Raw genomic sequence first — 56483 nt, forward strand, 5'->3', positions numbered from 1 at the left:
TACGTGGACTACAAGGACACGAACATGCTGCGGAAGTTCATTTCCGACCGCGGCAAGATCCGTGCCCGCCGCGTGACCGGCAACTGCACGCAGCACCAGCGTGACGTCGCCACGGCCGTCAAGAACAGCCGTGAGATGGCGCTGCTGCCCTACACGTCCACCGCGCGATAAGGGAAGGGTGACCGACTCATGAAGATCATCCTCACCCACGAGGTCTCCGGCCTCGGTGCCGCGGGCGACGTCGTCGACGTCAAGGACGGTTACGCTCGCAACTACCTGATCCCGCGGAAGTTCGCTATCCGCTGGACCAAGGGTGGCGAGAAGGACGTCGAGCAGATCCGCCGTGCTCGCAAGATCCACGAGATCCAGACCATCGAGCAGGCCAACCAGGTCAAGGCGCAGCTTGAGGGCGTGAAGGTCCGTCTGGCCGTCCGCTCCGGAGACGCCGGCCGTCTCTTCGGTTCCGTCACCCCGGCCGACATCGCGTCCGCGATCAAGGCTTCCGGTGGCCCCGAGGTCGACAAGCGCCGCATCGAGCTGTCCGCTCCGATCAAGACCCTGGGCGCCCACGAGACGTCCGTGCGTCTGCACCCCGAGGTTGCCGCCAAGGTCAACGTCGAGGTCGTCGCGGCCTGATCGCCGCGTGATCGCCGTGCTCGCTTGAGCCGGTGAAAGGGGCCGCACCCTTCATTGGGTGCGGCCCCTTTCCCATGTCCGCGGCTCTCCAGGCCGGGCTCCCACGACGGGGCTACCGTCATCGGGACGGCAGCATGTTTCACGTGAAACGGTCAGCGGGTCGCGCCCGTCACGATCCAGCGGCCCGAGCGGGTCCGCAGCCACAGGGTCAGCATCCGGACCGCCATCATCAGCGTCATCGCGGCCCAAAGGGCGGTGAGTCCGCCGCCGAACGTGGGAACGAGCAGGGCCGCGGGAGCGAACACCACCAGGGTGACGACCATGGCCCAGGCCAGATAGGGGCCGTCTCCCGCGCCCATGAGCACTCCGTCGAGGACGAAGACGATGCCGCAGATGGGCTGCGACAGCGCGACGAGCAGCAGGGCCGGCAGAGCGGCGTCCTTCACCAGGGAATCGCTGGTGAACAGTGGCAGGAAGAGCGGTCGTGCGGCCACCACGAGGAGGCCCAGCACGGCTCCGGTCGCGATGCCCCAGTGGACCATGCGGCGGCAGGCTTCACGGGCTCCCTGGGCGTCGTCCGCTCCGAGGTAGCGGCCGATGATGGCCTGTCCCGCGATCGCTATCGCGTCGAGCGCGAAGGACAACAGGCTCCACAGGGAGAGGACGATCTGGTGTCCGGCGATGTCGGCGTCACCGAGACGGGCCGCGACCGCTGTGGCGATCATGAGGATCGCCCGCAGGGACAGCGTACGGACCAGCAGAGGGACGCCGGCCTGAGCCGAGGCCCGGATGCCGGCGGCATCCGGCCGGAGGGACGCGCCGTGCCGGCGGGCCCCGCGGACGACGACGGTCAGGTAGACGGCTGCCATGCCGCACTGTGCGATGACCGTGCCCCAGGCCGAACCGGCGATACCGAGCCCGGCACCGTAGACGAGTCCCGCGTTGAGCGCGGCGTTGGCGACGAATCCCGCGACGGCTACGTAGAGCGGGGTCCTGGTGTCCTGGAGGCCGCGCAGCACCCCGGTCGAGGCCAGGACGATGAGCATGGCCGGGATGCCCAGTGCGGAGATGCGCAGATAGGTGATGGCGTAGGGAGCCGCGGTCGAGGAGGCGCCGAAGAGGTCCACGATGCCGGGTGCGAGGGGCAGGACGACGGCGATGACGGCGAGGCCGAGCAGCAGCGCCAGCCAGATGCCGTCCATGCCCTGACGGATGGCTGCCGGGAGATCGCCGGCGCCGACGCGGCGGGCCACGCCGGCCGTGGTGGCGTAGGCGAGGAAGACGAAGACACTCACGGCGGTGGTGAGGAGCGCCGAGGCGACGGCGAGACCGGCGAGCTGGGCGGTCCCGAGATGGCCGACGATGGCACTGTCCGCCATGACGAAGAGAGGCTCGGCGACGAGGGCGCCGAAGGCCGGGACGGCCAGCGCGACGATTTCTCGGTCGTGCCGACGCAGGGCGGCCTTGGGGATCTCTGGAGCCTGTGTCATGAGCATCAATGTAATCGTCCACAGGTAAGAGATGCAAGCCGCTAGTGGTCCTTACTCTTGATCGCGGGCCGTGTCCTTTCGGGTGCCGTTCGAAGCGATCTTGGCCCGACTGGGGAAGTTTTTTCTCTGCACAGCCGGTGGATCATAAATGCGCAGGTCAGAGGCTTGGTCTTGAGGGGATCGAGGGCTTGTTCACAGGGCTTTCCACCGGGTCGTGCACAGGTTTCGGCGAGTTCTCCACAGCATCGGGGCCGTCGTCCACATGCCCTGTGGATAACCAGATTGGCTGACGGTGCCGACGGGCCTACGGTGGTCCGGCGCCCGCTCCCTCGCCGGGCCCCGAAGGCGTCCTTCTTCGGGCCGGGGAACCGTCACAAACCCGACGCGCGAGAACCGGAGTTGGGCGTCTTGTTTGTCAGTGTCGTGCCGTACAAAAGAGGACACGGCGAGGTCCGCCGTGCGCACGGGAGGAGGTGGCTCGGTGAGCATTTCCGAGCCCTTGGACGATCCATGGGCCGACAGCGGGCCCAGTGATCGTCTGCCGGCCTCCCGTCGGCGCGGTGACGTCGGCCGGGGTCGTGACGAGCAGCACGACCGGGGCCGGGAGAACGGCGCCTGGGACGGCGGGGGTTCGTCCTTCGAGCGGGTGCCGCCGCAGGATCTGGACGCCGAGCAGTCCGTGCTGGGCGGCATGCTGCTGTCCAAGGACGCCATCGCCGATGTCGTCGAGATCCTCAAGGGCCACGACTTCTACAAGCCCGCGCACGAGACGATCTACCAGGCCATTCTGGACGTCTACGCCAAGGGCGAGCCGGCCGACCCGATCACCATCGCCGCCGAACTCACCAAGCGTGGTGAGATCAACAAGGTCGGCGGCGCCGCGTACCTGCACAGCCTCGTCCAGACCGTTCCGACGGCGGCCAACGCCGAGTACTACGCGGAGATCGTCCACGAGCGGGCCGTCCTGCGCCGCCTGGTCGAGGCCGGTACGCGCATCACGCAGATGGGATACGCGGCCGACGGAGACGTGGACGAGATCGTCAACCGCGCCCAGGCCGAGATCTACGCCGTCACCGAGCAACGCACCAGCGAGGACTACCTCCCGCTCGGCGACATCATGGAAGGCGCCCTCGACGAGATCGAGGCGATCGGCTCGCGCAGCGGCGAGATGACAGGTGTGCCCACAGGCTTCACGGACTTCGACTCGCTGACCAACGGCCTCCACCCGGGCCAGATGATCGTCATCGCGGCCCGTCCCGCCATGGGTAAGTCGACCCTCGCCCTGGACTTCGCGCGGGCCGCCTCCATCAAGCACAACCTTCCGAGCGTCATCTTCTCCCTCGAAATGGGCCGCAACGAGATCGCGATGCGCCTGCTGTCCGCCGAGGCCCGGGTCGCCCTGCACCACATGCGGTCCGGCACGATGACCGACGAGGACTGGACGCGGCTCGCCCGCCGCATGCCGGACGTGTCGGCCGCGCCGCTGTACATCGACGACTCCCCGAACCTGTCGATGATGGAGATCCGCGCCAAGTGCCGGCGCCTGAAGCAGCGCAACGACCTGAAGCTGGTCGTCATCGACTACCTCCAGCTGATGCAGTCCGGTGGTTCCAAGCGCGCCGAGAGCCGTCAGCAGGAGGTCTCGGACATGTCCCGTAACCTCAAGCTGCTCGCGAAGGAGCTGGAGATCCCGGTCATCGCGCTCTCGCAGCTCAACCGTGGTCCCGAGCAGCGCACCGACAAGAAGCCGATGGTGTCCGACCTGCGTGAGTCCGGCTCCATCGAGCAGGACGCCGACATGGTCATCCTGCTGCACCGTGAGGACGCGTACGAGAAGGAGTCCCCGCGCGCGGGCGAGGCGGACCTGATCGTCGCCAAGCACCGAAACGGTCCGACGGCGACCATCACGGTCGCCTTCCAGGGCCACTACTCGCGGTTCGTGGACATGGCCCAGACCTGATCCACCGGGCACATCCGCGGTTGTAGGCGGGGGCGCCGGCGGGCCCGGCCGGGGGCGCGCGGCAAATGCATTCGACGCCCGCCGCCGCACCAGGTGGACTGGGCCCATGACGAGAACTCAGGAAGCGCTGCTCCCCGCCACCCGCCGGGCCTTGCTCCACCGCATCGCCGTCGCGCAGGCCGAAGGACGGGCGCCGTCACTGGTCGCCGCCGTGGTACGGGACGGGCAGGCCGTGTGGCACGGGGCGCGGACCTCGGTGGACGGGCACGGACCGGACGAGACCGTGCAGTACCGGATCGGATCCATCACCAAGACCTTCACCGCCGTACTGGTGATGCGGCTGCGGGACGGGGGCGTCCTCGATCTCGGTGACCCGCTGGAGAAGCACCTGCCGGGCACCGGCGCGGGGGAGTCGACGATCGCGGAACTGCTCGCGCACACCGCCGGGTTGGCGGCCGAATCGCCCGCGCCCTGGTGGGAGCGCACGCCTGGCTCCCTGCGGCCCGCGCTGAGCGATGTGCTCGGGGAACAGCCCCTCCTGCATCCCGTCGGCCGACGGCACCACTACTCCAACCCCGGCTACACGGTTCTCGGTGCCTTGGTGGAGGAACTGCGCGGCGCGCCCTGGGAGGAGGTGCTGCGCGCGGAGATCCTGGAGCCGCTGGGCCTGCACCGGACGAGCACGCAGCCGGAGCACCCGCACGCGGGCGGATGGGCGGTGCATCCATGGGCCGACGCGATGCTTCCCGAGCCGACGGAGGACCTGGGCCGGATGGCTCCGGCCGGCCAGCTCTGGTCGACCACCGGGGACCTGGCGCGGTTCGCCGCGTTTCTGGCCCGCGGAGACGAGCGGGTCCTGAGTGCGGAATCCGTTCGGGAGATGCGCACTCCGGCGGCGCCCGCCGAGGCCGCGGATGTGGTGGACGGGGACACGTACGGCCTGGGCATGCAGATCCAGTGCCGTGACGGCCGGCTGCTCGTCGGGCACTCCGGTTCCCTGCCGGGGTTCCTGGCGAACCTCACGATCAGCGTGGAGGACGACGTGGCCGCGGTGGTGCTCGCCAACTGCACCAGCGGTCCGCTGCTGGGTGCCGTAGGAGCGGACCTCGTCCGGATCGTCGCGGAGGCGGAGCCGCGCATCCCTGAACCCTGGCGACCGCTGAGGGAGGTCGACCCGGCCGTGCTGGGGCTCGTGGGGCAGTGGTACTGGGGCACCCACGCCTTCGGCCTGCGTGCGACCGCCGACGGCCTGCTCGCGCTGGCGCCACTGGCGGGTGGCGGACGGAAAGCCCGCTTCCGCGCGAACGGCGACGGCACCTGGACGGGGCTGGAGGGGTACTACGCCGGTGAGCTGCTGCGGCCCGAACGGCGCCCGGACGGGTCGGTGAGCCATCTGGATCTCGGCTCATTCGTGTTCACCCGGCAGCCGTACGACCCCGAGGCCCCGGTGCCCGGTGGCGTGGATCCGGAGGGATGGCGGGGCATCGGCTAGCCCGGATATGCGCAGGGGGTGTGTTTCACGTGGAACACACCCCCCGCCCTGTTCTTCGGGCCGCCGTCAAAGGCGCAGCTTGAAGCCCTCGTGTGAGGCGGTGAAGCCCAGCCTCTCGTAGAAGCGGTGAGCATCGGTCCGCGTCTTGTCGGACGTGAGCTGCACCATCTGGCAGTCGAGTCGCCGGGACGTGTCGATCGCCCACTCGATCAGCCGGCCGCCCAGCCCGCTGCCCCGCTCGTCGGCGTGGATGCGTACGGCCTCGATGAGTGCACGAGTGGCCCCTTTGTGCGAAAGCCCGGGGATGATCGTCAGCTGGAGAGTCCCGATCACACGGCCTTCGCGCACGGCGACCACCACGTGCTGGTTGGGGTCGGCGGCAAGACGTTCCAGTGCGTTCCGATACGGCGTGAGATCGCCGGGTGACTCGCGCTGGGCCCCGAGTGGGTCGTCGGCGAGCATCGCCACGATCGCCGGGAGGTCGTCGGCGGTCGCGGCACGTATCTCAAGATCGTCCATGGGCGCACCCTACGCGGGCACGTTCAGGGACTCCACCACTCGCACCAGCGGTGCCAGTTCGGGGCTTTGAGCGGCGCTGTCCAGGGCCTCGCGCAGGGCGGCGTCATTGGTGGGCCGTGCCTCCTCCAGCAGCCGCAGGCCCGCCGGGGTGACGTTGGTGTAGATGCCGCGCCGGTCGGTGGGGCACAGGTAGCGCTCCAGCAGTCCGCGGTCCTCCAGCCGGGTCACCAGACGGGTGGTGGCGCTCTGGCTGAGCACGACCGCGTCGGCGACCTGCTTCATCTGGAGATGCCCGCCCTCGCCTTCGTGCTGTCTGCTGAGGACGTCCAGCAGTGAGTACTCGCGGACGCTCAGGTCGTGCTTGGCCTGTAGAGCGCGCTCGATGTGCGCCTCGATCCGTCCGTGCAGCGCAGAAAGGGCGCACCAGCCCTGTGCGAGGGCGGTGAGCGCGGGGTCCGTCGCTGTCATTGGCGTTTTCCTCCGTCCCGGAGTGGCTCCTCACAAGAGTAGAGCACCGCCGCAATAGACGTCGCTTGCATTTATCCCGCGTCTGCAACTATTGTGGGCGAACGCAAAGCGCTCCTGCAATCGTCTGGGAAGGTGTCCCCCCTCATGCCTCTCGCGCTTCTGGCCCTCGCGATCGGGGCCTTCGGAATCGGTACGACCGAGTTCGTGATCATGGGCTTGCTGCCCGAGGTCGCGAGTGACTTCGGGGTCTCCATCCCCACGGCGGGCCTGCTCGTGACCGGGTACGCGCTCGGCGTGGTCATCGGCGCCCCGCTGATGACCGTGCTCGGCACCAAGGTCCCGCGCAAGCGGATGCTGATGCTGCTCATGGGCCTGTTCATCGCCGGCAACCTGCTCTCGGCCGTCGCCCCGGTCTTCGCGGTCATGCTGATCGGACGAGTGGTCGCCTCGCTCGCCCACGGTGCCTTCTTCGGCATCGGCTCGGTCGTCGCCGCCGAGCTGGTCGCGCCCCACAAGAAGGCCGGCGCCATCGCAATGATGTTCACCGGTCTGACCATCGCCAACGTCATCGGCGTCCCGCTGGGCACGTTCATCGGGCAGAGCGCCGGCTGGCGCGTCACCTTCGGCATCGTCGCAGCCCTCGGTGTCGTCGGCCTCGCCGGTATCGCCAAGCTCGTTCCCGAGCTGCCGCGGCCCGAGGGCGTACACCTGCGCCACGAGCTGGCCGCCTTCAAGAACGCCCAGGTCCTGCTGGCCATGGCGATGACCGTCCTCGGCTTCGGTGGTGTCTTCGCGGCCATCACCTACATCGCCCCGATGATGACCCACATCGCCGGCTTCGCCGACGGATCGGTCACCTGGCTGCTGGTCCTGTTCGGCCTCGGCATGGTGGCCGGCAACCTCATCGGCGGCAAGTTCGCCGACCGTGCCCTGATGCCGATGCTGTACGTCTCCCTGGGGGCCCTCGCCGTCGTACTGGCGCTCTTCACACTCACCGCCCACAACAAGATCGCGGCGGCGGTGACCATCGCCCTGATCGGCGCCCTCGGCTTCGCCACCGTGCCGCCGTTGCAGAAGCGCGTCCTCGACCAGGCGCACGGCGCTCCGACGCTCGCCTCGGCCGTCAACATCGGCGCCTTCAACCTGGGCAACGCCCTGTCCGCCTGGCTCGGCGGCCTCGTGATCGCGGCCGGCTTCGGTTACACGTCCCCCAACTGGGTCGGCGCCGCGCTCGCCGCCGCCGCGCTGGTCCTCGCCTTCCTCTCGGCGGCCCTGGAGCGCCGTGACGGCGCCCACGGGACCGTGACCGCTTCCGGCGCACCGGCGGAGCAGCGGACGCCCGTCCACCACTGAGCGCCCGCCCTCGGACGCCTCACACCCACAGACCTCCGTACCGGGGCCCTCCCGGTACGGCAAGCACCCACCACAGCACCACCTGAGGAGACATCTCCATGACCACCACCGCCGTCGCCCCGCTCACCATCGAGGACGCCGAGCTGCTGGTCGCCACCGCCCGCCGGGCGGCCGAGGACGCCGGAGTCGCCGTCAGTGTCACCGTCCTGGACGCCGGCGGCCACCTGCTCGCCTTCCGCCGGGACGACCGCGCCGTGCTGATCTCCGGCGAGACCAGCACCCGCAAGGCCTACACGGCTCTCCAGCTGAACGCGCCCACCGCCGACCTCGTCGACGCCGTCCAGCCCGGCGGCCTCTTCCACACCCTGCCCACGGCGCTCGACCGGCCCCTGCTGTTCATCGCGGGCGGTGTCCCGGTCCACCGCGACGGCCGGCTGGTCGGCGCGATCGGTGTCGGCGGCGGTGCTCCGGACCAGGACCACGGCTTCGCCACCGCGGCCGTGCAGGCGCTCGTCTGAGCCACAACAACAGCCCGGACCACATGACACCGGCCCCGCCGCTCCGAGCGGCGGGGCCGGTGCGCGTCGTACGAGGACTCAGCCCGCGGCGACCGTCAGCGGTGCGAACCGCCGGGTCCAGTCCCCCGGCAGTTCCGTGATGCCACAGGTCATCACCGAGTTGACGGCCACGGAGGCCAGACCACGCTCCTTCGCCCAGGTCAGCAGCTCTTCATGGCGCACGTCGATGTCGGTCCGCAGCGGACGGTCCGTGTGGGCCGCCAGCGAGGCCACCAGTGCCTTGGCGGTCTCCGTGTCCCGGGCGATCAGCGGACCGACGACATGGGTGTCCATGTTGGGCCACGCGGCGGTGTAACCGATGAGGCGGCCGTCCTCCTCGGCCACCCGGAGTTGATCGGCGAAGGCGGGCAGGCGGGTGATGAGAGAGGTGCGATCGGTGCCGAACACTTCCTCGTCGAGGCGCAGGATCGCCGGGAGATCCTCTGCGGTGGCGGCACGCGTGGCGACCCCTTCATCCCGGCCGCCGGGGGTGAAGCGGCCCGTCAGCATCTCCGCCCGGCCCGTCACCTTGAAGCCCAGTTCCTCGTACAAGGGACGGCCGTACGGCGTGGCGTGCAGAGTCAGGGGAGTCGTCCCCATGCTGGACACGACGTGCCGCATCAGGCGGCGTCCGACGCCCCGGCGGGCGTGACGTTCGGCCACCAGAACCATGCCGATGGCGCCGAGATCCGGCCGCCCCCACGCGCCGTACTCCGTGACCACGCACGCGGCGACGAGGCCGCCCTCGGGGTCGTCGATACCGAAGCCCTTCCCGGCTGTGAGCAGGAAGCCCCACTTGTGTTCCTCGCGTGGCCACCCCCGGTCTTCGGACAGGTCGGCGCAGGCGGTGAGATCGCGTAGCGTCAGGCGGCGAATGGGCAGAGCGGTGAGGGAAGGAGTTGGCACGCAGGTCAGGCTGTCCGACCGGCACCCCCGCCGTCCACCCGTTTCGAGACGGACGCACGTGCTTTTGGCCATCCCGTGGCCCTGCGCTCAGCCCGTGGACAGCTCTGCGTGTTTCACGTGAAACATCGGCGGCCTACTAGCCTCGGGCCATGGCGAGACTTCATCTCTTCGATCTCGATGGCACCTTGCTGCACGGAACGACCGCTCCAGTGGAGATTTCGCGCCAGTTGGGCCTGGAGGCAGAGACGGTGGCACTGGACCGTGCGATCGCGGAGGGCCGGATCGGTCCGCCGCAGTACGCGGCCCTGGTGTACGACCTCTGGGCGGACCTGACCGAGGAACATGTGCGGGCCGCGTTCGAGGCGGCTCCCTGGCTGACCTGAATCCGTGAGGTCTGGACGGAGATCAGAAGCGCGGGCGAGTACTGCGCGGTGGTGTCTCTCTCGCCCTCCTTCTTCGTGGAACGCCTCCTCGACTGGGGTGCCCACGCGGCGCACGGGTCGCGTTTCCCGGCCGTGCCGTTCACCGAGCCTGTCGATCCCTCCGGGGCGCTCAACGCAGCGGCCAAGGTGACCATCGCGAACCGGCTCTGCGCGGAGTTCGGGGTGGCGCGAGCCGACTGCGTGGCGTACGGCGACTCGTCGTCGGACAGGGAGTTGTTTGCTGCCGTACCGGTTTCCGTGGCCGTCAACGCCGATGCGCACCTGGCCGGACTGGCGACCCATTCGTACACGGGACGGGATCTGTGGGATGCCTATGAACTGGTCGGGCCTGCCCGGTAGTTGAGCGACGTCGCCGCTCGCCCGTCCTGTCCTCTCGGCGGAACGAGGAGGGACTTGTGTGCGTGCCGACGACCGGTAGGGTCGACTCCGGTTCACGTCCGGGATGGAGTGCGCCTTCTGGGAGGAGGGTGCGCACGACCGCAAGATGTTCGAGGCGAGGGCACACCATGGATGCTCCGACCACCCCGCCGGGGGAGAACGCCGTGTCGGGCGGGGGCGGCTGGTTCATGCCGCGCCAGGGAGCATCGGAGCCGCTCCCGAACGGTGATCAGGGCGCGTCCGAGGAGTCGCTGCGTGTGCCCGTGCGGCGGTCGGCCCCCGTTGCTGAGGAGGGCTCGCCGGACGCCCTTCTCATCCGCCGCACGATGACCGAGATCGGCCCCGACGCCGACAGGGCCACCTCCTACTTCTACGCTCTCCTCTTCGTCCGCCACCCCGAACTGCGGTCCCTGTTCCCGGCCGCGATGGACACCCAGCGGGACCGCCTGCTGAAGGCACTGCTCACGGCGGCCGAGCACCTGGACAACACCCCGGTCCTCGTCGACTACCTGCGGAACCTGGGCCGCGGACACCGCAAGTATGGGACGCGGGCCGAGCACTACCCGGCCGTGGGCGAATGCCTCATCGGCGCGTTGAGCAAGTACGCCGCCACCGTCTGGAACCCGGAGACGGAGGCCGCCTGGGTGCGGGCCTACACGACGATGTCCCAGGTCATGATCGACGCGGCGGCGGCCGACGAACTGCGTGCCCCGGCCTGGTGGCAGGCGCAGATCGTCACGCATGATCTGCGGACCCCGGACGTCGCGATCCTCACCGTCCGCCCCGACCAGCCCTATCCCTTCCTCGCCGGCCAGTACGCGAGCGTGGAGACACCCTGGTGGCCCCGGGTGTGGCGGCCCTACTCCTTCGCCTCCGCGCCCCGCTCGGACGGACTGCTGACGTTCCATGTGAAGGCCGTCCCGGCCGGCTGGGTCTCCAAGGCGCTGGTCCACCGTGCCCGGCCCGGAGACGTCATACGCCTCGGACCGCCGACCGGTTCGATGACCGTCGACCACACCACCGACAGCGGACTGCTCTGCCTGGGCGGCGGCACCGGCATAGCGCCCATCAAGGCCCTGGTGGAGGACATCGCCGGCCGCGGCGAACGCCGCCCGGTCGAGGTGTTCTACGGGGCGCGCACCGATCACGACCTGTACGACATCGACACCATGCTCAGGCTCCAGCAGCGTCACCCCTGGCTGTCGGTCCGGCCCGTCATCGACCAGCGGACGCATCTCCGGTTCCCCGAAGCCATCCGCGCCTATGGTCCGTGGGCCGAGTACGACGCCTATCTCTCGGGTCCGCCCGGAATGATCCGCAGCGGCATCGGCATCCTCCGGGACATCGGCATCCCGGTCGGCCGCATACGGCACGACGCGGTGGAGGAACGGCTCGTCGGCGCGGGCTGACCGCGCCTAGCCGAGGTCAGGGGCGTGCATGGCCCGTACCCCTTCGATGTTCCCGTCCAGGTAGTGGCGCAGGGACAGCGGGACGAGATGGACGGAAGCGATGCCGACGCGGGTGAACGGGATGCGGACGATCTCGTATTCACCGGCCGGCTCGTCCACTTCGGGGCCGTGACGCAGGGAGGGGTCCATGGACTCCAGCCGGCAGACGAAGAAGTGCTGCACCTTCACGCCGGTCGCGCCGCCGTCCTCACCGATGTGCTCCACCGTGTCCACGAAACACGGCACCACGTCGGTGATCTTGGCGCCGAGTTCCTCCTCCACCTCACGGTGCAGGGCGTCCACGACGGTGGAGTCCCCGGGTTCGACTCCTCCACCGGGGGTGACCCAGTAGGGATCGACACCGGGCTTGGTGCGCTTGATCAGGATCAGGTCGTCACCGTCCAGGAGAACGGCACGGGCGGTGCGCTTGACCACGGGTCGGACGGTCATGGGAGAAATGTGGCCCGGCTGGTTCCACGTGAAACATCGCAAAGTGCCACGACATGACCGCAGTGCGTGCATCCCGGGCGGACGGGGTCAGCCCCAGGCCGTGGCGGCACGCTGGAGCCACTCATGGGCCCGGCCGATATGGGGCAGGGCGAGCGTGCCGGTCCGCACCACCAGGAAGTACGTACGCAGGGGCGGGACCACCGGATCGTGCAGGGTGACGATCGTGCCGTCCTCCAGTGCCGGGGCACACAGGTAGCGGGGCAGTACCGCCAGTCCGGCCCCGGCGATGACGCAGGAGAGCACGGCACGCAGATCCGGGACGACGACCGTGCCCGTGGTGGCCGGGCGGGAGTCGAAGACGGAGGCCCAGTAGCGCGAGACGAACGGCAGCGACTCGTGGACCTCGACGAGCGGCAGGTGCTTCAGGGCCGGGGCGCCCTTCAGCCGCAGGGCGTCCGAGCCGATCCGCTCCGTCCAGCGCGGGGCGGCGACCAGCACATGCTCCTCGTCGCAGAGCGGAGTGGCGGTGAGCAGGGCCCCGCGCGGCCACGCCGTGCTGATGGCCAGATCATGAAGGCCGCAGGCCAGCCCCTCCAGCACCTCCTCGGTCGTCCCGAAGGAGGCCCGTAGCGCGAAGCTCCGGCCGTCGTCACCGGTCAGCTCGCTGAGCGCCGGCAGAGCACGTTCGGCGGTGAACTCCGGAGGCCCGGCCAGGTGCAGCGTCCGTGACAAGGACTCGTCGTCCAGGCCGCTCTCCACTATCTCCACCAGGGCGTCGAGATGCGGTGCGGCCCTGTGCGCGAGTTCGTCGCCGACGGTCGTCGGGGTCACTCCACGCGCCTGACGGAGGAACAGCGGTCTGCCGAGCTGGCGCTCCAACGTCCGGATCTGCGAGGTGACAGCGGGCTGGGAGAGGCCGAGCAGAGCGGCGGCGCGGGTGAAGGAACCGGCTCGGTGCACGGCGACGAAGGTCCGCAGCAAGGCCAGATCCATGGCACGCCCTCCCGTGTCGTTGCCCCCTCCGGCCCCCAGGCAGGCACCAACTATAAATAAGTCGATAGGTCTCTGTCGTTAGCGTGATTGGACACTGACGCAGAGTCAACTAGCCTGGTTCGCACGGTCTTTCCCAGGAAAGCCGCAGGCGGTCCGAGCCACGAGGGGGGAGGCTCGGACCGTCCTGACGACGGCGGCGGAAGACGCGGACGCTACTCGGCGGACTCGTCCAGGGCGCGCAGCACGTCGGCCACCAGATCCTCGGGGTCCTCCGCGCCGACGGACATGCGGATGAAACCCTCCGGGACGGCGTCCCCGCCCCAGCGACGGCGGCGTTCGGCGGTGGACCGCACCCCGCCGAAACTCGTCGCGTCCTCCACCAGCCGCAGGGCAGCCAGGAAACGCTCGGCACGCGTGCGCGTGGGCAGGGTGAAGGAGACGACGGAGCCGTAGCGGCGCATCTGCTGCGCGGCGATCTTGTGCGAGGGGTCGTCGGACAGGCCCGGGTAGCGCAGGCCCGAGACCTCGGGCCGCTGCCGCAGCGCCTCCGCGACGGCGAGGGCCGTGGCGTTCTGCCGGTCGACGCGCAGCTGGAGCGTGGCGATGGACCGGTGCGCGAGCCAGGCCTCCATGGGACCGGAGATCGCGCCGACGATCTTGCGCCAGCGGCGCACGGCGGCCATCGCCTCGGCGTCGCGGCCGGTGACGTATCCCAGCAGGACATCGCCATGGCCGGTGAGCTGCTTGGTGCCGCTGGCCACGGAGAAGTCGGCGCCCAGTTCCAGCGGGCGCTGGCCGAGCGGGGTGGCGAGGGTGTTGTCGACGGCCACCAGGGCGCCCCGCGCGTGGGCCGCCTCGGCCAGGCGCCGGATGTCGCAGACGTCGAGCCCGGGGTTGGACGGCGACTCGATCCACAGCAGCCGCGCCCCGTCGAGCACCTCCAGCTGGGCGTCCCCGCCGGTCGGCGCGGTGCGCACCTCGATGCCGTACGCCTCCAGCTGGGCGCCGACCATCGGCAGCACCTGATAGCCGTCGGACGGCAGCACGACCGCGTCCCCGGCGCGCAGCTGGGAGAACAGCACGGCGGAGATCGCCGCCATGCCGGAGGCGAAGACCAGCGTCTCGGTGTCCTCCCGCCCGGGTGCCTCCAGCTCGCTGACGGCCCGCTCCAGCAGTGTCCAGGTCGGGTTGTCGTCACGGCCGTACGCATACGGTCCCGAGACCTCGCCGGGCAGGTGGAAGTGGGCCGCGAACACCGGTCCGGGCAGGGTCGGCTCGTTCTTGGCCGGCTCCGGCAGTCCCGCACGTACCGCGCGCGTGCCGTCGCCGACGCGGCCCTCGTTCTTCGTGGCGTCGCTCATGCGGCCCGTCCTTCCAGCTCGTCCCGTACGGCGGCGAGCAGACCGGTGCTCGCCGCCTCCACCATCTCAAGGCACTCCTCGAAACCGTCCCGGCCCCCGTAGTACGGGTCCGGCACGTCGAGGTCGTCACCGGCGGCGGGGTCGTAGGAGCGCAGCAGGCGTATCTTGCGCGCGTCCTCCTCGGTCGGCGCGAGGCGGCGCAGGGCCTTGAGATGGCCGGTGTCGAGGGCTATCACGAGGTCGAGGCGGGCGAACCACGACGGCAGGAACTGGCGGGCGACGTGCTCGCTGTCGTAACCGTGCTCCTCCAGCACCGAGACGGTACGCGGGTCGGCGGGCTCCCCCTCGTGCCAGCCGCCGGTGCCGGCGCTGTCCACCGCCACCAGGTCCTCCAGTCCGGCCTCCGCCACGCGCGCGCGGAAGACGGATTCGGCCATCGGGGAGCGGCAGATGTTGCCGGTGCACACGAAACAGACGCGGTAGGTCATGCGCTCAGTCCTCGTCGGGCAGGACGACGTGCAGCGCCCAGGAGACGACGGAGACGATCAGACCGCCGAGGACGGCCGTCCAGAAGCCCTCCACATGGAAACTCAGGTCCAGCTTGCCGCACACCCAGGAGGTCAGCAGCAGCATCAGCGCGTTCACGACCAGGGTGATCAGGCCCAGGGTCAGGATGAACAGCGGGAAGGTGAGCACCTTCACGATCGGCTTGACCAACCAGTTCACCAGGCCGAAGATCAACGCGACAACGATCAGCGTGCCGGCCTTCTTGGCGGTGCTGTCACCCGTCAGGGTGATCTTGTCGAGCAGCCACACCGCGACCGCCAGGGCGCCTGCGTTGGCGATCGTCTTGACTACGAAATTCTTCATGTGTCTGATCGTGGCAGACCGGGCGGACCCTGGCCGGACGGACGGCGAGCGGTCCGGCGGCGGGCAGCGGAACAGCGAGCAGTGAGGCGAGGGCGGCAGCGGCGATGAAGGCATTCCGGCTGGACGATCTGGAGGCGGAACGCGCCGCCAACGAAGGCGCCTACCTGCAGTTCCTGCGCGAGCGGAACATGTCGGTCGGCCTGTACGCCCTCAACGCGGGCGAGCACGACCCGCAGAAGCCGCACGGCCAGGACGAGGTGTACTTCGTGGTCAGCGGCCGGGCGTCGATCACCGTGGGTCTGGAGACGACCGAGGTGGCGCGGGGCAGCGTCGTGTACGTGCCCGCCGGGGTCGCCCACAAGTTCCACCACATCAGCGAGGACCTCAGGGTGCTCGTCGTGTTCTCTCCGCCCGAGGCGTGACCCGGGAGCCCCGGGTTCCCTAGGGGACGGGTCAGGGGAGGACAAGGGATGCGAGGCCCCCGTGAGGGCCCCGCGCGGCCCTAGCATCGAGTGCGGAACATCGACAACGCACGAGACGCAAAGGACGAGGGCGATGCGAGAGATCTTCGCGGGGCTGCCGTGGTGGGTGAAGTGGGTCGCGGTGCCGGTCATCGCCCTGGTCGTGTTCGGCGGCCTGATAGCGACGGTGGTCGGGTTCGTGATCGGCCTGCTGTTCAAGGCGCTGATCTTCGTCGCGCTGGTCGGCGGACTGATCTACATCGTCCGCAAGTTCATGGGGAACTCCTCGTCGCGCAGCGACTGGTGAGGCACCCCGGTCACCCGTGACGGGGGCCGGTTCCCTCGGGGGAGGGAAGTTTCCCCCGGGAGCCGTCTGCGGGCGGTGGCGTGCGGTTAAAGTCCGGAACTCCCCACGGGGTCCGGCCCCGTGGGCGGCGCAGACCCCCCTCCGTGCTCTTCCTCGCACGGGCTGCCCCCTCGCGCTCCGGGAGTGACCCTTGGCCACGGTTGACACCGCACCGGCGGAACCACACGCACCCCCCACCCCACCGCGCTCCTGCGCGCCTCCCGTCCAGCGACCGGTGCCCCTGGCCGTCCCGGGCCAGCCACAGGCCGCGGACATCCCCGGACCCCCGCGTGCCGCGGACCGCTGCGGAGCACCGCCCTCCGCGGGCCGGCCGGGACCACAGGCCGCCCCCACATCCGCCGCCACGCTCATCGGGTCCGTCCAGCGCGCCATGCGCCTGCTGGAGACCGTCGCCGCGCACGCATACGGCGCCCCGGCCAAACAACTCGCCCGTGAGACCGGCCTCGCGCTGCCCACGGCGTACCACCTGCTGCGCACCCTGGTCCACGAGGGCTATCTGCGCCGTGAGAAGGGGCTGTTCTTCCTCGGTGACGCGGCGGAGCGACTGGGCCGCAGTGGAGCGCAGCAGAAACGTCGCAGCACGGTGGCGGACACGCTGGCGCACTGGCGCGATTCCATCGGAGTGCCGGTGTACTACGCGATGTACCGGAACGGTGAGATCGAGGTCATGTGCGTCTCCGCCTCCCGTCAGGCGCCCGCGGTGGAAGAGTGGGCGGACTTCCGTGAGACCGGCCATGCGCACGCCATCGGACAGTGCCTGCTCTCCCAGCTGGACGAGGACGCACGGCGCGACCACCTCGCCCGGTATCCGGTGCGGCCCATCACGCCGTACACGGTGCGGGACAACGACGCGCTGCTGCGGCGGCTGGCCCGGACGCGGCGCATGGAACCGGTGGTGGAGCGCCAGGAGTACGCGGTCGGCACCGTCTGCGCGGCGGTCCCGATCACGGTCGGCACCACCGCGGCCACCATGGCCATCTCCCTGCCCGTCCATCACGCCGACCGGCTGATGCCCGCGGCACAGCGGATGCAGGCGGAGATCGGTCGGCATCTGGGGTCGCTCACGCTCTCTATCAGTATCTGAAAACCTTACTCCTTGTGATCTCTTGTGTACTTTCAGCAAGATTTGACCACGGTCAGAGGGATCAATCCCGGCCAGTCGATGTCATATGACGGGATAGGCGATGCGCGAGTCCGTACAGGCAGAAGTCATGATGAGCTTTCTCGTGTCGGAGGAGCTCTCCTTCCGCATCCCGGTGGAGTTGCGCTACGAGACCTGTGATCCGTATGCCGTACGCCTCACCTTCCATCTGCCCGGTGACGCTCCGGTGACCTGGGCCTTCGGGCGGGAGCTGCTGATCGACGGGGTCGGCCGCCCGTGCGGGGAGGGGGACGTGCACATCGCCCCCGCCGATTCCGAGGTGCTGGGTGAGGTGCTGATCCGGCTTCAGGTCGGCGGTGACCAGGCCCTCTTCCGCTCGTCGGCGCCACCGCTGGTGGCCTTCCTCGACCGTACGGACAAGCTCGTGCCGCTCGGCCAGGAGGGTGCGCTCGCTGATTTCGACGCTCATCTCGACGAGGCCCTGGACCGTATCCTCGCCGAGGAACAGAGCGCCGGCTGAAGCGTTACGGCAAGGGGTGGCGGGGGATCCGCCGTGCTGCGCGGAACTGTGCAGGAACGCTTCTGCGGTGGTTGCCCGTTCCGCGCGCCCTCCGCGGTGCTCGGCCCCTCCCCGGTGCTCGCCCCTCCCCCGGGGCCGACCGCTTCCGGCTTCCGGCGTCACCCCTTACTGCGTCACCGCTTCCGGCGTCGACCCCGGCCTCCGCGTGCCGGTGCGGGCGGTGCCCCGGCGGGTGCCGTGGCACCGGGCCCGGTCCGGTCGGCCGACACGACGAGCGCGGCCAGCGCGGTGGTGACCGGGACCGAGGCGACCAGACCGATCGAGCCCACCAGCGTGCGCACGATCTCCTCGGCCACCAGCTCGCTGTTGGCCACGGTGCCGACGCTGCTCTGCGCGATCGAGAACAGCAGCAGCAACGGCAGTGCGGCACCGGCGTAGGCGAGCACGAGGGTGTTGACCACGGACGCGATGTGGTCGCGGCCGATGCGGATGCCCGCCCGGTACAGCCCGCGCCAGCCCATCGACGGGTTGGCCTCGTGCAGCTCCCAGACGGCCGAGGTCTGCGTCACCGTCACGTCGTCCAGGACGCCGAGCGAACCGATGATGACACCGGCCAGCAGCAGACCGCTCATGTCGATCGACGGATACAGGCCGTGGATCAGGCCGGTGCTGTCGTCCGTGTTGCCGGTCAGCGCGGCCCAGCCGATGAACAGCGAGCCGAGCACGCCGATCAGACAGAGCGAGATCAGCGTGCCGAGCACGGCCACCGACGTACGCGCCGACAGACCGTGGCACATGTACAGGGCGATCAGCATGATGGCGCTCGACCCCACCACGGCCACCAGCAGCGGGTTCGCCCCCTCCAGGATCGCCGGCAGGATGAACAGCGTCAGCACGAGGAAACTCACGGCCAGGGCGACCAGCGCCATGACCCCGCGCAGTCGGCCCACCACCACGACGGCCACCGCGAAGATCCCCGCGAGCAGTGCCATGGGGAACTTGCGGTTCACATCGGTCACCGAGTACTGCAAGTCCTTGGGGGCCGAGGGCTCGTAGGCGACCACGACCTTCTCGCCCTGGTGCAACTGCCGTGACTGGTCCGGCTGCACGATCTCGGTGAAGGTACGGCCCTCGTCCTTGCCGGTGTCCACCCGGATGGTGGCCTTCTCGCAGGTCTTGTCGGCCCCCGCCTCCGCCGACGTGCCCTCGGCGCTGGAGGTGTCGCCGGCCGGAGTGCCGCCCCCGGAGGCGTTCACCGACTTGCAGCTGACCTCGACGACCCGGGTGACCGTGGCCTGCTGGGTCTGCCGGTCGAAGCCGACGCCGGTGCGCTTGTGGGAGGGGGCGTGACCGGGCCAGAGCACCACGAGGCCGACCAGGACCGCCGCGGTGAAGGGGACCAGGATCGCCGCGATGACCTTGCGCAGGTGCTGGGAGACGGGGGCAGCCGGGCCGTGGCTGTGGCTGTGGCCGTGCGAGTGGCTGTTGCCGTGCGAGTGACCGTGGTCGCGTGGACCGTGGCCGTGTCCGGCCTCCTGTTCCGGGCCGTCTCGACGGGGTGGCTCGGGCGGCTGGTGGGGGTACTGCTCCATCCTGGTCACCGCCCGATCATCGCAAGAACGGCGGGGGCCCACTGTTCACCGCGCCACACATGGCGCTAGCGTGGAGGCACCTTTGCACACGCGGGAGCTCGGAGCACCGGGCTGAGAGGGCGCTGACCTCCGTACACGCGATGTTTCACGTGGAACAAGAGGTGTTCCACACGAAACGTCGCCAGACGGAAGCCGCTGCGTCGACCGCCGAACCTGTTACCGGGTAATGCCGGCGTAGGGAGTAGGTCTCATGGCCAACAAGGACGCACGCACGCCTGCCTCCATCCAGGACGAGAAGTCCCCGGAGGCCGGGAAGTCCATCGGCTGGCACAAGGCGTATGTCGAGGGCTCGCGCCCCGATCTGCGCGTGCCGGTCCGTCAGGTGCACCTCACCAACGGGCAGTCCGTCACGCTGTACGACACGTCAGGCCCGTACACCGATCCACTCGTCGACACGGACGTCCGCCGTGGCCTGCCGCCGCTGCGGGAGAACTGGATCATCGCCCGCGGCGACACCGAGGAGTACGCGGGCCGTCCGGTCCGTCCCGAGGACGACGGGATCAAGCACACCTCGCCGCGCGGCGGGCTGCGGAACCTGGACGCGGTCTTCCCCGGACGCCCGCGTCAGCCGCGGCGGGGCAGCAACGGCCGGGCGGTGACGCAGCTCGCGTACGCCCGCCGCGGCGAGATCACGCCGGAGATGGAGTTCGTGGCCCTTCGGGAGAACGTTTCCCCCGAGGTGGTCCGCGAGGAGATCGCGGCGGGCCGGGCCGTGCTGCCGGCCAACATCAACCACCCGGAGATCGAGCCGATGATCATCGGCAAACGGTTCCTGGTGAAGGTGAACGCCAACATCGGCAACTCCGCGGTGACGTCCTCCATCGAGGAGGAGGTCGAGAAGATGACCTGGGCGACCCGGTGGGGTGCCGACACGGTCATGGACCTGTCCACCGGCCGCAACATCCACACCACCCGCGAGTGGGTCCTGCGCAACTCCCCCGTCCCCATCGGCACGGTGCCGCTCTACCAGGCCCTGGAGAAGGTCGACGGCAAGGCCGAGGAGCTGACCTGGGAGATCTACAAGGACACCGTCATCGAGCAGGCCGAGCAGGGCGTGGACTACATGACGGTCCACGCGGGCGTCCGGCTGTCGTACGTCCCGCTCACCGCCCACCGCAAGACCGGCATCGTCTCGCGCGGCGGCTCGATCATGGCCGCGTGGTGCCTGGCGCACCACAAGGAATCGTTCCTGTACGAGAACTTCGAGGAACTGTGCGAGATCCTCGCCGCCTACGACGTCACGTACTCGCTGGGCGACGGTCTGCGGCCGGGTTCGATCGCCGACGCCAACGACGAGGCGCAGTTCGCGGAGTTGAGGACGCTCGGGGAACTCAACCGGATCGCCAAGCGTTTCAACGTACAGACCATGATCGAGGGCCCGGGACACGTCCCGATGCACAAGATCAAGGAGAACATCGACCTTCAGCAGGAGATCTGCGATGAAGCTCCGTTCTATACGCTCGGCCCGCTGACCACGGACGTCGCGCCCGCGTACGACCACATCACCTCCGGCATCGGTGCCGCGATGATCGCCTGGTGGGGCACGGCGATGCTCTGCTACGTCACGCCCAAGGAGCACCTCGGCCTGCCCAACCGGGACGACGTCAAGACCGGCGTCATCACCTACAAGATCGCCGCACACGCGGCGGACCTCGCCAAGGGGCATTCCGGCGCTCAGGAGTGGGACGACGCACTGTCCGACGCCCGCTTCGAGTTCCGGTGGGAGGACCAGTTCAACCTCGCGCTGGACCCGGACACGGCACGGGAGTTCCACGACGAGACCCTGCCGGCCGAGCCCGCCAAGACGGCGCACTTCTGCTCCATGTGCGGCCCGAAGTTCTGCAGTATGAAGATCTCGCAGGACATCCGGCGTGAGCACGGCGGCAGCCGGGCCGAGATCGAGGAGGGTATGGCCCAGAAGTCCAAGGAGTTCGCGGCCGCCGGCAACCGGGTGTACCTGCCGATCGCCGACTGAGCGCCGCACGCCGAACTCGCCGCGCCGGCCGCGCCCCTGACGGTCGGCCGGTGTGGCGGGGCAGGAGGGTCCACGGCCGGCCGGCCGGCCGGTGCGGTGGCACACCGGTGGGCCGGTCGGATCACTCGGGCTGGTGTTCCGGGCCGCCGAAGTCCGGGCTCGTGTAGTCGGGGCTGGTGAAGCTCGGACGGCCGGTCGCGGTGCCGTCGTCGGGGCTGCTGAAGCCGGGGCGGTCGTAGCCGAGGCGGGGTATACGGCCGGTCGGCGCGGGCGGGGTCGACGGGTGCCCGGTGGCCGTGCCGGGCTCGGCGAGTGCCTCCCGGAGGAAGGGCAGGATGCCGCGCTCCAGCAGGGCCTCCCGCCATGCCTCCCTGGCCCTGTCCAGCTCCTCGTGGGCCGCGTCCCGTGCCCGGTCGTCCGCCGGTGTCCTGTTGCGCAGAGCGGTGAGCAGCAGGCCGACCGCGGCGACGAGGACCGCCGCCGCGGTGATGGCACCGAACACCCAGCCGGCGGTGAGCATGGTCCGGGCGAAGGTCTGGTCGGGGTCGAGCGCCTTCAGGATGTAGCCGACGAGCAGGAAGATCACCGCGGCGGTCCCGGAGAGGACGGGAGCCAGGACGGCGATGACCGCGATGGCGCCCGCACCGGTGCTCTCGGCGGCTTCGCCGAGGGTGGTGGCGAGGTCCGTGGCGGTCGCCTCCGGGCTCGGCTCGCCGGATTCGCCGGAGTCACCGACGGCCGGTGGGCCGGACAGTGCAGGGTGACGCAACTCGTCGCGCAGCCTGACGTAGTGCTGGTACTCGGCCGCCGCGGCTGCCGTGATCAGGGCGGAGGCGTTGAGTGCCATGGTGCGTAGTTGTTCGGAGTTGAGCCGCTGTCCGACAGCGGCCAGTTCCGGTCGGTGCGGTGCGGAGCGCAGCGTCTCATCGAGGAGCCGCTCGAATTCCTGGCGGTCCTCGCTCAGCAGGTGCTGCGGAACGCTGTTCATGTGCATCCCCCGATGCTCCGTAGGGCTTGGGGCTCGCACGCCGGCGAGCCGTCGGGCAGAAACGGAGGGGAGCCTGCTACGGATAAGCCGATGGTAGAGCCGTCACGGCGCACGGTGACAGGGGATTGCCGGAAATTGCGGTCCGGCCTGCGTGTACACGGCTGGGGGACGCCTGCCCGACGAACGGTCAGCTGTTCAAGGGCAGTTGCTGGACCAGCAGCTTTCCGGCCATGGTCACTCCACCGTCCATGGCGATGGCGAGTCCGTCGGCGTAGACGTGCGGTCCGTCAACGATCGGGCCGGTGCTCTCCTCGCCGTCCTCGGAGCCGACCTGGCCGAGGAGGTAGGGAATGGGGCTGTGCCCGTGAACGACCCGGGTGCCGCCGTACGTATCGAGGAGGGAGCGTACGGCGTCGGCGCCGCCCTCGTCGCGGAAGGAGAAGCGTTTGGTGAACTTGCGGAACAGGTCCCAGACCTCGTCGGCGTCGTTGCGGGTCAGAGCCTCGCGGACCGTGTCGTTGACCGCCTCGATGGAGTCGCCGTAGTCGAGGTAGGCGGTGGTGTCGGAGTGGAGCAGCAGATAGCCGTCGACCTCCTCGACGGCGTCGAGGCGGGCCATCCACTGGAGGTGGTGGTCTTGGAGGCGGTCCATGTCGGTCTTCTGGCCGCCGTTGAGCAGCCAGGCCGCCTGGAAGGTGGCCGTGCCCGCACCGGAGTTGACGGGGGTGTCGCCGAACCGTTTGGCGCCGAGGAGCAGCAGTTCGTGGTTGCCCATGAGGGCCTTGCAGTATCCGCCGGCCGCCGCGGCCTCGGCGGACAGCCGCATGACCAGGTCGATGACGCCGATGCCGTCCGGGCCGCGGTCGGTGAAGTCGCCGAGGAACCACAGCCGGGCGGTGCCGGCGCACCACTGGCCCGAGGCGTCGATCAGGCCCTGCTCCTGTAGGGCCGCCATCAGCTCGTCCAGGTAGCCGTGGACGTCACCGACGACATAGAGCGGGCCGGGCCCGGTCGCGGGCTGGGGGGCCGGGGCGGGGACGGGGGCGGGCTCGACGGGGACCTGGAGGGTGTCGCCGCGGTTGATGACGGGCAGGTCGCGCTGGGTGGGGGTGTAGCCCTCGGGATACGCCTCGTCGGCGGGCGGTACGACGTCGCCGGGGTGGACGTGCTGGACGTACGGACCGGTCTCGTGGACGTACGCGGGTACCCGGAAGTCGCGCAGCGTCGCCGTCCGCTCCGCCTCGGGTCCCTGACCGGCCCCCTGAGTCATCAGACCCCTCCACCATCGCGCCGCATCTGCACCGCTTCGGACTGCCTGGTCGCAGCGGTCCGCGGTGTCGTGGGCCCATCATAGGAACGCGCGTCGCGCCGTGTGATGACCCAGGGGTGGTGAATCGGAACAAGACTCCAGTTCACCGTGGCTTTCGCCCCGTTTGGGCAGATGTTCGACCGGCTGTCGGCCGGACGAGCCCTCGGTCCACCGGGTCCGTCCCCGCCCGCGGTGCGCCGGCGGGTCCCTTGTGCCGCACCGGCCGGGCCCCGTGCGGGCCGGTGCGGCGGGCGGTGCTACTTCTCGTCCGGTGTCCGCGGCGGGCTGACCGTCGTGCGCGGGGACCGCCGCTGGGAGGAGGTGCGCACGATCAGCTCGGTCGGTATCACCTGCTCGACCGGCTGGTCCGACTCGACGCCCTCGATGGCGTCGATGAGGAGCTGGACGACAGCGGTCCCGATGCGGCGCGGCTTCAGGGACAGGGTGGTGATGGGCGGCTCGGTGCTGGCGTACACGGTGGACTCGCTACAGCACACCAGCAGCAGGTCGTCGGGGACGCGCAGGCCGTAGCGGCGGGCGGCGGCGAGCAGGTCGGTGCCGTTGGGGTCGAACAGCCCGTAGACCGCGTCGGGCCGGTCGGGGCGGGCGAGCAGCCGGTCGGCGGCGACGGCGCCCGCGCACGGGTCGTGCGCCGGGTAGGACTCGTAGACCGGGTCCTGGCCGACCCGTTCGCACCAGCGCAGGTACGCGGTGGTCGACAGGTGGGTGTACGTGTCCGTCGTGTTGCCGGTGAGCAGGCCGATGCGGCGGGCGCCGGCGGCGGCGAGGTGGTCGAGGATGCCGAGTACGGCGGCCTCGTGGTCGTTGTCGACCCAGGCGGTGACGGGGAGCGCGCCGGCCGGGCGGCCGTCCGAGACGACCGGCAGTCCCTGTCGCACCAGCTCGCTGACCACCGGGTCCTGGTCGGAGGGGTCGATGACGACCGTGCCGTCCAGGGCGACGTTGGACCAGACGTCGTGGCGGGAGGTCGCGGGCAGGATGACCAGGGCGTAGCCGCGGGCCAGCGCGGCCGATGTCGCCGCCCGTGCCATCTCGGCGAAGTAGGCGAACTCGGTGAAGGTGAAAGGTTCATCCCCGTACGTGGTCACGGTCAGGCCGATCAGGCCCGACTTGCCGGTACGGAGGGTGCGGGCGGCGGCCGAGGGCCGGTACCCCAGCCGGTCGGCGACCTCGCGGACATGGCGCCGGGTGGCATCCGGAAGCCGGCCCTTGCCGTTGAGGGCGTCGGACACGGTCGTGATGGAGACCCCGGCGGCGGCGGCGACGTCTCTGATGCCCGCCCGACCCGGCCGGCTGCCTCGGCGGGAGGTTTCCGCGCGGCTCACCTGGTGCTTCCCTGCTGCTGTCATGGCGAGCCGATAGTAGGGCTCATGCGGTGGGGTAGTGCGGACGCATATGCACGCGTTGACAGGCACGTTTCTGCATGGTCATTGGGTGCCAACTTCCTTGGGAACCAAGGCGGTTGACTGTTCCAATAGTAAGACGTGACTTGTCGACGCGGATGGACCTATCAAGTCCCCGATGTCTCGAAGAGGTCTCAACTCACCTTCACGGGGGACGCGCGCCACGGCGCAAGCTACCGGCGCATAGATATATGTACGGCGCGCCCCCCGAAACGTACGCCTTCGTACGAGGATGCCCCTGATGCCGGTCGAAGACGTGAGCTTCGCCTCTTTCCGCGGCGACGGGCCCGCAGTGCTGGGCGTTCCGGACCTGTTCGCAGCGGGGCCGAATCCTCTTAAGGTGAGGAGTATTGGATGCCGGCGGTGTCGACGGGTCGCCGGTGGTCGCGAGGAGGACTGCGGTGAGCGAGACGAGCCCCAAGCTGCGCGCCGAGCTGGAGCGTATTCCTACCTACAAGCCGGGCAAGCCGGCCGCGGCCGGTGGACCGGTCGCCTACAAGCTGTCCTCCAACGAGAACCCGTACCCGCCGCTGCCCGGCGTGCTGGAGAGCGTGAGTGCGGCGGCCTGCGACTTCAACCGTTACCCCGACATGGCCTGCACCGGGCTGATGAACGAGCTGTCCGATCGCTTTGGTGTGCCGCTCTCCGACCTGGCCACCGGCACCGGCTCGGTGGGTGTAGCCCAGCAACTGATCCAGGCCACCAGCGGCCCCGGCGACGAGGTGATCTACGCCTGGCGGTCGTTCGAGGCGTACCCGATCATCACGCAGATCAGCGGCGCCCGCTCGGTGCAGGTGCCGCTGACGGCGGGCGATGTGCACGACCTCGACGCGATGGCGGACGCGATCACCGACCGGACCCGGTTGGTCTTCGTCTGCAACCCCAACAACCCGACCGGCACGACGGTGCGGCGGGCCGAGCTGGAGCGGTTCCTCGACCGGGTGCCCGCCGATGTGCTGGTGGTGCTGGACGAGGCCTACCGGGAGTTCATCCGCGACCCCCAGGTGCCCGACGGTGTCGAGCTGTACCGGAAGCGGCCCAACGTCTGCGTCCTGCGGACCTTCTCCAAGGCGTACGGGCTGGCCGGGCTGCGCGTCGGTTTCGCGATCGCCCATGAGCCGGTGGCGGCGGCGCTGCGCAAGACGGCGGTGCCGTTCGGAGTGAGCCAGCTGGCTCAGGAGGCGGCGATCGCCTCGCTGCGGGCCGAGGACGAGCTGCTGGGCCGGGTGGGCTCGCTGGTGTGCGAGCGCACGCGCGTGGTCGACGCGCTGCGGGCCCAGGGCTGGACGGTGCCGGAGACGCAGGCCAACTTCGTGTGGCTGCGGCTGGGGGAGAGCACGGTCGCGTTCGCACAGGCCTGCGAGGAGCACGGAGTGGTGATCCGGCCGTTCCCGGGCGAGGGTGTGCGGGTGACGGTCGGGGAGGCCGAGGCGAACGACATCTTCCTGAAGGTGGCGGAGGCGTTCCGCAAGGAGCTGTAGTCCGGCGGTACCTCCACTCGTCGATCAGTTCCACCTGGACGGGGTCGCCGTCGCGTATGGCTGCCAGGAGAGCGGCGTCCCCGTCCACGCTGCCGAGGGCGGTGCACGGGCCGCGTCGCCGTCCGTTCAGAAGGCCACTGTGGCCCGGTTCCATGACCTGCCGGGCGTCCGTGTCACGTGAAACAGAGACGCCTGTGTCGAAATGATCCCCCTCGCCCCCTGTGTGGGCGGTCGAAGCGAGGGGGGACCCCCTGCGCAGGCTGAAAATCAGTGCGTCATAATGGCTTGTGAATGTGAACGCGTTCACAAGCGCGTCTCGTTTGTTCCGTTTGCGTGCGACGAAAGGGGCAAACCGCGCTGCACCACGCCGTAGTAAGGAGAGTGACGACGTGGACCTGGCTTTGGCGCCGGAAACACTGGCGCGCTGGCAGTTCGGCATCACCACCGTCTACCACTTCCTGTTCGTTCCGCTGACGATCTCCCTGGCCGCGCTCACGGCCGGGCTGCAGACGGCCTGGGTGCGCACGGAGAAGGAGAAGTACCTCAGGGCGACGAAGTTCTGGGGCAAGCTCTTCCTGATCAACATCGCGATGGGCGTGGTCACCGGCATCGTGCAGGAGTTCCAGTTCGGCATGAACTGGTCCGACTACTCGCGCTTCGTCGGTGACATCTTCGGCGCCCCGCTCGCCTTCGAGGCGCTGATCGCCTTCTTCTTCGAGTCCACCTTCATCGGCCTGTGGATCTTCGGCTGGGACAAGCTGCCCAAGAAGATCCATCTGGCCTGCATCTGGATGGTCTCGATCGGCACGGTCCTGTCCGCGTACTTCATCCTCGCGGCGAACTCCTGGATGCAGCACCCGGTCGGCTACAAGATCGACAAGGTCAGGGGGCGGGCCGAGCTGACCGACTTCTGGGCCGTGCTGACCCAGAACACCGCCCTCAGCCAGGCCTTCCACACCCTGTCCGCGGCGTTCCTGACCGGTGGCGCCTTCATGGTGGGCATCTCCGCCTACCACCTGGCCCGCAAGAAGCACATCCGCGAGATGAAGACCTCGCTGCGGCTCGGCCTGGTCACCGTGGTCATCGCCGGCCTGCTCACCGCCATCAGCGGCGACACCCTCGGCAAGGTGATGTTCAAGCAGCAGCCGATGAAGATGGCCGCCGCCGAGGCGCTGTGGGACGGCCAGAAGCCGGCGCCGTTCTCGATCTTCGCCTATGGCGATGTGGACAAGGGCCACAACTCCGTGGCCATCGAGATCCCGGGTCTGCTGTCCTTCCTCGCCGACGACAGCTTCACCTCGTACGTGCCCGGCATCAACGACGTGAACAAGGCCGAGCAGCAGAAGTTCGGGCCCGGTGACTACCGGCCCAACATCCCCGTCGCCTTCTGGGGCTTCCGCTGGATGATCGGCTTCGGCATGGCCTCCTTCGCCATCGGACTGGCCGGACTGTGGCTGACCCGCAAGAAGTTCATGCTGCCCCAAGCCCTGAGGGTCGGCGAGGACGAGGTGCCGCACCTGGTGCTGTTCAAGAACAAGGCGCTCAGCCCGAAGCTCACCCCCTGGTACTGGCGCATCGCGACCTGGACCCTTGCCTTCCCGCTGATCGCGAACTCGTGGGGCTGGATCTTCACGGAGATGGGCCGGCAGCCGTGGGTCGTCTACGGCGTCCTCCAGACCCGGGACGCGGTCTCCCCCGGTGTCTCCCAGGGCGAGGTCCTCACCTCGATGACCGTCTTCACCGCGCTGTACGCCATCCTCGCCGTGGTCGAGGTTAAGCTGCTCGCGAAGTACGTCAAGGCCGGCCCGCCCGAGCTCACCGAGGCCGACCTCAACCCGCCCACGAAGATCGGCGGCGACACCCGTGACGCCGACAAGCCGATGGCCTTCTCGTACTAGGCCGAGGGAACAGTCATGGAACTTCACGACGTCTGGTTCGTCCTGATCGCCGTCCTGTGGACCGGCTACTTCTTCCTGGAGGGCTTCGACTTCGGGGTCGGCATCCTCACCAAGCTGCTGGCCCGCAACCGGCCCGAGCGCCGGGTGCTGATCAACACCATTGGCCCGGTCTGGGACGGCAACGAGGTGTGGCTGCTCACCGCGGGCGGCGCGACCTTCGCCGCGTTCCCCGAGTGGTACGCCACCCTCTTCTCCGGCTTCTACCTGCCCCTGCTGCTCATCCTGGTCTGCCTGATCGTCCGGGGTGTCGCCTTCGAGTACCGGGCCAAGCGGCCGGAGGAGAACTGGCAGCGCAACTGGGAGACAGCGATCTTCTGGACCTCGCTGCTGCCGGCGTTCCTGTGGGGCGTGGCCTTCGGGAACATCGTGCGGGGGGTCAAGCTCGACCGGAACTTCGAGTACGTCGGCAACGTCTGGGACCTGCTCAACCCCTACGCCCTGCTCGGTGGCCTGGTGACGCTCACGCTGTTCACCTTCCACGGAGCGGTGTTCACCGCGCTCAAGACGGTGGGGGAGATCCGGGTGCGGGCCCGGAACCTGGCCCGGTGGGTCGGTCTGGTCGCGGCCGTCGTGGCGCTCGCCTTCCTGTTGTGGACGCAGGCCGACAGCGGTGACGGCAAGAGTCTGGTGGCTCTGATCGTGGCCGTCGTCGCCCTGGTGGCGGCTCTCGTGGCCAACCAGGCCGGTCGGGAGGGATGGTCGTTCGCACTGTCCGGCGTCACCATCGTGGCGGCCGTGGCGATGCTCTTCCTGTCGCTCTTCCCGAACGTCATGCCGTCCACTCTGAACGGGAACTGGAGCCTGACGGTCACCAACGCCTCGTCGAGTCCGTACACCCTGAAGATCATGACGTGGTGCGCGGCGATCGCCACGCCGCTCGTTCTGCTCTACCAGGGCTGGACCTACTGGGTCTTCCGTAAGCGGATCGGCACGCAGCACATCGCTCCTGACGCTGCGGCCGGCGCCGCGCACTGAGTCCGCCGGGGGTGCTGTTTCACGTGAAACAGCACCCCCGGTACCGAAGGGCATGTTTCACGTGAAACCAATCGATCCCCGCCTGCTGCGGTACGCCCGCGCCACCCGTCTCTTCCTCGTCGCGGTCATCGGTCTGGGGGCCGTCGGCGCCGGACTGGTCATCGCTCAGGCCATGCTCGTCGCCGAGATCGTCGTCGGAGCGTTCCAGCACGGGCAGTCGGTCGCCGAACTGCGTACTCCCCTGCTGCTGTTGGCCGCCGTGGCCGTCGGGCGATCGATCGTCGCGTGGCTCACCGAACTCTCGGCCCATCGCGCGAGCGCGGCCGTGAAGTCGGAGCTGCGCGGGCGGCTGCTCGACCGGGCGGCGGCGCTCGGTCCGGGGTGGCTGAGCGGTCAGCGGACCGGCTCGCTGGTCACCCTGGCCACGCGTGGGGTCGACGCCCTGGACGACTACTTCTCGCGCTACCTGCCGCAGTTGGGGCTCGCCGTGGTCGTGCCCGTGGCGGTGCTGGCGCGGATCGTCACCGAGGACTGGGTGTCGGCGGCGATCATCGTCTGCACCCTGCCGCTGATTCCGGTCTTCATGATGCTGATCGGCTGGGCGACCCAGTCCCGGATGGAGCGGCAGTGGCGGTTGCTGTCCCGGTTGTCCGGCCACTTCCTGGACGTGGTGGCGGGACTGCCCACCCTGAAGGTGTTCGGCCGGGCCAAGGCGCAGGCGGAGTCCATCCGGCGGATCACCGGCGAGTACCGGCAGGCCACCCTGCGGACGCTGCGGATCGCCTTCCTGTCCTCGTTCGCGCTGGAGTTGCTGGCCACGCTGTCGGTCGCGCTGGTCGCCGTGACGATCGGGATGCGGCTCGTCCACGGAGACATGGATCTCTCCATCGGTCTGGTGATCCTCGTGCTGGCGCCCGAGGCCTATCTGCCGTTGCGGCAGGTGGGTGCGCAGTACCACGCGGCGGCGGAGGGGCTTGCCGCGGCGGAGGAGATCTTCAGCGTGCTGGAGACGGCGGTGCCGGACTCGGGTACCGGTGCGGTGCCGACGGGTGGTGTGGCCTTCGAAGGGGTCAGCGTTCGGTATCCGGGGCGGTCCTCGGATGCGGTGACCGATGTGTCGTTCACCGTCGAGCCCGGTGAGACCGTTGCGCTGGTCGGGCCGAGCGGGGTGGGCAAGTCGACGCTGCTGAGCGTGTTGCTGGGGTTCGTACGGCCTACCGAGGGGCGGGTGCGGATCGGGGGCGCGGATCTCGCCGGGCTGGATCTGGCGGAGTGGCGGTCGAGGGTCGCGTGGGTGCCGCAGAGGCCGCATCTGTACGCCGGGACGATCGCGGAGAACGTGCGGCTGGCCCGGCCTGACGCCGACGACGGTGCCGTGCGGCGGGCGCTGCGGGACGCGGGGGCGTGGGAGTTCGTGACGGCGCTCCCGGAGGGGGTCGACACCGTGCTCGGGGAGGACGGGGCGGGACTGTCGGCGGGGCAGCGGCAGCGGTTGGCCTTGGCTCGGGCGTTTCTCGCGGATCGGCCTGTGCTGTTGCTGGATGAGCCGACGGCTGCGTTGGACGGGGGGACCGAGGGGGAGGTCGTGGCCGCGGTGCGAAGGCTTGCCGCGGGGCGGACCGTGCTGCTTGTCGTGCATCGGCCCGCGTTGTTGGGGGTCGCTGACCGGGTGGTACGGCTCGGAGAGGCCGCTGCTGTTCCGTCCCCGGAGTCCAGTGGGCCCACCGGGGCGCTCCGCCCCCTGGACCCCCGCCCTCACCCACCCGCCCCCCGACTCGGTCGTCTGGATGGTGCGCCGGGGCAGCGGGCCGGGGGCGGTGTGTTGCGGCGGGTCCGGGGGATCGGCGGGGGGCGGCGAGGGCGGTTGGTCGGGGCCCTGGGGCTGGGGAGTCTTGCCCTGGGGTGTGCCGTGGGGCTCATGGCCACCTCCGGCTGGCTCATCTCGCGGGCGTCCCAGCAGCCCCCGGTGCTGTACCTGATGGTGGCCGTGACCGCGACCCGGGCGTTCGGGATCGGGCGGGCCGTCTTCCGGTATGCCGAGCGGCTGGTGTCGCACGACGCCGTGCTGCGGATGCTGGCCGACACCCGGGTCGCGGTGTACCGGCGGCTGGAACGCCTGGCCCCCGCAGGGCTGCGCGGCGCCCGGCGCGGTGATCTGCTCACCCGGCTGGTCGCGGACGTGGACGCGTTCCAGGACTACTGGCTGCGCTGGCTGCTGCCCGCCGGAGTGGCGCTCACCGTGTCCGCCGCCTCCGTCGGCTTCACGGCCTGGCTGCTGCCCGAGGCCGGTGCCGTCCTCGCGGCCGGCCTGCTGGCCGCCGGTGCCGGTGTCCCCCTGCTGACCGCGACCGCCGCCCGGCGGACCGAGCGGCGGCTGGCGCCCGCCCGGGGAGTGCTCGCGACCCGTGTGACCGACCTGCTCACCGGAACGGCCGAGCTGACCGTCGCCGGTGCGCTGCCGGCCCGTACGGACGCGGCCCGGCGGGCCGACGGAACCCTCACCCGGATCGCCGCGCGCGCCGCCGCCGTCACCGGGCTCGGGGACGGGCTCACCGCGCTCGTCTCCGGGCTGACCGTCACGGCCACCGCGGCGTTCGGCGCCCAGGCGGTGGCGGCCGGCCGGCTGAGCGGTGTGGCGATGGCCGTGGTCGTCCTGACCCCCCTCGCCGCCTTCGAGGCCGTACTGGGGCTGCCGCTCGCCGCGCGGTACCGGCAGCGCGTGCGGCGCAGCGCGGAGCGGGTGTACGAGGTCCTGGACGCGCCCGAGCCCGTGCGCGAGCCCGTCTCGCCCCGGCAGGCGCCCGCCTCGCCGTTCCCGGTGGTCGTCAAGGGTGTGGTCGCGCGGTACGCGGGGCAGCGGCGGGAGGCGCTCGCCGGGCTGGACCTGACGCTGGAGGAGGGGCGCCGGATCGCGGTGGTGGGGGCGTCCGGTTCCGGCAAGACGACCCTCGCGCAGGTGCTGCTGCGGTTCCTCGACGCGGAGGCGGGCTCGTACACGCTCGCCGGTGTGGACGCGTGCGCGCTGGACGGTGACGACGTACGGCGGTTCGTCGGACTGTGCGCGCAGGACGCGCATCTCTTCGACAGCTCGGTACGCGAGAACCTGCTCCTCGCCAGGAAGGACGCCACCGAGGCCGACCTGCGCGGAGCGCTGGCCCGGGCACGGCTGCTGGACTGGGTGGACGCGTTGCCCGACGGCCTGGACACGCTCGTCGGCGAGCACGGGGCGCGGCTGTCCGGCGGGCAGCGGCAGCGGCTGGCGCTGGCCCGCGCGCTGCTGGCCGGTTTTCCCGTGTTGGTCCTGGACGAGCCCGCCGAGCACCTGGATCTGCCGACGGCGGATGCGCTGACCGCCGATTTGCTGGCCGCCACGCAGGGCCGTACGACGCTGCTGATCACGCACCGGCTGGCGGGACTCGACGCGGTGGACGAGGTGATCGTGCTCGACGCGGGCCGGGTGGTGCAGCGAGGGCCGTACGAGCGGCTGATCACCGAGGACGGGCCGCTGCGGGAGATGGCACGCCGGGAAGCCGAGGCGGAGTCGCTGGTGGGGGTGGGCTGAGGGCCCGCCGACGGGGCCGCCTCCGCGGTCCCGGGCGGGGCATCGACGGCCCGACTGCTCCGCCCGGCCCTCCAGCGCGGCCGACCGCCAGCGGCCCGACCGCTCCGCCTGACCCACCAGCGCGCCCGACCGCCAGAGGCCCGGCTGGCAAGACCGACCCACCAAGCGCGCCCGACCGCCAGCGGCCCGGCCGTCCCTACCGGGTTCACCAGCGCGGCGGTCCATCAGGCCGGGGCCCCTCACCGCCGCAGACGTTGGCGGGGTCTTGGCAGGCCCGGTTGTTTCGGCCGGGCCCGTTGGCGTGGCGGGACGGCAGGCCGAGCCCCCGCGCACCCGGTGGGCCCGGTCGTCGCGGGTCTCCGGGCCGACCGCTGCTCCAGGGAGCCTGTATGTGCGCCACGCGCAGCCGCCCGGCGCGTGCGAGCGGGACCACCGGTGCGGCAGGCAGGCCACCCTGACCCGCGCGGAGCGCTACCGCACCCGGTCGGCGACCAGGTGCTCGATCACCACCGCCACACCGTCGTCGTTGTTGGCGACCGTGCGGCCCGACGCGGCGGCGATGACGTCGGGGTGGGCGTTGCCCATCGCGTAGGACTGGCCGGCCCAGGTCAGCATCTCGACGTCGTTGGGCATGTCCCCGAAGGCCACGACCTCCTCGTGCGAGATGCCGCGCTCGGCGCAGCACAGGGCGAGGGTGCTGGCCTTGGAGACGCCGGGGCCGCTGAGTTCCAGTAGGGCGCTGGGGCTGGAACGGGTGACGTTGGCGTGCTCGCCGACGGCCAGCCGGGCGAGGGTGAGGAACGCGTCGGGGTCGAGGGACGGGTGGTAGGCGAGGATCTTGAGCACGGGCTGGTCGGCGCCGGGGCCGTCGGGTGCGAGCAGCTTCTCGGCGGGCAGGAGATGGTCGGGTATCTCCATGTGCAGCTTGGGATAGTCCGGCTCCTGGTGGAAGCCGTACGTCTGCTCGACCGCGAACACCGTGCCGGGCGCCGCCTCGCGGAGCAGTCGTACGGCCTTCAGGGCGTTGTCCCGGGCCAGCTCACGGACCTTCACGAACCGGTGGGCGCCGGGGCCGCCGTGCAGGTCGACCACGGCGGCGCCGTTGCCGCAGATCGCCAGGCCGTGGCCGTGGACGTGCTCGCTGACCACGTCCATCCAGCGGGCCGGCCGGCCGGTGACGAAGAAGACCTCGATCCCGGCCTCCTCGGCGGCGGCCAGCGCGGCGACGGTCCGTGGGGAGACCGACTTGTCGTCGCGCAGCAGAGTGCCGTCCAGGTCGGTGGCGATCAGCCGCGGTGGCAGGGCGGCGGCAGGGGTCCCGGGCTGTCTGGTCGCTGAGGTCACCCGGCCATTCTCACCCAGGGCTCCGCACGGCCGTGCGGGAGACCGCACAGATGAGACGCAGGCGACGCTCGGCGCGGCCGGTGCGGACGGTCGGTCCCGGGGTCAGTCCAGCTGGGCGAGGGCTTCCATGGCGATCCGCTCGAAGACCTTCTCGTCGGCGGCGAAGGCGGAGTCCGGGATGGGCCAGTGGATCACGATCTCGGTGAAGCCCAGCTCCCGGTGGCGGCCGGCGAAGTCCACGAAGGCGTCCAGGGACGCGAGCGGCCGGGCGCGGTCCGGGGTGAAGCCGGTGAGCAGGACCTTGTCCAGCTCGGCGACGTCCCGCCCGGCGGCCTCGCAGGCCTCGGTCAGCTTGCCGATCTGGCCGCGCAGGGCCGCGACGGACTGCTCCGGCGTACCGGTCTCGTACAGCTTCGGGTCGCCGGTGGTCACCCACGCCTGGCCGTACCGCGCGGCGAGCCTCAGGCCGCGCGGACCGGTGGCCGCCACCGCGAACGGCAGCCGGGGCCGCTGCACGCAGCCCGGGATGTTCCGGGCCTCGTGCGCCGAGTAGAAACGGCCCTCGGACGAGACCGCGTCCTCGGTGAGGAGCCGGTCGAGCAGGGGCACGAACTCGGCGAACCGGTCGGCGCGCTCGCGCGGGCTCCACGGCTCCTGGCCGAGGGCGGTGGCGTCGAAACCGGTGCCGCCCGCGCCGATGCCGAGGGTGACCCGGCCGCCGGAGATGTCGTCCAGCGAGATGAGTTCCTTGGCGAGGGTCACCGGGTGGCGGAAGTTCGGCGAGGTGACCAGCGTGCCGAGGCGCAGCCGGTCGGTGGCCGCCGCGGCTGCGGTCAGCGTCGGGATCGCGCCGAACCAGGGGCCGTCACGGAAGCTGCGCCAGGACAGGTGGTCGTAGGTGTACGCCGTGTGGAAGCCGAGCTGCTCGGCGCGTACCCAGGCCGAACGGCCGCCCTCGTGCCAGCGGCGGTACGGCAGGATCACGGTGCTCAGACGCAGACTCATGATCCGAGCGTAAGGGGCCCACTCGGCCACGGACGAAACGGTCACCGTGTGCGGTCCCACGGCCACGCAGCGCCGGGCACGTCCGGCGCTCACCGAGCGACCCCGCGCCTGCCGGTCACCGAGCGATCCCCGCGCCTGCCGCTCGCCGAGCGATCCCCGCGCCTGCCGCTCGCCGAGCGATCCCCGTGCCCGCCGCTCACCGAACGCCCCCCGTGTCGGCCACGGAGTGCTCAGTGTCGGCCGGGAAAGCGCAGGTAGCGTGCCGGTACCGTCGCCGTCAGCCAGACGCCGTTGGCGCTGATGTGGAACACATGGCCGTCGCGGTGCATCGCGCCGGAGTCCACGGACAGCACCACGGGCCTGCCCCGGCGGGCGCCGACGCGGGTGGCGGTCTCCCGGTCGGCGGAGAGGTGCACGGCGTGCCGGTTCATGGGACGCAGGCCCTCCGCGCGGATGGCGTCCAGGTGACGGGCGACCGTGCCGTGGTACAGGTACGGCGGTGGGGTCGCCGGGGGCAGGCCGAGGTCGACCTCGATGCTGTGGCCCTGGCTGGCGCGGATCCTGCCGTCCTCGACGGCGAACCGCCGCTTGTCGTTCGCGGCGACCACGTGGTCCAGCTCCGCGCGGCTGAACGGGAACCCGTGGGCGGAGGCCGCGGCGATCAGCGTGTCGATCTCCACCCAGCCGCCCGGGTCCGGTGTGAGCCCGATCCTCTCGGGCTGGTGCCGCAGGTGTCGGGAGAGGTACTTCGACACCTTCACGGTGCGGCGTTCGTCCATGAGTCCAGCGTGCGGGAGAGACGCGGATCACGCAGCTTGTTTTCGCTCCGAGGTTTGATCCACAACCAAGTGCGGTTATCCACAGGCGGATTGGCGAAGTTGTGGACAACTGCCGTGCCCTTTGCGGTATTTGGCGTCACAACCTCGGTTCCACCCGCGCGATCCTCCTCAGCAACCCCGGCGCGAAGCGGTGCAGCAGGCGGGCGCCGCGGGCCTCCGGGGTGACCGGCGCCACCGCCCTGTTGTCGGCCACCGCGTCCAGGATCGCGTCGGCCACCTTCTCCGGCGGGTAGTTGCGCAGGCCGTACAGGCGGGCCGTCCGCTGTTGGCGGCGGCGTTGCTCCTCCTCGTCGACACCGGCGAAGCGGGCCGTGGAGGTGATGCTGGTGTTGACGAAGCCAGGGCAGACCGCCGTGACGCCGATGCCCTGGGCGGCCAGCTCGGCGCGCAGGCACTCGGAGAGCATCAGGACCGCCGCCTTGGAGGTGCTGTAGGCGGGCAGCACGCGCGAGGGCTGGTAGGCGGCGGCCGACGCGACGTTGACGATGTGGCCGCCCTGATCGCGCTCGGCCATCCGCGCGCCGAAGAGCCGGCAGCCGTGGATCACGCCCCACAGGTTCACGTCCAGCACCTTGCGCCAGTCGTCGGTCGTCGTGGCGAAGAAGGAGCCCGACAGACCGATGCCCGCGTTGTTGACCAGCACGTCCAGCACGCCGTGCTGGTCGTGGACCTTCTCCGCGAGCTTCTCCATGGCCTGCTCGTCGGAGACGTCGGCCGGCTCCGCCCAGGCGTCGGGCGCGCCGGCCAGCCGGGACAGCTCGGCGGTGCGGGCGGCGGCCTCGGCGTCGCGGTCGACGGCGATCACGCGCGCCCCGGCCTCGGCGAAGGCGAACGCCGTGGCCCGGCCGATCCCGCTGCCCGCGCCGGTGACCAGCACCAGCTGCCCGGCGAACCGGTCGGCGTGGCGCCCGGTGGGCCGCGGGGCGGGACGGCCCTCCTCGACGGACGTCGCGAACTGCTCGATCCAGGCGGCCACCTGGTCGGGACGTGTGCGCGGGACCCAGTGCCCGGCCGGGAGCGTGCGGCGGGTCAGCCGGGGCGCCCACCGGTCCAGGTCGTCGTACAGCCGCTCGGAGAGGAACGCGTCCTCCTGGGGCGTGATGAGCTGCACGGGCGCGTGGGCGTACGCGTCCGGGCGCGGCCTGCGCAGTCGCGCGCGGACGTTGTCCCGGTACAGCCAGGCGCCGTGCGCGGCGTCGGCGGGCAGCGAGGCGGTCGGGTAGTCGCCGCCCGGGACCCGCTCGGCCCGTTCCAGGATCTTCGGCCAGTAGGTGCCGAGCGGCCCGCGCCAGGCGAGTTCCGGCAGGGCCGGCGTGTGCAGCAGGTACACGTACCAGGACTTGGCGCCCTGGCCGAGGAGCTGGCCCACCCGGCGGGGCGTGGGGCGCTTCACGCGCGCGTTGATCCAGTGCCCGAAGTGGTCGAGGGACGGCCCCGAGATCGAGGTGAAGGAGGCGATACGGCCCTGGGCGCGGCCCACGGTGACGAACTCCCAGGACTGCACCGAGCCCCAGTCGTGCCCGACGAGGTGCACCGGCCGGTCCGGGCTGACCGCGTCCACGACGGCCAGGAAGTCGTCGGTGAGCTTGGCGAGGGTGAAGCCCCCGCGCAGCGGCCGGGGCGCGGTGGAGCGGCCGTGGCCCCGGACGTCGTAGAGGACGACGTGGAAGCGGCCGGCGAGCCGGGCGGCGACCTCCGACCAGACCTCCTTGCTGTCCGGGTAGCCGTGCACCAGCACCACCGTCGGCCGGCCGGGGTCGCCCAGTTCGGCCACGCACAGTTCGACCCCGCCCGTGCGCACCCAGCGCTCGCGTGCACCCTTCAAGGTCACTCCTCCTCCGCCCAGCGCCGCGTGTGCGGCGGATCGTCGTCCGGCCCGAACGCGCTCTCTCCGGGTTCCCGGGAGTCGGTGACCCCCAGGATCCCCTCGGACTCCGCGCCCGTCACCTGGAGGCCGAGGCGGCGTTCGGCCGCCCAGGGGCCCGGCCGCGGCGGGTGGTCCGAGAAGCGGTACGGCGACCACGGCGGCGACCAGCCCCCGCGGTGGCCGTGCAGCGCGTCGGCGGCGAGGCCCTCCGGGGACCGGGTGCCGAACCCGGACGGGTGGGGTGACCAGCGGCGCCGTCGCACCCGGTGCGCCTTGTGGGGGATCACCCCGAAGGGGTGGTCGGCGTAGCCCCGGCGGACCATGAGCCGGTCCGCGTCCTGGTGAATCTGCCGCAGCGGGCGCCGTTCGCGCACCTCGCGCGGGATCAGCCCGCGGTGTGCCTCCAGGTCGGCCTTCCACCGGTCCCGCACCGGGTTCACCCCGCGCCCGCGCGGCCGCTCGCGCCGCATCCCGGCCGCGTCGCACCCGGTCACGCCCGGCTCCAGGCGGCCCGCGACCGCCTCCGCGTACGCGTGGGCGAGGCGCCGCACGGTCCGAAGACCCCGCGGCTCCGCCGGGCGCTCCCCGGTCGACGTCGTCGCCATGCCACCCCGTCCCACCATCGCGGTACGTGCCCGTCACCCGACACCGGAGAATCTCGCACTTGTTAGACCCGGCGTCAACAGGGATGCCCGTACCTCTCAGGGAGGGGATCCCTTACGGACCCCCTACACCTGGAGGCGGACGCGAAGACTGCTCTCCGGTCTGACGACCGACGTGGTCCGCGTCACTAATGTCGACGGCGTGACTGTGATCGCGACCGAAAGCCTGAGCAAGCGGTTCCCCCGGGTGACCGCGCTCGACCGGCTGTCCGTGGACATCGGACCCGGTGTGACCGGACTCGTCGGGGCCAACGGCGCCGGCAAGTCCACCCTGATCAAGATCCTGCTGGGGCTGTCCCCCGCCACGGAGGGCCGCGCCGAGGTGCTCGGCCTCGACGTCGCCTCCGAGGGCGCCGCCATCCGCGAGCGCGTCGGGTACATGCCGGAGCACGACTGCCTGCCGCCGGACGTCTCGGCCACCGAGTTCGTCGTCCACATGGCCCGCATGTCCGGCCTGCCGCCCGCCGCCGCCCGCGAGCGCACCGCCGACACCCTGCGCCATGTCGGGCTGTACGAGGAGCGGTACCGCCCCATCGGCGGCTACTCGACCGGCATGAAGCAGCGGGTGAAGCTCGCCCAGGCGCTGGTGCACGACCCGCGGCTGGTCTTCCTGGACGAGCCGACCAACGGCCTCGACCCGGTCGGCCGCGACGAGATGCTCGGCCTGATCCGCCGCGTCCACACCGACTTCGGCATCTCGGTCCTCGTCACCTCCCACCTGCTCGGCGAACTGGAACGCACCTGCGACCACGTCGTCGTCATCGACGGCGGCAAGCTGCTGCGCTCCAGCTCCACCACCGACTTCACCCAGACCACGACCACGCTCGCCGTGGAGGTCACCGACACCGACGAGCACCCCGACGGCACGCGCGCGCTGCGCGAGGCGCTGCACGCGCGCGGGGTGACCGTCGAGGCCGGCAGCGGCCTGCCGGGCGCTGGCCACATCCTGCTCCTGACGGCGCAGGGCGAGGAGACGTACGACCTGGTCCGTGACGTCGTCGCCGACCTGGGCCTCGGGCTGGTGCGGATGGAACAGCGCCGGCACCACATCTCGGAGGTCTTCACCGAGGACGAGCAGCGGAAGGAGGCGGCCGTCCATGGCAGTTGAGCAGCCCCTGCCGGCATCCGCCGCGACCCCGGGTGACCAGACCCGCATCCACAACATCGGCTACCGCAACTACGACGGCCCCCGCCTCGGCCGCTCCTACGCCACCCGCTCCCTGTACTCGCAGTCCCTGCGCGGCGCCTACGGCCTCGGACGCTCCGTCAAGTCCAAGGTGCTGCCGATGCTGCTGTTCGTGGTGATGTGCGTGCCCGCGGCCATCATGGTCGCCGTCGCGGTCGCCACCAAGGCCAGGGACCTGCCCGTCGACTACACGCGCTACGCGATCATCATGCAGGCCGTCATCAGCCTGTACGTCGCCTCGCAGGCGCCCCAGTCCGTCTCGCGCGACCTGCGCTTCAAGACCGTTCCGCTGTACTTCTCGCGGCCGATCGAGACCGCCGACTACGTCCGGGCGAAGTACGCGGCGCTGGCCTCCGCGCTGTTCGTCCTCACCGCGGCCCCGCTGATCGTCCTCTACGTGGGCGCACTGCTGGCCAAGCTGGATTTCGCCGACCAGACCAAGGGATTCGCGCAGGGACTCGTCTCCGTGGCACTGCTCTCACTGCTCTTCGCCGGCATCGGCCTGGTCATCGCCTCGGTCACCCCGCGGCGCGGCTTCGGCATCGCGGCCGTCATCGCCGTACTGACCATCTCCTACGGCGCCGTCTCCACGCTCCAGGCCATCGCCGACGCGCAGAACAGCACCGGCGCCATCCCCTGGATCGGGCTCTTCTCGCCCGTCACCCTCATCGACGGGGTCCAGTCCGCCTTCCTCGGCGCGAGTTCGGCGTTCCCCGGCGCGGCCGGCCCCGGCAGCGGCGAGGGCGCGGTGTACGTCCTGGTCGTCCTGGGCCTGATCGCCGCCAGCTACGGCCTGCTGATGCGCCGCTACAAGAAGGTGGGACTGTGACCACGCCCACCCGTCCGGCCACCACCACCCTTCTAAGGAACGGGCCGCGCCCATGAGCACCCTCGTCATCGACCACGTCTCGCGCTGGTTCGGCAACGTGGTCGCCGTCAACGACATCACCATGACCATCGGCCCCGGCGTCACCGGCCTGCTCGGCCCCAACGGCGCCGGCAAGTCCACCCTCATCAACATGATGGGCGGCTTCCTCGCCCCCTCCACCGGCACCGTCACCCTCGACGGGCAGCAGGTCTGGCGCAACGAGGCGATCTACCGGCACATCGGCATCGTCCCCGAGCGCGAGGCGATGTACGACTTCCTCACCGGCCGCGAATTCGTCGTGGCCAACGCCGAACTGCACGGCCTCGGCGACAAGGCCGCCCAGCGCGCCCTCGCCACGGTCGAGATGGAGTACGCACAGGACCGCAAGATCGCCACGTACTCCAAGGGCATGCGCCAGCGCGTGAAGATGGCGTCCGCCCTGGTCCACGACCCCTCGCTGCTCCTGCTGGACGAGCCCTTCAACGGCATGGACCCGCGCCAGCGCATGCAGCTCATGGACCTGCTGCGGCGCATGGGCGACGAGGGCCGCACCGTGCTGTTCTCGTCCCACATCCTCGAAGAGGTCGAGCAGCTCGCCTGGCACATCGAGGTCGTGGTCGCCGGACGGCACGCGGCCAGCGGCGACTTCCGCAGGATCCGCCGTCTGATGACCGACCGCCCGCACCGCTACCTGGTCCGCTCCAGCGACGACCGCGCCCTCGCGGCCGCGCTGATCGCCGACCCGTCGACGGCCGGCATCGAGGTCGACCACGCCGAGGGCGCCCTGCGCATCCAGGCCGTCGACTTCGGCCGCTTCACCGCCCTGCTGCCGAAGGTCGCCAGGGACCACGGCATCCGGCTCCTCACGGTCTCGCCGTCCGACGAGTCCCTGGAGTCCGTCTTCTCGTACCTGGTCGCGGCGTAGGAGGCCGAAGATGTACGACCCCACTGTCGCCCGGCTGACCTACCGCGCCCTGCTCGGCCGCCGCCGGGCCCTCATCCTCGGCGCGCTCCCGCTGCTGCTCATCGTGATCTCCGTGGCCGTCCGCGCCCTGACCGGAGCCGACGACCAGACGGCCTCGGACGTGCTCGGCGGCTTCGCGCTCGCCACGATGGTGCCGATCATCGGTGTCATCGCCGGCACCGGCGCGATCGGCCCGGAGATCGACGACGGCTCCGTCGTCTACCTGCTGTCCAAGCCGCTCAAGCGGCCCACGATCATCTTCACCAAGCTGATCGTCGCCATCGCCGTGACCATGGTCTTCTCGGCGGTGCCGACCCTGATCGCCGGTCTGATCCTGAACGGCAACGGGCAACAGATCGCCGTCGCCTACACGGTCGCCGCGCTCGTCTCCTCCATCGCCTACTCGGCGCTGTTCCTGCTGCTGGGCACGGTCTCCCGGCACGCGGTGGTCTTCGGGCTCGTCTACGCCCTGGTCTGGGAGGCGCTGTTCGGCTCCCTGGTGCCGGGCGCGCGCACGCTGAGCGTCCAGCAGTGGTCGCTCGCCGTCGCCCACAAGCTGGCCGGCGGGGACCTGGTGACCTCCGAGGTGGGCCTGCCGACGGCCACCGTGCTGCTGGTGGCGGTCACCGTGCTGGCCACCTGGTACGCCGGCCAGAAGCTGCGGTCGCTGACGCTCGCGGGCGAGGAGTGACGGGCACCGGCCTTGACGGGGGCTTCACCCGGGCCCGGGCACACTGGGCTGACCGGATGAACGGCTGGGAGGCCGGAGATGGCTGAGGAGACGCCGCGGCACGAAGGGCGGGAGCGGACCGGCGAGGACGCGTGGGACGACGTCGTCCTGGACGAGGCGTTCGTCCGGGCGGCCGGGACCGCCGAGCCGTCGGCCCGGGCCCGGATGCTCGCCGCGCGCTGGCGGGCCGAGGCGCCCGAGCCGCAGCCGTGGCGCTCCGACGACCCGCCGGCCGGCTGGTTCTTCAGCAAGGCGCGGCGCCGCAGGTGGCGCCGCCGGTAGCGGCCGTCCGTCCGTCTTATTCGATGGCGCCCGCCTCCGGCGCCGGGCACAGTGGGTGTGCCCCATACGCCCGGGATCGTCCCGGCGTCACCGGCCGGGGCGTCTCCGTGGGGCCACGGGGAGGGGGCGGCCGCTTCGAGCACGCGATGTCGCTCTCGCGTGGGCCGCCCCCGGTGACCTCGACGTCTCCGCCGGGCTGGAGGGGCCGCCGCCGGCAGGATCGTGGCCGCCGGGGACGCCGGGACGTACCCGGACCGGGCCCGCTCCCTGCCCTGACGTGGCGGCCCGCTAGCCGAGCAGCCGCTCCAGCACGACCGCGATCCCGTCCTCCTCGTTGGAGGACGTGATCTCGTCGGCCACCGCGCGCAGTTCCGCATGGGCGTTGGCCATGGCCACGCCGCGGTCCGCCCAGGCGAACATCGGGATGTCGTTGGGCATGTCACCGAAGGCGATCGTGTCGGCGGCCTTCAGGCCCAGGCGGCGGGCCGCCAGGGAGAGGCCCGTGGCCTTGGACAGGCCGAGCGGGAGCAGCTCCACGATGCCCTCGCCCGCCATGGCCACCGTGACGAAGCCGCCGGCCGCCTGCCGGGCCGCCTCCGCCAGCTCGTCGTCGCCCAGCGTCGGATGCTGTATGTAGATCTTGTTCAGGGGCGCGCTCCACAGGTCGGAGGCGTCCGTGAAGGGGGTGCCGGGCAGCTTGCCGACGACCGCGTACCCCGGCCCGACCAGCACCTCGCCGTCCAGGCCGTCCCGGCTCGCCGCCAGGTACAGCGGACCCACCTCGGCCTCGATCTTGGCGAGGGCCACGCCCGCGAGCTGCCGGTCCAGGGTGACCGAGGTCAGCAGGCGGTGGGAGCCGGCGTCGTACACCTGGGCGCCCTGACCGCAGACGGCGAGGCCGTCGTAGCCGAGGTCGTCCAGGATGTGCCGGGTCCAGGGGACCGCACGGCCGGTGACGACGATGTGCGCGGCGCCCGCCGCGGTGGCCGCGGCGAGCGCGTCACGGGTGCGCTGCGAGATCGACTCGTCGGAGCGCAGGAGCGTGCCGTCGAGATCGGTGGCGATCAGCCGGTACGGGAAGCCGGTCACTTGGCGACCGGCTCCAGGACCTGACGGCCGCCCAGGTAGGGGCGCAGCACCTCGGGGACCCGGACGGAGCCGTCGGCCTGCTGGTGGTTCTCCAGGATCGCCACGATCGTGCGCGGTACGGCGCACAGCGTGCCGTTGAGGGTGGCGAGCGGCTTGACCTGCTTGCCGTCGCGGACCCGGATGGACAGCCGGCGGGCCTGGAACTCGGTGCAGTCCGAGGTCGAGGTCAGCTCGCGGTACTTGCCCTGGGTCGGGATCCACGCCTCGCAGTCGAACTTGCGCGCGGCCGAGGAGCCGAGGTCACCGGAGGCCACGTCGATGACGCGGAACGGCAGCTCCAGCGAGGTCAGCCACTGCTTCTCCCACTCCAGCAGGCGCTGGTGCTCGGCCTGCGAGTCCTCGGGAGCGACGTACGAGAACATCTCGACCTTGTCGAACTGGTGCACGCGGAAGATGCCCCGGGTGTCCTTGCCGTGCGAGCCGGCCTCGCGGCGGAAGCACGGGGAGAAGCCCGCGTACCGCAGCGGCAGCCGGTCCGCGTCGATGATCTCGTCCATGTGGTAGGCCGCGAGCGGGACCTCGGAGGTGCCGACCAGGTACAGGTCGTCCTTGTCGAGGTGGTAGACGTCCTGGGCGGCCTGGCCGAGGAAGCCGGTGCCGGCCATGGACTGCGGGCGGACCAGCGCCGGGGTGAGCATCGGCGTGAAGCCGGCGGCGGTGGCCTGGGCGATCGCCGCGTTCACCAGGGCCAGCTCCAGCAGGGCGCCGACACCGGTGAGGAAGTAGAAGCGGGAGCCGGAGACCTTGGCGCCGCGCTCGACGTCGATCGCGCCGAGCAGCTGGCCCAGCTCCAGGTGGTCCTTGGGCTCGAAGCCCTCGGCACCGAAGTCGCGGATCGTGCCGTGCGTCTCCAGCGTGGCGAAGTCCTCCTCGCCGCCGACGGGCACGTCGGGGTGGACGAGGTTGCCGAGCTTGAGCAGCAGTTCCTGGGTCTCGGCGTCGGCGGCGTCGCGCTCGGCCTCGGCGGCCTTCACGTCCGCCTTCAGCTGCTCGGCGCGCCCCAGCAGCTCGGCCTTCTCCTCGGCGCCGGCCTTGGGGATCAGCTTGCCGAGCTGCTTCTGCTCGGCGCGCAGCTCGTCGAAGCGGACGCCGGAGGACCTGCGCCGCTCGTCGGCAGACAGGAGGGCGTCGACGAGCGCGACGTCCTCTCCACGGGCGCGCTGGGACGCGCGCACACGGTCGGGGTCCTCACGGAGCAGGCGAAGGTCAATCACGAGGGCAAGGCTACCGGTGCGGGGTCGCCGCTCACGACTCACTCATCAAGGAGTTCTGATTCACGGCGTACGTTCCGTTATGCGGTAATTGCCGAGTGTGTTGCGTTGTGCCGTCCGTACGTCAGACCCGGCGTCAAGGGGAAAGTGTCTCACTCCCTGGGACGGGCCACATCCCGGGCGCCTGGTTGACTCGACTTCCTTGTGGAGAACGGGATTTGGCGGGTCGGTTGTCCACAGCGATCCACACCCTCCCAGGAGTTATCCACAGGCTGTGTGGAAGATCTGTGGACTTCGGAATTGATCACTCGGGAAAGCGCGAACGGACTGAAGAATTCCTGGGTCAAACCCTGTCGACACCCACCTTCGGGTGGAAAACGGTCGCCCCCAAAGATGAACCAAAGGAAACGCGTGGACGAAGGGTGAGCCAGGCGCCGGTGACCCCGGCCGGGGCTCCCAGGGCGATTTGTCGACCCGATGGCACCGCCCTGTCGACTTGTCCCCAGGTCGAGAAGGGAACCTGTGGATAACTTCTGTGGATAACCTTCGCCCGCAGGTACGACCGGTCGGCGTCCGCCTGTACGACGGCTAGAACCGGCCGTCCTGGCAGCGCGCCACCCAGTCCGCCGCCGCCATGAACTCCTCGTCCGACGTCCCCGGCAGCGTCGGCCGGGCCCCGCCCGGCGCGATGTCCGCGCGCGGATAGGAGCCGAGGAAGCGCACCTGGAGGCAGATCCGCCGCAGCCCCATCAACGCCTCCGCCACCCGCCGGTCGGCGATGTGTCCCTCGGCGTCGATGCAGAAGCAGTAGTTGCCGATGCCGGCGCCGGTCGGCCGGGACTGGAGCAGCATGAGGTTGATGCCGCGCGAGGCGAACTCGCCGAGCAGGTCGCGCAGGGCACCGGGGTGGTCGTCCCGCTGCCACAGCACCACGGAGGTCTTGTCGGCGCCGCTGGGCGCGGCGGGCCGGGCCGGGCGGCCGACCAGCACGAACCGGGTCTGCGCGTTCTCCGCGTCGTGGAGCCCGGTCTCCAGCGCTTCCAGGCCGTACCGGGCGGCCGTGAACTCGCCGGCGAAGGCGGCGTCGTAGCGGCCCTCCTGGACCAGGCGGGCGGCGTCCGCGTTGGAGGCCGCCGACTCCCAGGTGGCCTCCGGGAGGTTGGCGCGCAGCCAGTTGCGCACTTGAGGCTGGGCCGCCGGGTGCGCGGAGACCGTCTTGATGTCCGTGAGCCGGGTGCCGGGGCGGACCAGCAGCGCGAAGGTGATCGACAGCAGCACCTCGCGGTAGATCATCAGGGGCTCGCCCGCGACCAACTCGTCCAGGGTGGTGGTGATGCCGCCCTCGACGGAGTTCTCGATCGGCACGAACGCGGCCTCGGCCTCGCCGGCCCGGACCGCGTCCAGCGCGGACTGCACCGAGACGTACGGGATCAGCTCCCGGGTGGCCGCCTCCGGAAGCGTGCGCAGGGCGACCTCCGTGAAGGTGCCCTCCGGGCCGAGGTAGGCATAGCTCGCTGGCATGTCCTCACCCTAATGGCCGCGGGCCCGGTCGGCCGAGGCGTTCGACGACAACCACTCGACCAGGTGGTTTGAGCCCGGTTCACCCCGCACACTCCAGATGCCCGGGTTCAACCCTCCAGCAGCCGCTGCCCCACGTACTCCCCCTTCGCCGCCCCGCCCGGCACCGCGAACAGACCGCTCGCCTCGTGCCGGATGTACTTCGACAGCGCGTCACCCCGGTCGAGCTTGCGCTGCACCGGGACGAAGCCGCGCAGGGGGTCCGCCTGCCAGCAGATGAAGAGGAGACCGGCGTCGGGCGTGCCGTCCGCGTCGATGCCGTCGTGGTAGGAGAACGGGCGCCGCAGCATGGCCGCGCCGCCGTTCTTCTCGGGCCGGGTGATCCGGGCGTGCGCGGTGAGCGGGACGACGTAGTCGCCGTGCGCGTCGGTCTTCTCCAGGTCCATCGGAGTGGTCTCGTCGCCGCCGGACAGTGGCGCCCCATTGGCCTTGCGGCGCCCGATGACCTGCTCCTGGGCGGTGAGCGACAGCTTCTCCCAGTCGTCCAGGAGCATGCGGATACGGCGTACGACCGCGTAGGAACCGTTGGCCATCCACGCGGGCTCGCCCGAGGCCGGTACGAAGATCCGCTGGTCGAAGTCGGTGTCGGTGGGCTGGGGATTGCGGGTGCCGTCGAGCTGGCCCATGAGGTTGCGGGCCGTCATGGGGTGGGCGGTGGCGCCGGGGCTGCGGTTGAAGCCGTTCATCTGCCAGCGCACCCGCGCGGCCGAGCCCGCGTCCTTCTGGATCGCGCGCAGGGCGTGGAAGGCGACCAGGGCGTCGTTCGCGCCGATCTGCACCCACAGATCGCCGTCGCTGCGGGACCTGTCGAGGTGGTCGGAGGAGAAGTCCGGCAGCGGGTCGAGTGCGCCGGGCCGCTGCTTCTCCAGGCCCGTCCTGCCGAAGAAGCTGTAGCCGAAGCCGAAGGTGACGGTCAGCGAGGACGGGCCCGCGTCCCGGGCCACATCGGTGTCGCCGTGCGGGGCCGCCTCGCCCGCCATCAGCCGCTCGGCGGTCGTGGACCAGCGGCGCAGCAGGGCCGCCGCCTCCTTGCGGCCGGCGCCCGCCGCCAGGTCGAAGGCGACGAGATGGCCCCGTGCCTGGAGGCCCTCGATGATGCCGGGCTGATGTTTCCCGTGAAACATCGCCCGCCCCGCGCCCACCGAGGTGAGCGGGGTGGCCCCGGCGGGTGCGGAGGCGTAGCCCACGGCCCCGCCGGCCGTGCCGAGCACGAGCCCGGTGGCGCCGGCGGTGCCGAGCAGGGCACGCCGCGAGATGCCGCTCGCCCCGGACACGGGCTCCGCCGGCGGCGCGTCGGGCGTGCGGGCCTGAGGGATGGACTGGTCGGGCATGGTGTGGTTCAGCCGATCTGCGCGTTCTTGGAGACGGTCACCTGGTCGATGTCGGAGGTGCGGACCGTGACGGCGATCTTCCAGTCGCCGGCCATGGGGATCTGCACTCCGCTCGCCGACCAGTGGCCGGTGGTGATGTGGTCGGGGTTCACGGGAAGCGGACCGATCTTCTTCGCCTCCAGGGTGAAGGAGACCTTCACCTCCGGGACGTCGAAGGCCCGGCCGTTGGGGCGCTGGACGTAGACGTGCATCTCGTTGCCGCCCACGCGCGCGGGGTCGAGGTCGATGCTGACGACGCCCTTGCCGTCGGTGCCGCCGGTGTCGAACGGCATGTCCAGGGTGAGCGCGCCGGACGTCGCCCTGGTGCCGGAGTCCGCCGGCGCGGAGGTGGCCGCCTTGGCCTCCTGCTCGGTGCGGCCCGGCTCGGTCTGCGTCAGCGCGGTGGTGACGGCGAGCAGCACGATGGCGACGCCGGCCTCGGCGAGCACCGAGCGGCGCAGGCCGAAGCGGTTCGCGTCGCCGTCCCGCAGCCGCTTCTCCCGGGCGGCGTCGACGGCCGCGCGCTGCCGGGCGAGCTGGGCGGCGCGCTGGGTGTCACGGGAGCCGGTGCCGGTGCGCTTGCCGTCACCGGTCGCCTTCGAGGCGGCGACCTGCTCCGTGCGGGCCTGGGTCTTCTGAGCCTTCCCGGTGCGGACGGCCGGGTCCGTGAGCCGTCCCGTCCACCGCCGGGACACGGCCGCGATGCCGATCAGCACCGCCACCAGCCCGATCTTGACCAGCAGCAGCTGCCCGTACCGGGTCTCGGTGAACGCCGACCAGGAGCCGAGCTGCCGCCAGGACTGGTAGACGCCGGTGACGACGAGCGCGAGGACGCTGCCGAAGGCCACGCGGGAGAAGCGCTGTACGGCGGCGGCCTCGACGGGGGTCTCGGCGGGCGCCCGGTACAGCGCGGTCAGCAGAGCGGTGAGGCCACCGAGCCAGGCGGCGACGGCCAGCAGGTGGACGACGTCGACCGGCATGGCGATACCGGGCTGGAGCCCGGTCGAGGCGTGCTCGGCCATGGCCCAGCTGGTGGCGAGACCGGCCGCCACGACCACTCCGCCGACGGCGAGCCCGAAGGTCAGGTCGCGCTTCTCCTCGCCCTCCTCCCGCCGGGTATAGGCGCCGAAGAGGACGGCGACGAAGAGCGCGGCGGCGGCGAGCAGCAGCAGCCGGGAGACCAGCGCGGCACCGGTCTTCGTCTGGAGCACCTGGCCGAGCAGGTCGAGGTCGAAGACGTCGGCGAACTTCCCGGAACCGGTGTACGCGCCGCGCAGGAGCAGCAGCCACAGGGTGGCCGCCGTCAGCGCGACCCAGCCGCCGACGACCAGCCGCTGGAGGGGCCGTACGCCCGCGCCGCGCCGCCAGCAGGCGAGCACGAAGGCCGCGCCGCCGGCGAGCACGACGAACCCGGCGTACGACACGTACCGCCCGAACGCGTAGAGCCCGCCCACGACTCCGCCGCCCGCGGTCGGACCGGTGCCGGAGACGACGGTCCGCGAGGGCGCCCCGACGGAGAAGGTGTAGGCGCCGGCGACGGGGTGGCTGTCCGCGGAGACGACCTGGTAGGTGACGGTGTACGTGCCGTCGGCCAGGCCGCTCTTGAGCCGCACGGCGTACGTCGTCCCGCTCACGTTGGCCGGGCTGCCGGTCTGCACCGGCTTGCCCTTCGGGTCGAGGACGCGCAGGGAGTCGTCGTTCAGCGCCACCTTCTCGGAGAAGGTGAGCGACACCTGGGTGGGTGCCTTGTCGGCCACCACCCCCTGCGCCGGGTCGCTGCCGGTCAGCGCCGCGTGGGCGGAGGCCGGTCCGGCGCCCGCCAGCAGCGCGCCGGTGACGGCGATGAACAGCAGCACCAGGATCCGCACGCGGGGGGCGGTGGTCCGGGTCACGGTGATCCCTCCCTCAGTGGCCGGTCGACGGGTTGTACGTGGCGGACGTGACGGGCATCTCGACGGTGAGCGGCCCGGACTCGCTGAAGGTGAGCTTCACGGTGACCGTCTGGCCCTGCTTCGGGGCGCGCTTCAGCTTCTCGAACATCAGATGGTTGCCACCGCTTCGGAACACGAGCCGTCCGTGGGCCGGTATCGCGAAGGAGGACTTCTCCGTCATGGCACCGCCGACCGTGCTGTGCATGGTCACCTCGCCGGCGACGTCACTGGTGACCGAGGTCAGCTCGTCCTCGGCCCCGCCCTTGTTGGTGATCGTCAGGAACCCGGCGGCCATGTCGGCGGAGACGGGCTGGGGCATGTAGGAGGAGCCGACGGACAGCTCGGCCTTGTCCGACCCCGTGCCGGACCCGGAGCAGCCGGTGAGGGCCAGGGCCCCGGCGAGCGCGCCCGCGGTCAGGACCGCGGCACGGCGCCTCACGGGTTGGCTCCCTTGACGAGCTTGGGCAGGTCCCTGGTGTAGTCGTCGACCGTGGCGTCCTCGCCGTAGAGGACGTATCCGGCGTCGGTCTTCGGCGAGAAGGCGACGACCTGGGTGCCGTGGACGGAGACCAGCTTGCCGTTCTTGTCCTTCGTCGTCGGCTCCACGGAGATGCCGACGGACCGGGCGCCGGCCTGGATCTTGGCGAAGTCGCCGGTCAGGCCGATGAACTGCGGGTCGATGCCCTTGAGCCACTTGCCCAGCTCGGCCGGGGTGTCGCGGCCGGGGTCGGTGGTGACGAACACCACCCGCAGGTCGTCCTGCTCGGCCTTGGGCAGCGCCTTCTTGGCGACGGCGATGTTGCTCATCGTCGTCGGGCAGATGTCGGGGCAGTGCGTGTAGCCGAAGTAGAGCAGGGTCGGGTGTCCCTCGGTCTCCTTGCGGAGGTCGTACTTCTTGCCGTGGGTGTCGGTGAGGACCAGGCCCGGCTTGTCGAACGGCTGGTCCAGCACGGTGGCGACCTTGCCCGCGTCCGACCCTCCCGAGACGACGGTGACCGGCGACTTGCCGTCGTCGCCGCTGCCGCAGGCGGAGAGGGTCAGGGTGGCGGCGGCGAGCAGCACGGCCGCGGTGAACGTCTTCTTGCGCATAGAAAAATGTCCCAGATGTGTGAACTGCGGCGCGCACCGGGGTCGTACGACGGTCCGGGTGGCGGGGTCGTGCGGCACCCGGTGCGCGCTGCGGAACGAAGGTCAGGCGGCGGTCCGGCGGCGGCCCGCGAGGACGCCGTAGGCCACGCCCGCGACGCCGATCACGATGCCGGCCACGCCGAGCACGCGCGCGGTGGTGTCACTGCCGTCGCCGGAGTCCTCGGCGGCGGTCGTCTTCCCGGTCTTCTCGGCGGTGTTCTCGGCGCTCGCCGTGCCGTGGTGGTCGTCAGCGGCGGCGGACAGCTCCAGGACCGGGGCCGGGTTCTCCGGCTCGTCCTGGCCCTTCTGCGGCACCTCGATCCAGCGGACGACCTCCTTGTTGGAGTACGTCTGGATGGCCTTGAACACGAGCTGGTCGGTGTCCTCGGGCAGGGCGCCCAGGGAGAGCGGGAACTTCTGGAAGTAGCCGGGCTCGATGCCCTTGCCGTCGGCGGTCCAGGTGACCTTGGTGACGGCCTCGTCGATCTTCTCGCCGTGCACGGTCAGCGGCTTGGCCAGCTTGGACCTGGTGATGTCGATCTTCCAGCCCGGCAGCGCCTCCGGCATCACCGAGGCGATCGGGTGGTCGGCCGGGAAGTTCACCTCGACCTTGGTCGTCGAGGCGTTGTCCCGCTCGTTCGGGACCTTGAAGTCCACGACCGCGTAATCGCCCTTGGCCGCGGTGCCCTCCGGCTGCACGGAGACGTGCGCGAAGGCGGGGGCGGACAGGGTGAGGACGGCCGTACCCGCGACAGCGGCGGCGGCGGCGATACGAGAAGCCTTCATGGAAGGAAGCACTCCACTCTGCGTGAGAACCGGTGATGAAGAGGGATACGCGCGCGTGCCGGGTGTTGTGGCAGTACGGCACGGAAACCGCCCGTACGGCTCGGGGGACGCGCACGCGCGCGTGCCGCGCGTCGGCGGCGCACCGGGTCCGTGTCTCGGGGGAGCGGTGTCCGCGTCAGGCGGCGAGGAGGAGGGCGGCGGCGGGCGGGCCGCGCCGGATCACCGTGTGCTGGAGTGCGGCGGTGTGCGGGGCCGGTGCCTCGTCCCGGTCGGGGCGGGGGCCGCGCGGGCCGGGCCCGGTGGCGGGCAGCAGCCCGGCGCACAGGGCGCGCGTCAGCGCGAGAGCCGCGCGCAGGGATCGTACGAGCGCCCCCTCCGCGACTCCATGCGCCGATAGCTCGATCAGCCGCAGCACCGCGAGATCCCCGCGGCGCAGCAGCCAGCCGGCGGCGACGGCCGCGAGCACATGGCCGAGCAGCATCGGCAGCGAGGGCAGCAGACCGGCCGAGGCGCCGGTGGCGTCGTGGACGTGCGCGACGGTGCCCATGGCGCCCGTCGGCCGGCCGGCGCGGTCGATGAGACGCGCGTCGAGCAGCAGGCGGAAGGCGTGTCCCGGAGTGAGGGACGCGGCGGTCGAGCCGCACACGAGCCGCGTGGCCTGCTCGACCAGCGCGCTGTCGCTCAGCACGGCGCCCGTGGTCCCGCCGGTGCCCGTCGACCCCGCCGAGCCCATCGACATCCCGGCGGAGGCCATCGTCGCCCCGTGCTGGCCCAGCCCGAACAGCGCGTGCAGCACGGTCTGGCCGAGGGCGAGGAGCACGGCGATGCCCGGCAGCGAGCGGGCCCGCCCGGCGAGCGGTACCACGGGCAGCAGGGCGCCGAGGAAGCCCGCGCCGAGCGTCCACAGCGGCACGCGCGCGCAGGAGGCCAGCGAGTGCCCGCCCGCGGCCAGCGCGACGCAGACCGCGGCGAACACCGCGGCCCGCAGGATCCGGAGTCCGGCTCCGGAGTGCGCCGTGCGTGGGTGGGGGGCAGTCATGGCGGGGCCATCATCGCACTGCCCTTACCGCGCGTATACGGCAGGGCGCCTGAGGCACCCCACATACACCGATTCCTCCCCCGGCGCATCGGCCGGACGGGCGCAGACAGGTCGACGCAGTGCTTACGGCCACCTACGGGCGGCAATACGTAACGGTATGTCGAGCCGCGGCCAGGAGGCTGGAGCATGAGCATCTGGTGGTCACTCCATCTGCGGCGCGAGGCCGCCAGCGTGCCGCTCGCCCGGCGGCTGCTGATCGGCACGATGGAGACGGCGGGCGTCGACCCGGAGATCTCCTACGACCTGTCCGTCGCCCTGAGCGAGGCCTGCGCGAACGCCGTCGAGCACGGCGGGGACGCCGCCCGCGGCGCCTCGGAGGCGTACCGGGTGACCGCCTATCTCGACGGCGAGAAGTGCCGCATCGAAGTGACCGATTCCGGTCCCGGCTTCGTCCGCCCGCAGGACCCGCGGCCGGCCCGCCCCGACGCCGAGCACGGCCGCGGCCTCTGTCTGATCCGCGAACTGGCCGACCACGTGCACATCGGCCCGAAGCCCGGCCGGGGCGGCACGGTGGTCAGTTTCGACAAGATCCTCAAATGGCGGAAGGACCCGTCCCTCCTCACGGCCTAGCGGCGCCCCTGCCGGCGCCGCCGAGCGGTCCGAGGACCTTCGCCAGGGTCTCCAGCGCCTCCGCGTACAGCCGCTCCCTGGGAGTGCCGTAGCCGACGACCAGTCCCTGGGGCCGGCCGGGGCCCGGGGTGTGCCAGTGGTCGCCGAGCGCGCCCAGCGCCAGGCCCTCCGCCTCCGCTCGGGCCAGGACCGCGGCCTCGTCCGGCACCTCGATCAGCGCGTGCAGCCCGGCCGCGACCCCCCGCACGCTGCGGCGCGCCCCCAGCCGGTCCAGCAGCTGGTCCCGGCGCCGCCGGTAGCGCAGCCGGCACGCGCGCACATGGCGGTCGTACGCGTGGCTGACGATCAGCTCGGCGAGCGCGAGCTGGCCGATGGTCTCGGTGTGGTGGTCGCTGTGCAGCTTGGCGTCGGCGACCGCGTCGACCAGGTGCGGCGGCAGCACCATCCAGCCGAGCCGCAGCGCCGGGCCCAGGGTCTTGGAGGCGGTCCCCAGGTACACCACCTGGCCCGGCGCCATCCCCTGCACCGCGCCCACGGGCTGGCGGTCGTAGCGGAACTCGCCGTCGTAGTCGTCCTCCACGATCAGTCCGCCCCGCGCGCGTGCCCAGTCGGTGAGCGCCCGGCGCCGCTCGGGGTGCAGGGTCACCCCGGTCGGGTACTGGTGGGCCGGCGTGACCACCACGGCCGCCGCGCCGCCCAGTTCCTCGGGGCGTACCCCGCGCGCGTCGACCGGCACCGGCAGGACCGTTCCGCCGTTGTGCCGCACCACCTCCCGGTGGAAGGGCAGCCCCGGGTCCTCCATGGCGACGGCGGCGCCGTCCAGCACCCGCGTGAGCAGCGCCAGGCCCTGCACGTAGCCCGAGGTGATGACGATCCGCTCCGGCGGCGCGAGCACCCCGCGCGCCCGCCCCAGGTAGCCGGAGAGCGCGGTGCGCAGCTCGATCCGGCCGCGCGGGTCGCCGTAGTCGTACGCCAGCGAGGGCGCCGTCGCTATGGCGCGGCGCAGCGCGCGCAGCCAGGCCGCCGCCGGGAACGCGCCGACGTCCGGGCTGCCGGGACGCAGATCGAGACGCGGGGCACGCGCGCGCGTGTCCGTCCCCGGCTCCTCCGCCTGCACGGCCGGCAGTTCGGCGACCCGGGTGCCCGAGCCCTGCCGTGCCGTCAGGTACCCCTCGGCGACCAGCTGGTCGTAGGCGGCCTTCGCGGTGCCGCGCGAGATGCCGAGGTCGGCCGCGAGCCGCCGGGTGGCGGGCAGCCGGGTACCGGGCGTGAGCCGCCCGTCCCGTACGGCGTCCCTGAGGGCTCGTTCGAGCCCCACCCGGCGGCCGTCCACCGAGTCGGGTTCGAGATGCAGGTCGACACCGACGCCCGACCAGAAGCCGTCCACGTTTCCACCCCCGTCACTGCACGCGCCCCGAGGGGCGCGCGGAACTGCGCGGCCGGCCACGGCTGCCCCCGCAGACGAAATGGCCGGGCACCTCCCCGGTACCCGGCCATTCAAACGCAGATCAGCCCTTCAGGGAGGCCATCCACGATTCGACCTCGTCGGAGCGCCGCGGCAGACCGTCGGAGAGGTTCCGGTTGCCGTCCTCGGTGACGAGGATGTCGTCCTCGATCCGGACGCCGATGCCCCGGTACTCCTCCGGCACGGTCAGGTCGTCGGCCTGGAAGTACAGCCCCGGCTCGACGGTGAGCACCATGCCCGGCTCCAGCGTGCCGTCCACGTACGTCTCGGTCCGCGCGGCGGCGCAGTCGTGGACGTCCATGCCGAGCATGTGCCCGGTGCCGTGCAGGGTCCAGCGGCGCTGGAGGCCCAGCTCCAGGACCCGCTCGACCGGACCCTCGACCAGGCCCCACTCGACGAGCCTCTCGGCCAGCACGCGCTGCGCGGCGTCGTGGAAGTCGCGGTACTTGGCGCCCGGCTTCACGGCCGCGATACCGGCCTCCTGGGCGTCGTACACGGCGTCGTAGATCTTCTTCTGGATCTCGCTGTACGTGCCGTTGACGGGCAGCGTGCGCGTGACGTCTGCGGTGTAGAGGGTGTGGGTCTCCACGCCCGCGTCCAGCAGCAGCAGGTCGCCGGAGCGGACCGGGCCGTCGTTGCGGACCCAGTGCAGGGTGCAGGCGTGCGGGCCGGCCGCGCAGATGGAGCCGTAGCCGACGTCGTTGCCCTCCACGCGCGCGCGGAGGAAGAACGTGCCCTCGATGTAGCGCTCGCTCGTCGCCTCGGCCTTGTCGAGGACCCTGACGACGTCCTCGAAGCCGCGGACCGTCGAGTCGACGGCCTTCTGGAGCTCGCCGATCTCGAACTCGTCCTTGACGAGACGGGCCTCGGAGAGGAAGACGCGCAGCTCCTCGTCGCGCTCGGCGGTGACCTTGTCGGTCAGGGCCGCCTCGATGCCGGCGTCGTAGCCGCGCACCACGCGGACCGGGCCGGTGGCCTCGCGGAGCTTGTCGGCCAGCTCGCGCACGTCGGCGGCCGGCAGGCCGTACAGCGCCTCGGACTCGGCGAGGGAGTGCCGGCGGCCGACCCACAGCTCGCCCTGGCCGGAGAGCCAGAACTCGCCGTTCTCGCGGTCGGAGCGCGGCAGCAGGTAGATGGTGGCCTCGTGGCCGTCGCCCTTGGGCTCCAGCACCAGGACGCCGTCCTCGGTCTGGTTGCCGGTGAGGTACGCGTACTCGACGGAGGCGCGGAAGGGGTACTCGGTGTCGTTCGAGCGGGTCTTCAGGTTGCCCGCCGGGATCACCAGGCGCTCGCCCGGGAAGCGGGCGGAGAGCGCGGCGCGGCGGCGCGCGGTCTCGGCGGCCTGCGGGAT

At 71.2% G+C, this 56483-nt stretch carries 51 protein-coding genes and 1 pseudogene (2 of these 52 running past the window's edge); 23 read left to right on the forward strand and 29 right to left on the reverse strand.

Annotation, left to right across the window (positions count from 1 at the left end; genetic code table 11):
- Together rpsR and rplI are read left to right on the forward strand one after the other, a co-directional pair.
- Positions 1–171, forward strand: the 3' portion of a protein-coding gene (gene rpsR, locus AQJ11_RS17590; protein ID WP_003949403.1) for a 30S ribosomal protein S18. It extends 66 nt beyond the left edge of the window; the window shows 171 of its 237 coding nt (coding positions 67–237); the start codon falls outside the window, past its left edge; its stop codon occupies positions 169–171.
- Positions 172–189: 18 nt separating this feature from the next.
- Positions 190–636: a 50S ribosomal protein L9 gene (gene rplI, locus AQJ11_RS17595; RefSeq protein ID WP_030640106.1), complete on the forward strand. Its 447-nt coding sequence runs from the start codon at positions 190–192 to the stop codon at positions 634–636.
- Between the two features lie 152 nt (positions 637–788).
- Here rplI and AQJ11_RS17600 read toward each other — a convergent pair whose 3' ends face one another.
- A complete protein-coding gene (locus AQJ11_RS17600; protein ID WP_059263780.1) occupies positions 789–2126 on the reverse strand; it encodes an MATE family efflux transporter in 1338 nt (445 codons plus the stop codon).
- Between the two features lie 481 nt (positions 2127–2607).
- On the opposite strand from AQJ11_RS17600, the gene dnaB reads away from it, so the two are divergent.
- Together dnaB and AQJ11_RS17610 are read left to right on the forward strand one after the other, a co-directional pair.
- Positions 2608–4086 (forward strand): replicative DNA helicase, encoded by a 1479-nt coding sequence (gene dnaB / locus AQJ11_RS17605; RefSeq protein ID WP_014673746.1) that lies wholly within the window; start codon positions 2608–2610, stop codon positions 4084–4086.
- A gap of 106 nt (positions 4087–4192) precedes the next feature.
- On the forward strand, positions 4193–5578 hold the full coding sequence (locus tag AQJ11_RS17610) for a serine hydrolase domain-containing protein (RefSeq protein ID WP_059263675.1): 1386 nt from the start codon (positions 4193–4195) through the stop codon (positions 5576–5578).
- A 66-nt stretch (positions 5579–5644) separates the two neighbouring features.
- Here AQJ11_RS17610 and AQJ11_RS17615 read toward each other — a convergent pair whose 3' ends face one another.
- Both AQJ11_RS17615 and AQJ11_RS17620 read right to left on the reverse strand, forming a co-directional pair.
- Entirely contained in the window at positions 5645–6097 is a 453-nt protein-coding gene (locus AQJ11_RS17615; RefSeq protein WP_014673744.1) for a GNAT family N-acetyltransferase, read from the reverse strand.
- A gap of 9 nt (positions 6098–6106) precedes the next feature.
- On the reverse strand, positions 6107–6565 hold the full coding sequence (locus tag AQJ11_RS17620; protein ID WP_014673743.1) for a MarR family winged helix-turn-helix transcriptional regulator: 459 nt from the start codon (positions 6563–6565) through the stop codon (positions 6107–6109).
- A gap of 144 nt (positions 6566–6709) precedes the next feature.
- Between AQJ11_RS17620 and AQJ11_RS17625 the strand changes: the two genes are divergently transcribed.
- Both AQJ11_RS17625 and AQJ11_RS17630 read left to right on the forward strand, forming a co-directional pair.
- Positions 6710–7918, forward strand: a complete 1209-nt coding sequence (locus AQJ11_RS17625) for an MFS transporter (protein WP_059263676.1) — start codon at positions 6710–6712, stop codon at positions 7916–7918.
- 98 nt (positions 7919–8016) lie between these two features.
- Positions 8017–8436: a GlcG/HbpS family heme-binding protein gene (locus AQJ11_RS17630; protein WP_059263677.1), complete on the forward strand. Its 420-nt coding sequence runs from the start codon at positions 8017–8019 to the stop codon at positions 8434–8436.
- 78 nt (positions 8437–8514) lie between these two features.
- On the opposite strand, the gene AQJ11_RS17635 is transcribed toward AQJ11_RS17630, so the two are convergent.
- Positions 8515–9381 carry a GNAT family N-acetyltransferase gene (locus AQJ11_RS17635; protein ID WP_059263678.1) on the reverse strand — a complete coding sequence of 289 codons (867 nt, stop codon included), beginning with the start codon at positions 9379–9381 and terminating at the stop codon, positions 8515–8517.
- 149 nt (positions 9382–9530) lie between these two features.
- On the opposite strand from AQJ11_RS17635, the pseudogene AQJ11_RS17640 reads away from it, so the two are divergent.
- Together AQJ11_RS17640 and AQJ11_RS17645 are read left to right on the forward strand one after the other, a co-directional pair.
- A pseudogene (locus AQJ11_RS17640) lies at positions 9531–10163 on the forward strand (HAD family hydrolase).
- 167 nt (positions 10164–10330) lie between these two features.
- Positions 10331–11611, forward strand: a complete 1281-nt coding sequence (locus AQJ11_RS17645; RefSeq protein ID WP_208616540.1) for a globin domain-containing protein — start codon at positions 10331–10333, stop codon at positions 11609–11611.
- Positions 11612–11617: 6 nt separating this feature from the next.
- Here AQJ11_RS17645 and AQJ11_RS17650 read toward each other — a convergent pair whose 3' ends face one another.
- The 5 genes from AQJ11_RS17650 to AQJ11_RS17670 all read right to left on the reverse strand — a co-directional run bounded on the left by AQJ11_RS17650 (position 11618) and on the right by AQJ11_RS17670 (position 15324).
- Positions 11618–12100, reverse strand: coding sequence for an NUDIX hydrolase (locus AQJ11_RS17650; RefSeq protein WP_041665361.1), 483 nt, complete (start codon positions 12098–12100; stop codon positions 11618–11620).
- 87 nt (positions 12101–12187) lie between these two features.
- Positions 12188–13093, reverse strand: a complete 906-nt coding sequence (locus AQJ11_RS17655) for a LysR family transcriptional regulator (protein ID WP_058081146.1) — start codon at positions 13091–13093, stop codon at positions 12188–12190.
- Positions 13094–13305: 212 nt separating this feature from the next.
- Positions 13306–14454, reverse strand: coding sequence for a cystathionine gamma-lyase (locus tag AQJ11_RS17660; protein WP_059263679.1), 1149 nt, complete (start codon positions 14452–14454; stop codon positions 13306–13308).
- Entirely contained in the window at positions 14451–14942 is a 492-nt protein-coding gene (locus AQJ11_RS17665) for a low molecular weight protein-tyrosine-phosphatase (protein WP_014673734.1), read from the reverse strand. Before AQJ11_RS17665 ends, AQJ11_RS17660 begins: the two co-directional genes overlap by 4 nt.
- Before the next feature lie 4 nt (positions 14943–14946).
- Positions 14947–15324: a phage holin family protein gene (locus AQJ11_RS17670; protein WP_014673733.1), complete on the reverse strand. Its 378-nt coding sequence runs from the start codon at positions 15322–15324 to the stop codon at positions 14947–14949.
- A 104-nt stretch (positions 15325–15428) separates the two neighbouring features.
- Here AQJ11_RS17670 and AQJ11_RS17675 point away from each other — a divergent pair, with 104 nt between their 5' ends.
- The 4 genes from AQJ11_RS17675 to AQJ11_RS17690 all read left to right on the forward strand — a co-directional run bounded on the left by AQJ11_RS17675 (position 15429) and on the right by AQJ11_RS17690 (position 17774).
- Entirely contained in the window at positions 15429–15746 is a 318-nt protein-coding gene (locus AQJ11_RS17675) for a cupin domain-containing protein (RefSeq protein ID WP_058081142.1), read from the forward strand.
- A gap of 133 nt (positions 15747–15879) precedes the next feature.
- Positions 15880–16092 carry a DUF5326 family protein gene (locus tag AQJ11_RS17680; protein ID WP_014673731.1) on the forward strand — a complete coding sequence of 71 codons (213 nt, stop codon included), beginning with the start codon at positions 15880–15882 and terminating at the stop codon, positions 16090–16092.
- A 190-nt stretch (positions 16093–16282) separates the two neighbouring features.
- Positions 16283–17236, forward strand: a complete 954-nt coding sequence (locus AQJ11_RS17685) for an IclR family transcriptional regulator (RefSeq protein WP_398780540.1) — start codon at positions 16283–16285, stop codon at positions 17234–17236.
- Positions 17237–17336: 100 nt separating this feature from the next.
- Complete coding sequence (locus tag AQJ11_RS17690; RefSeq protein WP_014673729.1) at positions 17337–17774, forward strand: SsgA family sporulation/cell division regulator; 438 nt, start codon at positions 17337–17339, stop codon at positions 17772–17774.
- Positions 17775–17947: 173 nt separating this feature from the next.
- On the opposite strand, the gene AQJ11_RS17695 is transcribed toward AQJ11_RS17690, so the two are convergent.
- On the reverse strand, positions 17948–19366 hold the full coding sequence (locus AQJ11_RS17695) for a YibE/F family protein (protein ID WP_059263680.1): 1419 nt from the start codon (positions 19364–19366) through the stop codon (positions 17948–17950).
- A gap of 250 nt (positions 19367–19616) precedes the next feature.
- Between AQJ11_RS17695 and thiC the strand changes: the two genes are divergently transcribed.
- Positions 19617–21401 (forward strand): phosphomethylpyrimidine synthase ThiC, encoded by a 1785-nt coding sequence (thiC, locus tag AQJ11_RS17700; RefSeq protein ID WP_059263681.1) that lies wholly within the window; start codon positions 19617–19619, stop codon positions 21399–21401.
- A 121-nt stretch (positions 21402–21522) separates the two neighbouring features.
- Here thiC and AQJ11_RS17705 read toward each other — a convergent pair whose 3' ends face one another.
- The 3 genes from AQJ11_RS17705 to AQJ11_RS17715 all read right to left on the reverse strand — a co-directional run bounded on the left by AQJ11_RS17705 (position 21523) and on the right by AQJ11_RS17715 (position 25068).
- On the reverse strand, positions 21523–22395 hold the full coding sequence (locus tag AQJ11_RS17705; RefSeq protein ID WP_059263682.1) for a hypothetical protein: 873 nt from the start codon (positions 22393–22395) through the stop codon (positions 21523–21525).
- A 181-nt stretch (positions 22396–22576) separates the two neighbouring features.
- On the reverse strand, positions 22577–23659 hold the full coding sequence (locus AQJ11_RS17710) for a metallophosphoesterase (protein ID WP_014673722.1): 1083 nt from the start codon (positions 23657–23659) through the stop codon (positions 22577–22579).
- A gap of 296 nt (positions 23660–23955) precedes the next feature.
- Positions 23956–25068, reverse strand: coding sequence for a LacI family DNA-binding transcriptional regulator (locus AQJ11_RS17715; protein ID WP_059263683.1), 1113 nt, complete (start codon positions 25066–25068; stop codon positions 23956–23958).
- A 455-nt stretch (positions 25069–25523) separates the two neighbouring features.
- Here AQJ11_RS17715 and hisC point away from each other — a divergent pair, with 455 nt between their 5' ends.
- The 4 genes from hisC (at position 25524) to cydD (ending at position 33098) form a co-directional block, all read left to right on the forward strand.
- Positions 25524–26603, forward strand: a complete 1080-nt coding sequence (gene hisC, locus AQJ11_RS17720) for a histidinol-phosphate transaminase (RefSeq protein WP_059263684.1) — start codon at positions 25524–25526, stop codon at positions 26601–26603.
- Between the two features lie 389 nt (positions 26604–26992).
- Positions 26993–28501, forward strand: a complete 1509-nt coding sequence (locus AQJ11_RS17725) for a cytochrome ubiquinol oxidase subunit I (RefSeq protein ID WP_058081134.1) — start codon at positions 26993–26995, stop codon at positions 28499–28501.
- Between the two features lie 15 nt (positions 28502–28516).
- Entirely contained in the window at positions 28517–29536 is a 1020-nt protein-coding gene (gene cydB, locus AQJ11_RS17730) for a cytochrome d ubiquinol oxidase subunit II (RefSeq protein WP_014673718.1), read from the forward strand.
- A 52-nt stretch (positions 29537–29588) separates the two neighbouring features.
- Positions 29589–33098, forward strand: coding sequence for a thiol reductant ABC exporter subunit CydD (gene cydD, locus AQJ11_RS17735; RefSeq protein WP_208616542.1), 3510 nt, complete (start codon positions 29589–29591; stop codon positions 33096–33098).
- 471 nt (positions 33099–33569) lie between these two features.
- Here cydD and AQJ11_RS17740 read toward each other — a convergent pair whose 3' ends face one another.
- From AQJ11_RS17740 to AQJ11_RS17760, 5 genes are all read right to left on the reverse strand, one after another.
- Complete coding sequence (locus AQJ11_RS17740; RefSeq protein WP_059263685.1) at positions 33570–34442, reverse strand: Cof-type HAD-IIB family hydrolase; 873 nt, start codon at positions 34440–34442, stop codon at positions 33570–33572.
- Between the two features lie 102 nt (positions 34443–34544).
- Positions 34545–35447: an LLM class flavin-dependent oxidoreductase gene (locus tag AQJ11_RS17745; RefSeq protein ID WP_059263686.1), complete on the reverse strand. Its 903-nt coding sequence runs from the start codon at positions 35445–35447 to the stop codon at positions 34545–34547.
- A 230-nt stretch (positions 35448–35677) separates the two neighbouring features.
- Positions 35678–36226: an RNA 2'-phosphotransferase gene (locus AQJ11_RS17750; protein WP_058081130.1), complete on the reverse strand. Its 549-nt coding sequence runs from the start codon at positions 36224–36226 to the stop codon at positions 35678–35680.
- Between the two features lie 136 nt (positions 36227–36362).
- Positions 36363–38117 carry an SDR family oxidoreductase gene (locus AQJ11_RS17755; protein ID WP_208616543.1) on the reverse strand — a complete coding sequence of 585 codons (1755 nt, stop codon included), beginning with the start codon at positions 38115–38117 and terminating at the stop codon, positions 36363–36365.
- Positions 38114–38758 (reverse strand): hypothetical protein, encoded by a 645-nt coding sequence (locus AQJ11_RS17760; protein ID WP_208616544.1) that lies wholly within the window; start codon positions 38756–38758, stop codon positions 38114–38116. Before AQJ11_RS17760 ends, AQJ11_RS17755 begins: the two co-directional genes overlap by 4 nt.
- A 205-nt stretch (positions 38759–38963) precedes the next feature.
- Between AQJ11_RS17760 and AQJ11_RS17765 the strand changes: the two genes are divergently transcribed.
- The 5 genes from AQJ11_RS17765 to AQJ11_RS17785 all read left to right on the forward strand — a co-directional run bounded on the left by AQJ11_RS17765 (position 38964) and on the right by AQJ11_RS17785 (position 42845).
- Complete coding sequence (locus AQJ11_RS17765; RefSeq protein ID WP_014673710.1) at positions 38964–39923, forward strand: ABC transporter ATP-binding protein; 960 nt, start codon at positions 38964–38966, stop codon at positions 39921–39923.
- Positions 39913–40830 (forward strand): hypothetical protein, encoded by a 918-nt coding sequence (locus AQJ11_RS17770; protein WP_059263689.1) that lies wholly within the window; start codon positions 39913–39915, stop codon positions 40828–40830. The genes AQJ11_RS17765 and AQJ11_RS17770 overlap by 11 nt, the downstream gene beginning before the upstream one ends.
- A 52-nt stretch (positions 40831–40882) precedes the next feature.
- Entirely contained in the window at positions 40883–41794 is a 912-nt protein-coding gene (locus AQJ11_RS17775) for an ABC transporter ATP-binding protein (protein ID WP_058081126.1), read from the forward strand.
- Between the two features lie 10 nt (positions 41795–41804).
- The gene (locus AQJ11_RS17780) at positions 41805–42524 is read left to right on the forward strand and encodes an ABC transporter permease (protein ID WP_014673707.1); all 720 of its coding nucleotides are present in this window, start codon (positions 41805–41807) and stop codon (positions 42522–42524) included.
- Between the two features lie 78 nt (positions 42525–42602).
- Positions 42603–42845, forward strand: a complete 243-nt coding sequence (locus AQJ11_RS17785) for an SGM_3592 family protein (RefSeq protein ID WP_014673706.1) — start codon at positions 42603–42605, stop codon at positions 42843–42845.
- 288 nt (positions 42846–43133) lie between these two features.
- Here the strand turns inward: AQJ11_RS17785 and AQJ11_RS17790 are convergent, their stop codons facing one another.
- From AQJ11_RS17790 to AQJ11_RS17830, 9 genes are all read right to left on the reverse strand, one after another.
- Positions 43134–43934, reverse strand: a complete 801-nt coding sequence (locus AQJ11_RS17790) for an HAD family hydrolase (RefSeq protein ID WP_014673705.1) — start codon at positions 43932–43934, stop codon at positions 43134–43136.
- Entirely contained in the window at positions 43931–45208 is a 1278-nt protein-coding gene (serS, locus tag AQJ11_RS17795) for a serine--tRNA ligase (protein ID WP_059263690.1), read from the reverse strand. Before serS ends, AQJ11_RS17790 begins: the two co-directional genes overlap by 4 nt.
- A 585-nt stretch (positions 45209–45793) precedes the next feature.
- Positions 45794–46726, reverse strand: a complete 933-nt coding sequence (gene pheA / locus AQJ11_RS17800) for a prephenate dehydratase (protein WP_014673703.1) — start codon at positions 46724–46726, stop codon at positions 45794–45796.
- A 107-nt stretch (positions 46727–46833) separates the two neighbouring features.
- Positions 46834–48114, reverse strand: a complete 1281-nt coding sequence (gene efeB, locus AQJ11_RS17805) for an iron uptake transporter deferrochelatase/peroxidase subunit (protein ID WP_014673702.1) — start codon at positions 48112–48114, stop codon at positions 46834–46836.
- 8 nt (positions 48115–48122) lie between these two features.
- Positions 48123–50045: a copper resistance CopC/CopD family protein gene (locus AQJ11_RS17810; protein WP_059263691.1), complete on the reverse strand. Its 1923-nt coding sequence runs from the start codon at positions 50043–50045 to the stop codon at positions 48123–48125.
- Between the two features lie 13 nt (positions 50046–50058).
- Positions 50059–50523 carry a copper chaperone PCu(A)C gene (locus AQJ11_RS17815; protein ID WP_014673700.1) on the reverse strand — a complete coding sequence of 155 codons (465 nt, stop codon included), beginning with the start codon at positions 50521–50523 and terminating at the stop codon, positions 50059–50061.
- Positions 50520–51173, reverse strand: a complete 654-nt coding sequence (locus AQJ11_RS17820) for an SCO family protein (RefSeq protein WP_059263692.1) — start codon at positions 51171–51173, stop codon at positions 50520–50522. The genes AQJ11_RS17815 and AQJ11_RS17820 overlap by 4 nt, the downstream gene beginning before the upstream one ends.
- Before the next feature lie 102 nt (positions 51174–51275).
- Positions 51276–51998 carry a YcnI family copper-binding membrane protein gene (locus AQJ11_RS17825; RefSeq protein WP_014673698.1) on the reverse strand — a complete coding sequence of 241 codons (723 nt, stop codon included), beginning with the start codon at positions 51996–51998 and terminating at the stop codon, positions 51276–51278.
- 175 nt (positions 51999–52173) lie between these two features.
- On the reverse strand, positions 52174–53037 hold the full coding sequence (locus AQJ11_RS17830; RefSeq protein WP_208616545.1) for a hypothetical protein: 864 nt from the start codon (positions 53035–53037) through the stop codon (positions 52174–52176).
- 186 nt (positions 53038–53223) lie between these two features.
- Here AQJ11_RS17830 and AQJ11_RS17835 point away from each other — a divergent pair, with 186 nt between their 5' ends.
- A complete protein-coding gene (locus AQJ11_RS17835) occupies positions 53224–53667 on the forward strand; it encodes an ATP-binding protein (RefSeq protein WP_014673696.1) in 444 nt (147 codons plus the stop codon).
- Here the strand turns inward: AQJ11_RS17835 and pdxR are convergent.
- Together pdxR and AQJ11_RS17845 are read right to left on the reverse strand one after the other, a co-directional pair.
- Positions 53657–55054, reverse strand: coding sequence for a MocR-like pyridoxine biosynthesis transcription factor PdxR (pdxR, locus tag AQJ11_RS17840; protein ID WP_059263693.1), 1398 nt, complete (start codon positions 55052–55054; stop codon positions 53657–53659). The genes AQJ11_RS17835 and pdxR overlap by 11 nt on opposite strands.
- Positions 55055–55175: 121 nt before the next feature.
- Positions 55176–56483: the 3' portion of an aminopeptidase P family protein gene (locus tag AQJ11_RS17845; protein ID WP_014673694.1), read on the reverse strand. The gene runs 177 nt beyond the window's last position; 1308 of the gene's 1485 nt are visible here — the last part of the coding sequence; the start codon falls outside the window, past its right edge — the gene reads right to left on this strand; its stop codon occupies positions 55176–55178.

Source organism: Streptomyces corchorusii, from assembly GCF_001514055.1.
Lineage (GTDB): Bacteria > Actinomycetota > Actinomycetes > Streptomycetales > Streptomycetaceae > Streptomyces > Streptomyces olivaceoviridis.

Excerpts from the sequence above, each read along its gene's own strand:
- AQJ11_RS17615 (WP_014673744.1), bottom strand. The coding sequence starts at position 6,097 with ATGGACGATCTTGAGATACGTGCCGCGACCGCCGACGACCTCCCGGCG.
- rplI (WP_030640106.1), top strand. The coding sequence starts at position 190 with ATGAAGATCATCCTCACCCACGAGGTCTCCGGCCTCGGTGCCGCGGGC.
- AQJ11_RS17695 (WP_059263680.1), bottom strand. The coding sequence starts at position 19,366 with ATGGAGCAGTACCCCCACCAGCCGCCCGAGCCACCCCGTCGAGACGGC.
- AQJ11_RS17835 (WP_014673696.1), top strand. The coding sequence starts at position 53,224 with ATGAGCATCTGGTGGTCACTCCATCTGCGGCGCGAGGCCGCCAGCGTG.
- efeB (WP_014673702.1), bottom strand. The coding sequence starts at position 48,114 with ATGCCCGACCAGTCCATCCCTCAGGCCCGCACGCCCGACGCGCCGCCG.
- AQJ11_RS17675 (WP_058081142.1), top strand. The coding sequence starts at position 15,429 with ATGAAGGCATTCCGGCTGGACGATCTGGAGGCGGAACGCGCCGCCAAC.
- AQJ11_RS17650 (WP_041665361.1), bottom strand. The coding sequence starts at position 12,100 with ATGACCGTCCGACCCGTGGTCAAGCGCACCGCCCGTGCCGTTCTCCTG.
- pheA (WP_014673703.1), bottom strand. The coding sequence starts at position 46,726 with ATGCCAGCGAGCTATGCCTACCTCGGCCCGGAGGGCACCTTCACGGAG.
- AQJ11_RS17780 (WP_014673707.1), top strand. The coding sequence starts at position 41,805 with ATGTACGACCCCACTGTCGCCCGGCTGACCTACCGCGCCCTGCTCGGC.
- AQJ11_RS17660 (WP_059263679.1), bottom strand. The coding sequence starts at position 14,454 with ATGAGCGACGCCACGAAGAACGAGGGCCGCGTCGGCGACGGCACGCGC.
- AQJ11_RS17665 (WP_014673734.1), bottom strand. The coding sequence starts at position 14,942 with ATGACCTACCGCGTCTGTTTCGTGTGCACCGGCAACATCTGCCGCTCC.
- AQJ11_RS17710 (WP_014673722.1), bottom strand. The coding sequence starts at position 23,659 with ATGACTCAGGGGGCCGGTCAGGGACCCGAGGCGGAGCGGACGGCGACG.
- thiC (WP_059263681.1), top strand. The coding sequence starts at position 19,617 with ATGGCCAACAAGGACGCACGCACGCCTGCCTCCATCCAGGACGAGAAG.
- AQJ11_RS17745 (WP_059263686.1), bottom strand. The coding sequence starts at position 35,447 with ATGAGTCTGCGTCTGAGCACCGTGATCCTGCCGTACCGCCGCTGGCAC.
- AQJ11_RS17670 (WP_014673733.1), bottom strand. The coding sequence starts at position 15,324 with ATGAAGAATTTCGTAGTCAAGACGATCGCCAACGCAGGCGCCCTGGCG.
- AQJ11_RS17610 (WP_059263675.1), top strand. The coding sequence starts at position 4,193 with ATGACGAGAACTCAGGAAGCGCTGCTCCCCGCCACCCGCCGGGCCTTG.
- cydD (WP_208616542.1), top strand. The coding sequence starts at position 29,589 with ATGTTTCACGTGAAACCAATCGATCCCCGCCTGCTGCGGTACGCCCGC.
- AQJ11_RS17830 (WP_208616545.1), bottom strand. The coding sequence starts at position 53,037 with ATGACTGCCCCCCACCCACGCACGGCGCACTCCGGAGCCGGACTCCGG.
- AQJ11_RS17705 (WP_059263682.1), bottom strand. The coding sequence starts at position 22,395 with ATGCACATGAACAGCGTTCCGCAGCACCTGCTGAGCGAGGACCGCCAG.
- AQJ11_RS17690 (WP_014673729.1), top strand. The coding sequence starts at position 17,337 with ATGCGCGAGTCCGTACAGGCAGAAGTCATGATGAGCTTTCTCGTGTCG.
- AQJ11_RS17770 (WP_059263689.1), top strand. The coding sequence starts at position 39,913 with ATGGCAGTTGAGCAGCCCCTGCCGGCATCCGCCGCGACCCCGGGTGAC.
- AQJ11_RS17630 (WP_059263677.1), top strand. The coding sequence starts at position 8,017 with ATGACCACCACCGCCGTCGCCCCGCTCACCATCGAGGACGCCGAGCTG.
- AQJ11_RS17620 (WP_014673743.1), bottom strand. The coding sequence starts at position 6,565 with ATGACAGCGACGGACCCCGCGCTCACCGCCCTCGCACAGGGCTGGTGC.
- AQJ11_RS17785 (WP_014673706.1), top strand. The coding sequence starts at position 42,603 with ATGGCTGAGGAGACGCCGCGGCACGAAGGGCGGGAGCGGACCGGCGAG.
- AQJ11_RS17715 (WP_059263683.1), bottom strand. The coding sequence starts at position 25,068 with ATGACAGCAGCAGGGAAGCACCAGGTGAGCCGCGCGGAAACCTCCCGC.
- AQJ11_RS17655 (WP_058081146.1), bottom strand. The coding sequence starts at position 13,093 with ATGGATCTGGCCTTGCTGCGGACCTTCGTCGCCGTGCACCGAGCCGGT.
- AQJ11_RS17645 (WP_208616540.1), top strand. The coding sequence starts at position 10,331 with ATGGATGCTCCGACCACCCCGCCGGGGGAGAACGCCGTGTCGGGCGGG.
- cydB (WP_014673718.1), top strand. The coding sequence starts at position 28,517 with ATGGAACTTCACGACGTCTGGTTCGTCCTGATCGCCGTCCTGTGGACC.
- AQJ11_RS17775 (WP_058081126.1), top strand. The coding sequence starts at position 40,883 with ATGAGCACCCTCGTCATCGACCACGTCTCGCGCTGGTTCGGCAACGTG.
- AQJ11_RS17820 (WP_059263692.1), bottom strand. The coding sequence starts at position 51,173 with ATGCGCAAGAAGACGTTCACCGCGGCCGTGCTGCTCGCCGCCGCCACC.
- AQJ11_RS17600 (WP_059263780.1), bottom strand. The coding sequence starts at position 2,126 with ATGACACAGGCTCCAGAGATCCCCAAGGCCGCCCTGCGTCGGCACGAC.
- AQJ11_RS17680 (WP_014673731.1), top strand. The coding sequence starts at position 15,880 with ATGCGAGAGATCTTCGCGGGGCTGCCGTGGTGGGTGAAGTGGGTCGCG.
- AQJ11_RS17760 (WP_208616544.1), bottom strand. The coding sequence starts at position 38,758 with ATGGCGACGACGTCGACCGGGGAGCGCCCGGCGGAGCCGCGGGGTCTT.
- AQJ11_RS17625 (WP_059263676.1), top strand. The coding sequence starts at position 6,710 with ATGCCTCTCGCGCTTCTGGCCCTCGCGATCGGGGCCTTCGGAATCGGT.
- AQJ11_RS17750 (WP_058081130.1), bottom strand. The coding sequence starts at position 36,226 with ATGGACGAACGCCGCACCGTGAAGGTGTCGAAGTACCTCTCCCGACAC.
- AQJ11_RS17825 (WP_014673698.1), bottom strand. The coding sequence starts at position 51,998 with ATGAAGGCTTCTCGTATCGCCGCCGCCGCCGCTGTCGCGGGTACGGCC.